The 55398-nt window shown below is 60.9% G+C and carries 54 protein-coding genes (2 of these 54 running past the window's edge); 18 read left to right on the forward strand and 36 right to left on the reverse strand.

All coding sequences use genetic code 11. The features are described 5' to 3' along the window. On the reverse strand, positions 1-453 hold the 5' portion of the coding sequence (rpoN, locus tag GGU46_RS19190) for an RNA polymerase factor sigma-54 (RefSeq protein WP_394353406.1). It extends 1140 nt beyond the left edge of the window; only the first 453 of its 1593 coding nucleotides appear in the window; the start codon lies at positions 451-453; the stop codon falls past the left edge of the window. Between the two features lie 257 nt (positions 454-710). Between rpoN and asnS the strand changes: the two genes are divergently transcribed. Beyond that, entirely contained in the window at positions 711-2117 is a 1407-nt protein-coding gene (asnS, locus tag GGU46_RS19195) for an asparagine--tRNA ligase (protein WP_183405183.1), read from the forward strand. Positions 2118-2213: 96 nt separating this feature from the next. Here asnS and GGU46_RS19200 read toward each other — a convergent pair whose 3' ends face one another. The 4 genes from GGU46_RS19200 to GGU46_RS19215 form a co-directional block, all read right to left on the reverse strand. Then, positions 2214-2486, reverse strand: a complete 273-nt coding sequence (locus GGU46_RS19200) for a Rho-binding antiterminator (protein ID WP_215906397.1) — start codon at positions 2484-2486, stop codon at positions 2214-2216. A 35-nt stretch (positions 2487-2521) separates the two neighbouring features. Further along, positions 2522-2764 carry a hypothetical protein gene (locus GGU46_RS19205; protein ID WP_183405185.1) on the reverse strand — a complete coding sequence of 81 codons (243 nt, stop codon included), beginning with the start codon at positions 2762-2764 and terminating at the stop codon, positions 2522-2524. 186 nt (positions 2765-2950) lie between these two features. After that, complete coding sequence (locus GGU46_RS19210) at positions 2951-3379, reverse strand: hypothetical protein (protein WP_183405186.1); 429 nt, start codon at positions 3377-3379, stop codon at positions 2951-2953. A gap of 219 nt (positions 3380-3598) precedes the next feature. Next, on the reverse strand, positions 3599-4318 hold the full coding sequence (locus GGU46_RS19215; protein ID WP_183405187.1) for a hypothetical protein: 720 nt from the start codon (positions 4316-4318) through the stop codon (positions 3599-3601). A 262-nt stretch (positions 4319-4580) separates the two neighbouring features. Between GGU46_RS19215 and uvrA the strand changes: the two genes are divergently transcribed. Then, a complete protein-coding gene (uvrA, locus tag GGU46_RS19220) occupies positions 4581-7706 on the forward strand; it encodes an excinuclease ABC subunit UvrA (RefSeq protein WP_246399034.1) in 3126 nt (1041 codons plus the stop codon). 79 nt (positions 7707-7785) lie between these two features. Here the strand turns inward: uvrA and GGU46_RS19225 are convergent, their stop codons facing one another. The 3 genes from GGU46_RS19225 to GGU46_RS19235 form a co-directional block, all read right to left on the reverse strand. Further along, positions 7786-8439, reverse strand: a complete 654-nt coding sequence (locus GGU46_RS19225; RefSeq protein WP_183405188.1) for a DUF4142 domain-containing protein — start codon at positions 8437-8439, stop codon at positions 7786-7788. A 72-nt stretch (positions 8440-8511) separates the two neighbouring features. Continuing rightward, positions 8512-8751: a hypothetical protein gene (locus GGU46_RS19230; RefSeq protein ID WP_183405189.1), complete on the reverse strand. Its 240-nt coding sequence runs from the start codon at positions 8749-8751 to the stop codon at positions 8512-8514. A gap of 36 nt (positions 8752-8787) precedes the next feature. Continuing rightward, the gene (locus tag GGU46_RS19235; protein ID WP_183405190.1) at positions 8788-9366 is read right to left on the reverse strand and encodes a DUF4142 domain-containing protein; all 579 of its coding nucleotides are present in this window, start codon (positions 9364-9366) and stop codon (positions 8788-8790) included. Between the two features lie 167 nt (positions 9367-9533). On the opposite strand from GGU46_RS19235, the gene GGU46_RS19240 reads away from it, so the two are divergent. Further along, positions 9534-10394, forward strand: a complete 861-nt coding sequence (locus GGU46_RS19240) for a hypothetical protein (protein ID WP_183405191.1) — start codon at positions 9534-9536, stop codon at positions 10392-10394. 18 nt (positions 10395-10412) lie between these two features. Here the strand turns inward: GGU46_RS19240 and GGU46_RS19245 are convergent, their stop codons facing one another. Together GGU46_RS19245 and queA are read right to left on the reverse strand one after the other, a co-directional pair. After that, on the reverse strand, positions 10413-11129 hold the full coding sequence (locus tag GGU46_RS19245) for a 2-C-methyl-D-erythritol 4-phosphate cytidylyltransferase (protein ID WP_183405192.1): 717 nt from the start codon (positions 11127-11129) through the stop codon (positions 10413-10415). 84 nt (positions 11130-11213) lie between these two features. Then, complete coding sequence (queA, locus tag GGU46_RS19250) at positions 11214-12263, reverse strand: tRNA preQ1(34) S-adenosylmethionine ribosyltransferase-isomerase QueA (protein ID WP_183405193.1); 1050 nt, start codon at positions 12261-12263, stop codon at positions 11214-11216. A 140-nt stretch (positions 12264-12403) separates the two neighbouring features. On the opposite strand from queA, the gene GGU46_RS19255 reads away from it, so the two are divergent. From GGU46_RS19255 to GGU46_RS19270, 4 genes are all read left to right on the forward strand, one after another. Next, on the forward strand, positions 12404-13666 hold the full coding sequence (locus GGU46_RS19255) for an ABC transporter permease (protein ID WP_183405194.1): 1263 nt from the start codon (positions 12404-12406) through the stop codon (positions 13664-13666). A gap of 432 nt (positions 13667-14098) precedes the next feature. Continuing rightward, complete coding sequence (locus GGU46_RS19260; RefSeq protein WP_183405195.1) at positions 14099-14962, forward strand: LOG family protein; 864 nt, start codon at positions 14099-14101, stop codon at positions 14960-14962. Between the two features lie 160 nt (positions 14963-15122). Next, positions 15123-15761, forward strand: coding sequence for an RBBP9/YdeN family alpha/beta hydrolase (locus GGU46_RS19265; protein ID WP_183405196.1), 639 nt, complete (start codon positions 15123-15125; stop codon positions 15759-15761). A gap of 65 nt (positions 15762-15826) precedes the next feature. Beyond that, entirely contained in the window at positions 15827-17011 is a 1185-nt protein-coding gene (locus GGU46_RS19270; protein WP_183405197.1) for an FAD-dependent oxidoreductase, read from the forward strand. A 209-nt stretch (positions 17012-17220) separates the two neighbouring features. On the opposite strand, the gene GGU46_RS19275 is transcribed toward GGU46_RS19270, so the two are convergent. From GGU46_RS19275 to GGU46_RS19285, 3 genes are all read right to left on the reverse strand, one after another. Further along, positions 17221-17895 (reverse strand): ABC transporter ATP-binding protein, encoded by a 675-nt coding sequence (locus GGU46_RS19275; protein WP_183405198.1) that lies wholly within the window; start codon positions 17893-17895, stop codon positions 17221-17223. Between the two features lie 167 nt (positions 17896-18062). After that, on the reverse strand, positions 18063-18284 hold the full coding sequence (locus GGU46_RS19280; RefSeq protein ID WP_019948259.1) for a DUF2795 domain-containing protein: 222 nt from the start codon (positions 18282-18284) through the stop codon (positions 18063-18065). A gap of 141 nt (positions 18285-18425) precedes the next feature. After that, on the reverse strand, positions 18426-19745 hold the full coding sequence (locus GGU46_RS19285) for a DUF349 domain-containing protein (RefSeq protein ID WP_183405199.1): 1320 nt from the start codon (positions 19743-19745) through the stop codon (positions 18426-18428). A 428-nt stretch (positions 19746-20173) separates the two neighbouring features. Between GGU46_RS19285 and ettA the strand changes: the two genes are divergently transcribed. Beyond that, complete coding sequence (gene ettA / locus GGU46_RS19290; protein WP_183405200.1) at positions 20174-21841, forward strand: energy-dependent translational throttle protein EttA; 1668 nt, start codon at positions 20174-20176, stop codon at positions 21839-21841. A gap of 23 nt (positions 21842-21864) precedes the next feature. On the opposite strand, the gene GGU46_RS19295 is transcribed toward ettA, so the two are convergent. Both GGU46_RS19295 and GGU46_RS22355 read right to left on the reverse strand, forming a co-directional pair. Beyond that, positions 21865-22587 carry a hypothetical protein gene (locus tag GGU46_RS19295; RefSeq protein ID WP_183405201.1) on the reverse strand — a complete coding sequence of 241 codons (723 nt, stop codon included), beginning with the start codon at positions 22585-22587 and terminating at the stop codon, positions 21865-21867. A gap of 285 nt (positions 22588-22872) precedes the next feature. Continuing rightward, positions 22873-23301, reverse strand: a complete 429-nt coding sequence (locus tag GGU46_RS22355) for a helix-turn-helix transcriptional regulator (protein WP_262890960.1) — start codon at positions 23299-23301, stop codon at positions 22873-22875. On the opposite strand from GGU46_RS22355, the gene GGU46_RS19305 reads away from it, so the two are divergent. Further along, positions 23266-23412 (forward strand): hypothetical protein, encoded by a 147-nt coding sequence (locus GGU46_RS19305; protein WP_183405203.1) that lies wholly within the window; start codon positions 23266-23268, stop codon positions 23410-23412. The genes GGU46_RS22355 and GGU46_RS19305 overlap by 36 nt on opposite strands. Before the next feature lie 434 nt (positions 23413-23846). Here the strand turns inward: GGU46_RS19305 and GGU46_RS19310 are convergent, their stop codons facing one another. Together GGU46_RS19310 and GGU46_RS19315 are read right to left on the reverse strand one after the other, a co-directional pair. Continuing rightward, positions 23847-24230 (reverse strand): hypothetical protein, encoded by a 384-nt coding sequence (locus GGU46_RS19310; RefSeq protein WP_183405204.1) that lies wholly within the window; start codon positions 24228-24230, stop codon positions 23847-23849. 212 nt (positions 24231-24442) lie between these two features. Beyond that, the gene (locus GGU46_RS19315) at positions 24443-24904 is read right to left on the reverse strand and encodes a carboxypeptidase-like regulatory domain-containing protein (RefSeq protein ID WP_183405205.1); all 462 of its coding nucleotides are present in this window, start codon (positions 24902-24904) and stop codon (positions 24443-24445) included. An 871-nt stretch (positions 24905-25775) separates the two neighbouring features. Between GGU46_RS19315 and GGU46_RS19320 the strand changes: the two genes are divergently transcribed. Together GGU46_RS19320 and GGU46_RS19325 are read left to right on the forward strand one after the other, a co-directional pair. Continuing rightward, on the forward strand, positions 25776-26342 hold the full coding sequence (locus GGU46_RS19320; protein ID WP_183405206.1) for a helix-turn-helix transcriptional regulator: 567 nt from the start codon (positions 25776-25778) through the stop codon (positions 26340-26342). Between the two features lie 352 nt (positions 26343-26694). Continuing rightward, entirely contained in the window at positions 26695-27120 is a 426-nt protein-coding gene (locus GGU46_RS19325) for a hypothetical protein (RefSeq protein ID WP_183405207.1), read from the forward strand. A 262-nt stretch (positions 27121-27382) separates the two neighbouring features. Here the strand turns inward: GGU46_RS19325 and GGU46_RS19330 are convergent, their stop codons facing one another. Beyond that, positions 27383-28321, reverse strand: coding sequence for an SMP-30/gluconolactonase/LRE family protein (locus GGU46_RS19330; RefSeq protein ID WP_183405208.1), 939 nt, complete (start codon positions 28319-28321; stop codon positions 27383-27385). Between the two features lie 259 nt (positions 28322-28580). Here GGU46_RS19330 and GGU46_RS19335 point away from each other — a divergent pair, with 259 nt between their 5' ends. From GGU46_RS19335 to GGU46_RS19345, 3 genes are all read left to right on the forward strand, one after another. Beyond that, positions 28581-29681 (forward strand): PAS domain-containing sensor histidine kinase, encoded by a 1101-nt coding sequence (locus GGU46_RS19335; RefSeq protein ID WP_183405209.1) that lies wholly within the window; start codon positions 28581-28583, stop codon positions 29679-29681. A gap of 20 nt (positions 29682-29701) precedes the next feature. Then, on the forward strand, positions 29702-31300 hold the full coding sequence (gene treF / locus GGU46_RS19340; protein ID WP_183405210.1) for an alpha,alpha-trehalase TreF: 1599 nt from the start codon (positions 29702-29704) through the stop codon (positions 31298-31300). Between the two features lie 119 nt (positions 31301-31419). Then, complete coding sequence (locus tag GGU46_RS19345) at positions 31420-32088, forward strand: SOS response-associated peptidase (protein WP_183405211.1); 669 nt, start codon at positions 31420-31422, stop codon at positions 32086-32088. A 55-nt stretch (positions 32089-32143) separates the two neighbouring features. On the opposite strand, the gene GGU46_RS19350 is transcribed toward GGU46_RS19345, so the two are convergent. From GGU46_RS19350 to GGU46_RS19370, 5 genes are all read right to left on the reverse strand, one after another. Beyond that, the gene (locus GGU46_RS19350) at positions 32144-32350 is read right to left on the reverse strand and encodes a hypothetical protein (protein ID WP_183405212.1); all 207 of its coding nucleotides are present in this window, start codon (positions 32348-32350) and stop codon (positions 32144-32146) included. A gap of 209 nt (positions 32351-32559) precedes the next feature. Beyond that, entirely contained in the window at positions 32560-32781 is a 222-nt protein-coding gene (locus GGU46_RS19355) for a hypothetical protein (RefSeq protein ID WP_183405213.1), read from the reverse strand. A gap of 133 nt (positions 32782-32914) precedes the next feature. Continuing rightward, positions 32915-33172 carry a hypothetical protein gene (locus tag GGU46_RS19360; protein WP_139924895.1) on the reverse strand — a complete coding sequence of 86 codons (258 nt, stop codon included), beginning with the start codon at positions 33170-33172 and terminating at the stop codon, positions 32915-32917. 247 nt (positions 33173-33419) lie between these two features. Continuing rightward, the gene (locus tag GGU46_RS19365; protein WP_183405214.1) at positions 33420-34607 is read right to left on the reverse strand and encodes a trypsin-like peptidase domain-containing protein; all 1188 of its coding nucleotides are present in this window, start codon (positions 34605-34607) and stop codon (positions 33420-33422) included. A gap of 72 nt (positions 34608-34679) precedes the next feature. Beyond that, on the reverse strand, positions 34680-35264 hold the full coding sequence (locus GGU46_RS19370; RefSeq protein WP_139924893.1) for an RNA polymerase sigma factor: 585 nt from the start codon (positions 35262-35264) through the stop codon (positions 34680-34682). Between the two features lie 134 nt (positions 35265-35398). On the opposite strand from GGU46_RS19370, the gene GGU46_RS19375 reads away from it, so the two are divergent. Continuing rightward, complete coding sequence (locus GGU46_RS19375) at positions 35399-35653, forward strand: hypothetical protein (RefSeq protein WP_183405215.1); 255 nt, start codon at positions 35399-35401, stop codon at positions 35651-35653. Positions 35654-35913: 260 nt separating this feature from the next. Here the strand turns inward: GGU46_RS19375 and GGU46_RS19380 are convergent, their stop codons facing one another. The 6 genes from GGU46_RS19380 to GGU46_RS19405 all read right to left on the reverse strand — a co-directional run bounded on the left by GGU46_RS19380 (position 35914) and on the right by GGU46_RS19405 (position 44568). Further along, entirely contained in the window at positions 35914-37641 is a 1728-nt protein-coding gene (locus GGU46_RS19380) for a hypothetical protein (RefSeq protein WP_183405216.1), read from the reverse strand. 108 nt (positions 37642-37749) lie between these two features. Further along, a complete protein-coding gene (locus GGU46_RS19385; protein WP_183405217.1) occupies positions 37750-40050 on the reverse strand; it encodes a DUF4175 family protein in 2301 nt (766 codons plus the stop codon). Positions 40051-40082: 32 nt separating this feature from the next. Further along, positions 40083-41672, reverse strand: coding sequence for a BatA domain-containing protein (locus GGU46_RS19390; RefSeq protein ID WP_183405218.1), 1590 nt, complete (start codon positions 41670-41672; stop codon positions 40083-40085). 201 nt (positions 41673-41873) lie between these two features. After that, positions 41874-42530, reverse strand: a complete 657-nt coding sequence (locus GGU46_RS19395; protein ID WP_183405219.1) for a DUF4468 domain-containing protein — start codon at positions 42528-42530, stop codon at positions 41874-41876. Between the two features lie 72 nt (positions 42531-42602). Then, entirely contained in the window at positions 42603-43475 is an 873-nt protein-coding gene (locus GGU46_RS19400) for a DUF58 domain-containing protein (RefSeq protein WP_183405220.1), read from the reverse strand. Positions 43476-43590: 115 nt separating this feature from the next. Then, positions 43591-44568, reverse strand: coding sequence for an AAA family ATPase (locus tag GGU46_RS19405; protein ID WP_183405221.1), 978 nt, complete (start codon positions 44566-44568; stop codon positions 43591-43593). Between the two features lie 179 nt (positions 44569-44747). On the opposite strand from GGU46_RS19405, the gene GGU46_RS19410 reads away from it, so the two are divergent. Both GGU46_RS19410 and GGU46_RS19415 read left to right on the forward strand, forming a co-directional pair. After that, on the forward strand, positions 44748-45416 hold the full coding sequence (locus GGU46_RS19410) for a hypothetical protein (RefSeq protein ID WP_183405222.1): 669 nt from the start codon (positions 44748-44750) through the stop codon (positions 45414-45416). A 23-nt stretch (positions 45417-45439) separates the two neighbouring features. Continuing rightward, entirely contained in the window at positions 45440-46069 is a 630-nt protein-coding gene (locus tag GGU46_RS19415) for a hypothetical protein (protein WP_183405223.1), read from the forward strand. Here GGU46_RS19415 and GGU46_RS19420 read toward each other — a convergent pair. Then, on the reverse strand, positions 46058-46681 hold the full coding sequence (locus GGU46_RS19420) for a DUF4159 domain-containing protein (RefSeq protein WP_110978861.1): 624 nt from the start codon (positions 46679-46681) through the stop codon (positions 46058-46060). The genes GGU46_RS19415 and GGU46_RS19420 overlap by 12 nt on opposite strands. Positions 46682-46940: 259 nt before the next feature. Between GGU46_RS19420 and GGU46_RS19425 the strand changes: the two genes are divergently transcribed. Then, entirely contained in the window at positions 46941-47522 is a 582-nt protein-coding gene (locus GGU46_RS19425; RefSeq protein ID WP_183405224.1) for a porin family protein, read from the forward strand. A gap of 6 nt (positions 47523-47528) precedes the next feature. Here the strand turns inward: GGU46_RS19425 and GGU46_RS19430 are convergent, their stop codons facing one another. The 6 genes from GGU46_RS19430 to GGU46_RS19455 form a co-directional block, all read right to left on the reverse strand. Further along, positions 47529-48224: a hypothetical protein gene (locus tag GGU46_RS19430; RefSeq protein WP_183405225.1), complete on the reverse strand. Its 696-nt coding sequence runs from the start codon at positions 48222-48224 to the stop codon at positions 47529-47531. Positions 48225-48294: 70 nt separating this feature from the next. Further along, positions 48295-49620 (reverse strand): TldD/PmbA family protein, encoded by a 1326-nt coding sequence (locus tag GGU46_RS19435; protein ID WP_183405226.1) that lies wholly within the window; start codon positions 49618-49620, stop codon positions 48295-48297. Positions 49621-49623: 3 nt separating this feature from the next. Continuing rightward, positions 49624-51273, reverse strand: a complete 1650-nt coding sequence (locus tag GGU46_RS19440) for a TldD/PmbA family protein (RefSeq protein ID WP_183405227.1) — start codon at positions 51271-51273, stop codon at positions 49624-49626. 156 nt (positions 51274-51429) lie between these two features. Then, positions 51430-52764 carry a TldD/PmbA family protein gene (locus tag GGU46_RS19445; RefSeq protein WP_183405228.1) on the reverse strand — a complete coding sequence of 445 codons (1335 nt, stop codon included), beginning with the start codon at positions 52762-52764 and terminating at the stop codon, positions 51430-51432. A gap of 174 nt (positions 52765-52938) precedes the next feature. Beyond that, a complete protein-coding gene (locus GGU46_RS19450) occupies positions 52939-54588 on the reverse strand; it encodes a TldD/PmbA family protein (RefSeq protein ID WP_183405229.1) in 1650 nt (549 codons plus the stop codon). A 142-nt stretch (positions 54589-54730) separates the two neighbouring features. Next, positions 54731-55398 carry the 3' portion of a 5-methylcytosine restriction system specificity protein McrC gene (locus GGU46_RS19455; RefSeq protein ID WP_183405230.1) on the reverse strand. The gene runs 364 nt beyond the window's last position, so 668 of the gene's 1032 nt are visible here — the last part of the coding sequence; its start codon lies beyond the right edge, outside the window; its stop codon occupies positions 54731-54733.

Consider the following 55398-nt stretch of genomic DNA (forward strand, 5'->3'; position numbering starts at 1 on the left):
TTCCCGGTCGTCCTCGTCCTCGCCGGGACCGTCGCCCTGCATTTTGTAGCCCGCAATTTCGTCGTCGTGCAGGTAGTCGCTCAGGTCCAGGTCCTCATTATCGGAGCCCTCCTTCACGTCGGCGGGCTCCTCTTTGCCGGGCAGCTCTATTTCCGGCTGCTCCTCACTCTGGCCGCTGTCAAAGTCTTCATCAAGCGTGTTGTCCGGGTTGTCGAACTCCGCATCCGGGTCGTTGTCGAAGTCCTCGTCCGAGTCGCCGGAATCGTCGTCGCGGTCCTGGTCTTCAAATTCCTCATCCGGCTCGTCGCCTTCCTCCAGGGCCGGGTTTGCTTCCAGCTCCTCCTTGATGCGGGCTTCCAGCTCGGCAGTGGGAATCTGCAGCAGCTTAATAAATTGAATTTGTTGCGGTGACAGCTTCTGGGAGAGAAGCTGTTTCATGTCCAGTCGTTGCATACTCCAAAACGCGTACGCCCCGCCGGTTTGGAAACGGGGTGATTAGGCCAAATATAGGCCTTTCTGTACTTGGGTTTAGCGGAAAAAGTTGGGGCAGAAGCAGGGTAGAGTTCTGGTTGCGGTGCCTCGCGGCGCCGGGGCCCCAAGCCGATGGCGGGTGCTGCGGGCCTTCGCGCAGAAACCGGCTGCTTTGCGCTACCAAATCTTCTACCTTTGTCATTCTTACAAGATTTACCTTTTAGAAGAACAACCTTCCCATGTCCGACCTCCGAAAAACCAGCGTGCAGGATTTGCTCCGCAGCACCGAGCTGGACCGCGAAGTGCTGGTAAAAGGCTGGGTGCGCACCCGCCGCGGCAACAAGTACGTGCAGTTTATTGCCGTGAACGACGGCTCCGGCTTCAATTCCATTCAGGTGGTAGCCAATGCCGAGCAGTTTCCGGAGGAGAAATTGAAGGCGGATGGGGTAGAAAACGGCGCCGCCGTGCAGGTGCGCGGCCGGCTGGTAGCCTCGCAGGGCAAAGGGCAGACGGTGGAAATCCAGGCCTCGGACATTACCGTGTACGGCTCCGCTGACCCGGCTACCTACCCCCTGCAGAAGAAGGGGCACTCCCTGGAGTTTCTGCGCGAAATTGCCCACCTGCGCCCCCGCACCAACACATTTGGGGCCGTGCTGCGCATTCGGCACGCCATGGCTTTTGCCGTGCATCAGTTCTTCAACGACCGGGGCTTCTACTACGTGCATACGCCCATCATCACGGGCTCCGACGCTGAGGGCGCGGGCCAGATGTTCCGCGTAACCACCCTGCCCGACCAGAACCCGCCTCTGACCGAGGACAAATCGGGAGTGGACTACAAGCAGGACTTCTTCGGTAAGCAAACCAACCTCACGGTTTCGGGGCAGCTGGAAGGCGAAATTGCGGCCATGGCGCTGGGTAAGGTCTATACCTTCGGGCCCACGTTCCGGGCCGAAAACTCCAACACGGCCCGCCACCTGGCCGAGTTCTGGATGATTGAGCCGGAAGTAGCCTTCAACGACCTGCAGGACAACATGGACCTGGCGGAGGATTTCCTCCGCTACCTGGTGCGCTACGCCCTCGACAACTGCCAGGACGACCTCAAGTTCCTCAACGAGCAGTACGACAAGGAGCTTTTGAACCGCCTGCAGTTTGTGGTGGACAACGACTTTCAGCGCCTGAACTACACCGAGGCCGTGGAAATCCTGAAGTCGGCCAAGCAGAAGTTTGAGTTTCCCGTGGACTGGGGCACCGACCTGCAGAGTGAGCATGAGCGCTACCTGGTAGAGAAGCACTTCAAGAAGCCGGTTATCCTGACCAACTACCCCAAGGATATCAAGGCCTTCTACATGAAGCTCAACGACGACGGCAAAACCGTGCGGGCCATGGACGTACTTTTCCCCGGCATCGGCGAAATCATCGGCGGCTCGGAGCGGGAGGAAAGCCTCGAAAAGCTCACCCAGCGCATGGCCGAAATGAACATTCCCGAGCACGAGCTGTGGTGGTACCTGGAGCTGCGCAAGTACGGCACGGCGCCTCACTCGGGCTTCGGCCTGGGCTTCGAGCGTCTGGTGCTGTTCGTCACCGGCATGGCCAACATCCGCGACGTGATTCCCTTCCCCCGCTTCCCGAAAAGCGCGGAGTTTTAAATCACGGATTCAGACGGATTTTGTCTGATAGTGCTTACCACAACGGCCGCTTCGTATGAGGCGGCCGTTGCTGCTTTTATGCTATTACGACGTTTGTTAACAATAATTCCGCAGCTCCTTATCATCTACAGCTACCAGCGCATCCAGCCGCAGCTCGAAGCCGTCGTGCAGGCGTAGGTATTCTACCTTGTCCTTAATGTACAGGTCCTGGATGGTGCCGTGGTAGGTACTGGGCGGCGTGTCGGGTTGGGTGCGGTAGGTGAGGGTGCAGGGCTGGCCGGTGGTGGCGCGGGCTTCCAGCTCGTCGTAGAAGGAGCAGCTGATGGGGCGGTAGTTGGCGTCGGGCATGAGGGGTAGAAATAAGTGCATCTTTCCTACGTCAAAAGCCTGCTCAAAGATGAGGCCTACGCAGCCAGCCGGTGCCCGTTCACGGCTACCAGCCAGTCGAGGCGCAACTCGCAACCACTGGCCAGGCGCAGGTAGTCCGTCTGGCCCCGGCGCAGCACGCCCAGCAGCTGACCCCGCACACTAAACTCGGCCGAAGTGCCCGGCGTGCGGTACACCAGCAGGCAGCGGCGACCTTCGCCTAGTAGCAGTTGCAGCTCGGCGGGCAGGCTGCGGTGAAGGAGGTACTGAGCAGCGGACATAGCAAGCGAAACGAATTGAACAATAAAAAGATGAGCCTAATCCGTAGGAATACGACAGGAAGCCCTGTTACGGTTTCTCTTTCACTGGCTGCGCCCAGGCTCGCAGGCGCACTTGCCGCCAGATAGAACAAAAAAATCACCCGGCGGGCCGGGTGATTTTTTCGGCATCACGCAGCCGAGGCGCCCTTAGTGCTTGCCGTTTCCTTTTCCCTTGCCGTTACCACCGCCGTGGCCCCCGTAGCCCAGCTTCTTCGCCTGACCAGGGGGGAGGCCCTTGCCGCTTTCCAGCCGTTTTACTTGGCCCGGCGGCAGGCTGGCCGGATATAGTTGCCGGTGGCGCCTGATCTGTACCCAGGGCTGCGCCCCAACATAATCCACCACCACGGGGTGAAATGAGCTGGTAGAATACCCGTTGAGGGAAGCCATCCGGGTCCATTTGCCCTCGCGCTGCACCACGTAGCGCTGGTCGCGCAAGTCGTAATAACCGCCTACCTCTGGAATGTAATAGTATTGGGTGCCGGCCGGAACCGCCGGGCCCCACGAGGGCGGATTTACGTTGATGGTTACCTGAGCCTGGGCCGCCTGAGCCAGACCGGTAAGAGCAGCAAGTGCCAAGCCTGAGAAAACTGATATAAGACGCGGAGACATAGCTAAGGGGGTTAGGATGAAAAACGAAGGAATAAACCGCGGGGCAAGAACAAGGCCAAGTCTCTTTGTACGCCCTGCTGTAATGCCTGCCATGTAAATGCCTGCAGTTGGGTTAAATCCGACAGGCAGAGCATTAAAAAAGCCTTCTACCAAACAGTAGATGGCTTTTTAATAAGGCAGGACTGGCTACATCATCCGGCTGCGGCCACGGCCACCGCCAGAGTTGCCGGGGCTTTGCGGTGGCGGGCTGCCTTGGTTACCAGGACCATTGTAGTTACCTCGGTCATTGCCCCGATTTTCATATCGGTCGTTGCCGCCGCGGTTATCATCCCGGCCGTTGTAGCCGCCGTAGTTGCGGTTATCGTCGCGGCGGCCGTCATAGCCTCCACCATAATTACCCCGGTAGTCACGGTTATCCCGGTAGTCGCGCTGGGCGTAGCCGTTGTGGGGGTAGGGGCGTCCGTTGTAGTAGCCACCGGGACCATAGTTGGGTCGTGGAGCTACCACGTAGCCCCGGCCGGGCCAGTTAGCACCGTAGTACCGGCCCGGCTGCACTCCCCACCGGTTGCAGTAGGCGCGGTGGTCGCGCAGGTAGCCCCAGGGCTGACGGCCCACGTACTGCACCACTACCGGGTGGAAAAAGCGCGGATCGTAGGAGGCATAGGCCCGCGGTAATACCGGCGAGCTAACCCAGGCTCCGTACACCGGATCGAAGAATACGTACATCTGCGAGTACAAATCGTAGTAGCCATCTATTTCCGGGATGTAGTAGTACTGCACGTTCGGGCCAACGGCCGGGCCCCAGTAGGGCGCGTTCACCTGAATCTGTACCTGGGCCTGCGCGCGGTTGCTGTAGAGCAGCAGCCCCAGCGCCATCATAAGGCCAGTTTTGAGCAAGGTTTTCATAAGAGCAACAAGCAAAAGGGGAGATGCTGGCGTAAAGGCAAAAGCCGCACCATAATTTATGGTTTAGACGAAAACCGGGGGTAGGGTTTAAAAGAAGTTTATTCCTATTCGGGACATTTCCCCGCCGCTGCGTGTTACAGCCCATCTGCCCGCTTCTCGGGGCCGGCCACATTCCGCTAACAGGCTTGGCAAATAAGCTATTCGGGGTGGCCGTTGGGCCCTGATTTGCGTACCTTCGCAGACTTATCCGCTTCGCTGCTGCATGGCTAAAAAAACAACTGCCGCTTCTGTTTCTCCTCCCGCTGCCAGCAAACCTGCGGCCGCCCCTAAAGCTGCCCGCCCGGCCAAAGCGGCAAAGACCAAAGCTTCTGACACCCCGGCGCCTACCCCCGCTAAGGCCCGCAAAGCCGCTGCTGCCGTAGCTGATAACGCCGACCGTCACACGACCGCTGCTGTCCAGGCCGTGCCGCGCCTGGAAGAGGTAGCCGAAGCCGTGCTGGAAAGCCGGGTAACCGGCCAGCTCACCGGTCCTGCCGACCTGGAAGCGCCTTATATTGAAGTGTACGGGGCCCGGGAGCACAACCTCAAAAACGTTTCCATCCAGATTCCGCGCGGGCGGCTGGTGGTGTTTACCGGCATTTCGGGCTCGGGCAAATCGTCGTTGGCCTTCGATACGATTTACGCCGAAGGCCAGCGCCGCTACATGGAAACCTTCTCGGCCTACGCGCGCTCCTTCATGGGTGGGCTGGAGCGGCCCGACGTGGACAAGATTGAGGGCTTGTCGCCGGTTATCAGCATTGAGCAGAAAACCACCTCGCGCAACCCCCGCTCTACCGTCGGCACCATTACCGAGATTTACGACTTCCTGCGCCTGCTCTATGCCCGTACCGCCGAGGCGTTCAGCTACGCTACGGGCCAGAAGATGATCCGGCAGAGCGACGACCAGATCATCAACTACATTCTGAAAGAGTACGATAGCCGCAAGCTGGTGGTGCTGGCCCCGGTAGTGAAGGGCCGCAAGGGCCACTACCGGGAGCTGTTCCAGCAGATCGCCAAGCTGGGCTTCACGAAGGTGCGCGTGGATGGGGAGCTGCTCGACATTACGCCCAAGATGCAGGTGGACCGCTACAAAATCCACGACATCGAAATTGTGATTGACCGGCTGGTGGTGAAGGAGGAAGACCGATTCCGGCTTAGCGGCTCGGTGCAGAATGCCCTGACCCAGGGCAAGGGCACGATGCTGGTACTGGACCCGGATAAGAAGAAGGATAACACCCAGTTCTTCTCTCGTTTCCTGATGGACCCGGCCACCGGCATTGCCTACGATGACCCGGCGCCCAACACCTTCTCCTTCAACTCGCCCTACGGCGCTTGCCCTACCTGCAACGGCCTGGGTGAAGTGCAGGAAATCACGGAAGAATCGGTGATGCCGGATAAGAAGCTGAGTATCAGTCGCGGTGGTATTGCGCCCCTGGGCGAGTACCGCGACATCTGGATTTTCCAGCAGCTCAGCCTCATCGTAAAAAAGCACAAGGCCAGCCTGAGCACGCCCATCGAGAAGCTGCCCCAGGACCTGGTGGAGCGCCTGCTGCACGGCGTGCCCGAGGATGAGGACGCCGACCCCAAGAAGGCTAATTACGTGGAGCCCTTTGAGGGAATCATTCCCTTCCTGCGCCGCCAGATGGAATCCGACTCGGAAAACATCCGGGAGTGGATTCAGCAGTACACCCAGGCCCAGGAGTGCCCCGAGTGCCACGGCTACCGCCTCAAAAAGGAAAGCCTGCACTTCAAGATTGACGGCAAGCACATAGGGGAGCTGTCGGTGCTGGACTTGAACGAGCTAGCCGGCTGGTTTGAGGGGCTGGAAGACCGCCTCTCGGAGCGCCAGAACCTGATTGCGCGCGAGCTGCTGAAGGAAATCCGCAAGCGCATCGGCTTCCTGCTGGAAGTGGGCCTCGACTACCTGAACCTGCACCGCTCCGTGCGTACGCTCTCGGGCGGCGAGTCGCAGCGCATCCGCTTGGCTACTCAAATCGGCACCCAGCTGGTGGGCGTACTCTACATCATGGACGAGCCCAGCATCGGTCTGCACCAGCGCGACAACGAGCGCCTGATCAAGGCTCTGCAGCACCTGCGCGACCTGGGCAACTCCGTCATCGTGGTGGAGCACGACAAGGATATGATTCTGCACGCCGACTATGTGCTGGACATCGGCCCCGGCGCGGGCATCCACGGCGGGCAGATTGTAGCCGAGGGTACGCCCACGGAAATCTTCAACTCCGGCTCTCTTACCTCGCAGTACCTCAGCGGGCAGAAGCACATTGAGCTGCGCAGGAAAAAGCGGGCCGGCGAAGGCAACGAGCTGGTGCTGAAAGGGGCTAAAGGCCACAACCTCAAGAACGTGACGGCCAAGTTTCCGTTGGGCAAGCTCATTGCCGTCACGGGCGTGTCGGGCTCGGGCAAGTCGAGCCTGATTCACGATACGCTCTACCCCATCCTCAACCAGCACTTCTTCAACGCCAAGCGCGAGCCGCTACCCTACGCCGGTATCGAAGGCCTGGACTTCATTGATAAAGTGATTGAGGTGGACCAGTCGCCGATTGGGCGTACGCCGCGCTCCAACCCGGCTACGTACACCGGCGTGTTCACCGAAATCCGGCAGCTGTTTGCTTCCCTGCCCGAGGCCAAAATTCGGGGGTACGGGCCGGGACGCTTCTCCTTCAACGTGAAGGGCGGGCGCTGCGAAACCTGCGAGGGCGCCGGCATGCGCACCATCGAAATGAACTTCCTGCCTGACGTGCACGTGCCCTGCGAAACCTGCAAAGGCCGCCGCTACAACCGCGAAACCCTGGAGGTGCGCTTCAAAGGCAAGTCCATCACCGATGTGCTGGATATGACGGTGGAAAAGGCTGTGGAGTTCTTCGAGTTCCAGCCCCGCATCCTGCGCAAGATTCAGACCCTGAATGAGGTAGGCCTGGGTTACCTCACTCTGGGCCAGCAAGCCACCACGCTTTCGGGCGGCGAGGCCCAGCGCGTGAAGCTGGCCACCGAGCTAAGCAAGAAGGACACCGGCAAGACCTTCTACATCCTCGACGAGCCCACCACCGGCCTGCACTTCGAGGACATCAACCACCTGGCCCTCGTTCTGCACAAGCTCGCCGACAAGGGCAACACGGTCCTCATCATCGAGCACAACCTCGACCTGATTAAGGTAGCCGACCACATTATCGACATTGGGCCCGAGGGCGGCGCGGGTGGCGGTACCATTGTGGCCCAGGGTACGCCGGAGCAGGTAGCCAAGTCGGGCAAAGGGCACACCAGCCGCTTCCTGGCCGAGGAGCTGCGCACCAGCAAGTACGCCGAGGAAAAGCCTGATAAGGCGGCCTAGCGTTTCATCATAGGGTAGTCCATCAACAAAAAAGCCGCTGCTTCACAAAGCAGCGGCTTTTTTGTTGATAAGCATACGCCTACATGTTCCCGTTAGAGGCAGCCATAGAAGAATGCTGCTTGAACATGGTTAGGTGAGCCTGTACTACCGGCAGAGTTTTCGTGATGAAGCCCTGCAGATCCGCGTCTTGGGTCATCTTCTGGTGAGCTACCATGGTGTTCACCGTTTTCTGGTGGTCCATGGCCATTTGCTCCATGTACTTCTGCTCAAACTCCTTGCCCGAAAGCTCCTTCATTTGCGCGGCAATGGCTTTGTGCTCCGCGTCCATATCGGTGGGCAGCGTCACGCCCTTTTTCTGGGCAATCGGCTTCAGATCAGCCGTGGACTTGGTGTGGTCGGTAATCATTTTGTTGGCGTGGTCCTTTGCCATGCCCGTTACACCTTTCTCCAGCGCCAGCTTGCTGAGCTGAATCTCGTTCTGGTCGCTGTGAGCCGCCGACATCATAAATTCCGGATCGGTGGCGTGAGGGGCCGTGGGGCCTTCCGTTGCCATACCCGTTGAGGAGGTGTCAGATGAAGGCATGGTGCCGGAAGACGCCATAGCCGTGTCGCTGCCCGCAGCACCGGCAGTTGCAGTCGTATCGCCAGCGGCGGCAGATTCATTGCCCGAGTTGCCGCAAGCGCCCAGGCCTAGCAGGCCAACGCAGGCAGCAGATAAAAGAATACGTTTCATTGGAAAGGGTTGTGAGAGTGGAAAGAAGAATTCCAGGCAGATCCGGGCCCGGAGCGGGAGGTAGGCGGTAACCTAGCGGTCAGCGCCGGTTGAATCAGCAGCTACGGCCGAGTCGGCGTTGGCCGTAACGGTTGGGCCGGCGTTGTTGTCGATAACCACGGCATCGGCTTGTACGCCACCATCTTCGGCGGCTTTATCCATGTCGCTCACGGCTTCGCCGGCGGTGCCGTCGGTGCGTTTTTCGGCGTTATTGCAGCTGCCCAGCAGCAGGCCCGCCGCCAAGGTCAGGAAGGGAAGGAATCGGAATTTCATGAGTATGGAAAAGAATGAAAGAAAGCAGGAATGACCTTACGGCTTCAGCTTATCCTGCAGGGCTTCCCCCGCAGTGTGTTGATCTTTCAGGGCGGGTAGCTGGCGCGCGGCCAGTGCCCGGATGTCCCCGTCGTAGGCCTCATCCGCCATATCCTCGTAGGCGTCTACGGTCTTATCCGTGAGGCTGCTGAGCATTTCCGCGTATTTCTGGTCGAAGGCCGGGCCATTCAGGGCCGTCAGCTCGCCTACTTCCTGGGCCTGGCTTTCGCCCAAACCAGTAGGTAGGGCCCGGTTTTTCTGCTGAGCCAAGGTTTTCAGCTCCTGCAGCCGGGCCGAAAGCTGGGCAATAGCGTTCTGGGCCACGTAGCGGGTATCGGGGGAAGTAGCTTTGCGCTGGGCAATCTGGCTGATTTCAAGCAGCTCCATTTTCTGGCTGGCCGCTTCCACCAGAAACTCAGCATCGCGCAGCTGGCGCTTGGTGATATTTTCTTCCCCAATGCGCTTCTCGTTCTGGAACTTGGCGCTGAAAACAGGGTCTTTGCTGTTTTCTTTAGCCGAGCAGGCTACCGCCAGGGGAGCCAGAAGCAGCACATATAATCGAAGGGGAAGCAGCATAAAGTCAGAAGATTGCCCGGTGCAAAACGGTTTGCATGGCTATACGCGCATCAGTAGCCCAGGTTGGGATTCAGCTTTCAGAAAAAAGTTCCCGCTCCAATTAAACTCTGGCTTCGGCAGCAGCTCCAACTGCCAAATTTCTTCTCACCCTTCTCTGCTTTTGCCCCATGAATGCTGCTGTACTACGCCCGCTAGGGCTGGCCACCTTGGCCAGCCTGGCCCTGCTCACCGGTGCCTGCTCCAAATCGACTGATCCCCAGGCCGCCGCCGCCGACGTGGCTGCGTCGGCCGAGGACCAAAGCCTGGCCGACGAGGAAAACGCGGCCCTTACTGACTTGGTGGAAGCCGGCTCGCCTGCCGATGCGGCCGTGGCGGCCAGCCCCGCCGCCGAGCCCGCCGACCTGGCCCGCGTAGCCGGCAACTGCTTCACGCGCACCTATGAGGCGGCTACCCGTACCCTTACCCTCGACTTCGGTTCCGTCAACTGTCTGGGCCCCAACGGGGTGGCACGCCGCGGTAAGGTGGTGGCCGCATTCAGCGGGCCCTACCGGCAAGCCGGCGCTACCGTTACTATTACGCTGATAGACTACTTCCGTAACGATAATAGGCATACCGGCACCCGCACACTCACCAATCTGGGCAATGGCTCCTGGAAGCTGCAGGTGCAGAATGCCAGCGTAACCACCGCCGCCGGCACTCACTCCTGGACCTCGGAGCGCCAGTACACCCGCACGGCCGGTTTCGGTACCCGCACCATCCTCGACGACGAGTATAGCGTAACGGGGCAGGCCAGCGGCACCAACCGCAAGGGGGGAAGCTACTCGGCTACCATTGAGCAGCCGCTGCTTAAGAAAATACAGGCAGGTTGCGCCCGCACCTTTGTGGCCGGCACCGTTAAAATTCTGACCGCTAAGGAAAAGGAACTGCTGCTGAACTACGACCCCACCGGCACCCAGGCCTGCGACAACCTGGCTACCATCACCAGCAACGGCGTCACCCGCACCATTCGGTTGGGCCGGGGACTGTAAGCGGCCCGTATGGGTAGGCTACTGCGGCGGGCTGTTGGCCAGAATGGCTTCCGCCAAAAGCAAATCCTCGGGGGTGGTAATTTTCAGGTTGCGGTAGTCGCCGGCTACCAGCTGAATCGGGTGCAGGTCTTCCACCACGCTGGCGTCGTCGGTGAAGGTAGGCAGCTCCGGCAGCTGGTAGGCCCGGCGCAGCAGCCCGATTTCAAAGCACTGAGGCGTCTGGACGAGACGCAGCCGTGACCGGTCGAGGGCATAGGAGCCCTGCTGGCTCAGGCTCCGTACCGAGTCCTTGGGCACGACGGCCGCAATGGCGGCTCCGTGGGCCTGAGCGGCCTGATATGCAGCCACAATGACGCTGACAGGCGTGAGGGGGCGTACGCCGTCGTGCACGGCTACTACCCCCTCGGGGCTGCTCAAAGCCGCCAGCCCGTTGCGCACCGAGGCCCAGCGGGTAGCGCCGCCCGCCACAACCGTATGGGGCAGGGTAATGGCATGCTCCGCGCAGAGCTGCTGCCAGGTTTCAAACTGATCGGGGGGTAGCACAAGCACGCACTGCTGCACGCCCAGCGCCGGATCGGCGAAGCGGCGCAGCGTGTGCAGCAGCACTGGCTCACCGGCCAGCAGCAGGAACTGCTTGGGGCGGTCGGCGCCCATGCGGGAGCCGCTGCCCCCGGCCACCAGAATAGCAAACCGGGGCGCGGAGAATACAGTCGGAGAAGTATCAGCAGAGGTCATATGCAGTAGTCAGGACACAAAAAAGCCCTGGTACCGCAAGGTACTAGGGCTTTTTTACTCCGGTGGGCAGGGGGCCGGTCTGGTTTACAGAATCAGCATGGCGTCGCCGTAGCTGAAAAACTTATATTTCTCCTTGATGGCCGTCTGATACGCTTCAATCAGCAGCTCGTGGCCGGCAAAAGCCGAGGCCATCATCATCAGCGTGCTCTCCGGGGTGTGGAAGTTGGTGAGCAGCGCGTTGGAGATTTTGAAATCGTAGGGGGGGAAGATGAACTTATCGGTCCAGCCTTCCGTGGGCTTCAGGCGAGAGTGAGCCGATACCGACGACTCCATGGCGCGCATGGAGGTAGTACCCACGGCACACACCCGCTTCTTGGCATCCAGGGCCCGGTTTACTACTGCTGCCGAATCAGCCGGCACGATGAAGTTCTCGGAGTCCATCTTGTGCTTGGTCAGGTCTTCCACATCCACGGGGCGGAACGTACCCAGGCCTACGTGCAGGGTTACCGGCACCACATCAACGCCTTTGATTTCCAGGCGCTTCATTACCTCGCGGGTGAAGTGCAGGCCAGCCGAAGGGGCGGCTACAGCGCCGGTGTGCTTGGCGTAAATCGTTTGGTAACGCTCCTTGTCGGCGGCTTCCGTTTCGCGGGAAATGAATTCTTTCGGAATCGGGGTTTCGCCCAGGTCGTGCAGGGCCTTATAGAACTCCTCATCCGAGCCATCAAACAAGAACTTGATGGTACGGCCGCGCGAAGTGGTGTTGTCAATTACCTCGGCTACCATGTCCGACTCGCCGAAGTACAGCTTGTTGCCTACCCGGATTTTGCGGGCGGGATCCACAAGCACGTCCCACAGGTGAATTTCCTTGTTCAGCTCGCGCAGTAGAAACACCTCAATCTGAGCGCCGGTTTTTTCCTTGTTGCCGTAGAGGCGGGCCGGAAATACTTTGGTATCATTAACCACGAACACGTCGCCGTCCGTGAAATACTCAATAATATCCTTGAACACGCGGTGCTCAATCTTGCCACTGTCGCGGTGCAGCACCATCAGGCGCGACTCGTCGCGGTTTTTGGCGGGGTGCTGTGCCAGCAGGCTTTCGGGCAAGTCAAATTTGAACTCAGACAGTTTCATGGGCCGGACAGGGCAATAGGAGGGGAACCTAAGAAAAAAATCGAACCGCAAAAGTACGGACCTACGTCGAATAAATCGTTATTTTTCGCCCGAAATCTGCTTATTGCCCCTGCTACGTCCATGGCCGAACCCCTTCCCGCATGAAAGCGCTGCGTCTGACCCTGGAAAGTTTCCGTTTTGCGTGGCAAGCCCTGAAAGCCAACCTGCTGCGCACCATTTTGTCCCTGCTGGGCGTAACGGTGGGCATCTTCGCCATCATTGCTGTATTTACCGTCGTTGACTCATTGGAGGCCAACGTGCGCCAAAGCATGAGCTTTGTGGGCGACAAGGTGATTTACGTGATGAAAATGCCCTGGACCTTCGACCAGCCGGACTACCCCTGGTGGAAATACTTCGGGCGGCCCGTGCCCACGGTGCGCGAGTACAATGACCTGCGGAAAAGTCTGAGCGACAATAACCGGGGCGTGGCCGTGTTTGCCAGCGCCGGCGGCAACACCTTGCGGGCCGGCAACAACAGCATGGAAAGCATTGCCCTGCAGGGCGTCAGCTACGATTTCCGGAAGGTTTCTGACCTGCCCATTGCCGAGGGGCGCTACTTCACCCAGCGCGAGGTTGAGTCGGCGCGCAACGTGGCCATCATCGGGGCGGATATTGCCTCCAACCTGTTTCCGAACAGCACAGCCATAGGGCGCGAGTTCAAGGCCAAGGGTCAGCGCTTCACGGTAGTTGGGGTAGTGCAGAAGGAAGGCAAGAAGCTGCTTGACACGCCCAGCAACGACAACAACGTAGTTATTCCCTTCGAAACCTTCACCAAAATATTTACCCTGAGTACGGGCAACGGCTTTGGCATTACGCCTACCATCGCCGTGAAGGGCAAAGAGGAAGACGAAGGTCTGCTGGATCTGGAGTCGGAGATGCGCGGGCTCATGCGCAATATCCGCAGCCTACGTCCGCGAGAGGAAGACAACTTCGCCCTCAATCGCCCCGAAATGCTTGGCAACATGGTTGGCAAGCTGTTTTCCATTATCGGTATTGCTGGTGCCGTCATAGGGTCGTTTGCCATGCTGGTGGGCGGCTTCGGCATTGCCAACATCATGTTCGTATCGGTGAAGGAGCGCACCAACATCATTGGAATTCAGAAGTCGTTGGGGGCCAAAAACTACTTCGTGCTGTTCCAGTTTCTGTTCGAGGCCGTGTTCCTGTGCCTGCTGGGCGGTGCCGCCGGTATTTTCCTGGTGTGGCTGATTACGCTAATTCCGCAGGAAACCCTACCCCTGCTCTTGTCCTGGAGTAACATCTCCCTGGGGCTCACCGTGTCGGTGGTGATTGGGGTGCTGGCCGGCATCATTCCCGCTGTGCTGGCCGCCAACCTCGACCCCGTTATTGCTATTCGGGCGAAGTAAAGTGATGGGGTGAAGAGGTGAGGAGGTGAATCGTGACAAGTGACTAGTCAGCACGTCATGCCGAGCGCAGCGAGGAATCTTGGGTGCTGACGTTGCCAAGGTAGATGTCATGCTGAGCAGAGTCGAAGCATCTCTACCGCTTCGTTGCTATGCTGTTCGGACGTCAGCCGAGTGAGATTCCTCGGCTGCGCTCGGCGTGACGTGTCACTTGTCACGATTCACCTCTTCACCATTCACTGCCTCACTATTCTTAACTTGATGTTAACAAATTGTTAACTTGCCAGCCGCTACCTTGGGTCGCCCTTTCTTCCGTGGGGGCGGCTTTCTTTTTGCCCTTTTCTTCATTTTTTACCCGGGCCCGGATTCATTCCCACCTTGGTCGGCGGCCTGTGGGCCAGCCGGCTACCCGCGCCCTTTTTAGCGTAGCTTGTTATGTCGAAGCTCAAAAAAACCAGTAGAACCAAAGCAGCCGACCAGGTGCTGAATGCCGGCAGCGGCCAGACCATCGTTCAGCCCAACGTCAACGACAATAAGGTTAAGACCATCAGTGACATCCGCGAGCAAACCCACGGCGAGCGGACCGTGCAGCTCGACGACGAGCAGCGCATCCGCAAAGCTTTCGTGGATAAGGACTGGAACGAGATTAAGATTGCCGACTCCTGGCAGATCTTTAAGGTGATGGCCGAGTTCGTGGAGGGTTTCGAGAAGATGACCAAGATCGGGCCCTGCGTGTCCATCTTCGGCTCGGCCCGCACCAAGCCCGACAACCCCTACTACCAGATGGCCGAGGAAATTGCGGCCAAGCTGGTGCGCCACGGCTATGGCGTAATTACCGGCGGTGGCCCCGGCATTATGGAGGCCGGCAACAAGGGCGCCCACTCGGAGGGCGGTAAGTCGGTGGGCCTGAACATTGAGCTGCCCTTCGAGCAGTTCCACAACGCCTACATCGACCCCGATAAGGTGATTAACTTCGACTACTTCTTCGTGCGGAAGGTGATGTTCGTGAAGTACGCCCAGGGCTTCATTGGCATGCCCGGCGGTTTCGGCACCTTAGACGAGCTATTCGAGGCTATTACCCTGATTCAGACCAAGAAAATCGGCCGCTTCCCCATTGTACTGGTAGGCACGCGCTACTGGCAGGGCATGTTCGACTGGATTCAGCAGGTGATGCTGGAAGACGAGCACAACATTTCGCCCGAGGACATGAACCTGGTGCAACTGGTGGACGATGCCGAGTCGGCGGTAAAAATCATCGACGATTTCTACAGCAAATATCTGCTCTCGCCCAACTTCTAAGCCCGCCGCAGTCCGGATCCTTGGCCCCTGGTTTCTTCTTCCGAGCAGAAGCCAGGGGTTTTTTATCGCTATGCTTAAAAATATAGTCTTACAATCATTGATAGATACAAATTACAGTACCTACATTACGGAACTGTTAATTCAATTCTCGCACCCCGGTATGCCCAACCCCACCACTACCACCCGTAAAGACATCATCATTGTACCGCGCTGGGCAGGCGCTCCGCACCACGACTGGTACCCGTGGCTGGAAGAGCAGCTGCGCGCCGTGGCGCCAGAAGACGGTGTGGAGTATAACGTGCAGACCCTGCCCATGCCCGCCTGGGATTTGCCCGTCATTGAGCAAGCCGTAGATTATTTAATGACCGTGCTGCCGCCCGCCAAAGTAGGTTCGCACGTGTACCTGGTAGGCCACAGCGTAGGTTGCCTAGCTATTCTGCACTACCTGGCCCGCCTGGCCGAGCAGCACCCCGGAACCAAGCAGGTGGGCGGCGTGCTGTGCGTGGCCGGCTGGTTTTCGGTGGATAGCCCCTGGCAGGACATTCTGAACTGGATGCAGGCCCCCATTAACTACGAGGCGGCCCGGGCGCTGATTCCCGAGGACAAGCTCATGGTGCTGCTCTCCGACGACGACCCTTACACCTCCGGCTACCAGGACAACGAACGGCTGTGGGTGGAGCGCTTGCACTCCCGCGTGCACATCCTGCACGGCCGCCAGCACTTCAGCGCCCAGCTAGACTTCGACGTGCGCGATGCCGTCCGGGATTTGGCCGGTGCCCTAACGTCTCTGTCCAGCTAAACCGGCGGCCCCAGGTTTTCCGGGTTATCTTGGCGCGGCGGCTCTACCTGAGTCGCCGCTTTTGTATGGATGCTTCTTCTGATTTCGACTACCTGATTGTGGGCGGCGGGGCAGCCGGCCTGAGCCTGGCCTACCACCTCAGCCAGGAGCCCCGGCTGGCTGGCAAGCGGGTGCTGCTGCTGGAACCCGAGGCCAAGGACCAGAACGACCGGACCTGGTCGTTCTGGACCGATGAGCCCATGCTTTTCGACGAAATTGTGGCGCACGAGTGGCAGCAGCTAGCCTTCCGGAGCCCCCAGTTTGAGCGGGTATTTGCGCTGCGGCGCCATCGGTATAAGATGATCCGGGGCCTGGATTTTTATCAGTTCGTGCACGCGGCCCTGGCAAACAACCCGCAGTTTACCCGGGTAGCTGCCCCCGTTGCTACCCTCGAAAACCTGCCAGCGGGCGGCGTACGCGCCACTACTCCAACCGGCGAGCAGTTTACCGGTCACTATGCTTTTGATAGTCGCCCGCCAAAGCTGCATGAGCTGCAGCAACCCCATAAACACCGGTACCTGCTCCAGCACTTTGTGGGTTGGGAAGTGGAAACCGACCACGACGCCTTCGACCCCGCCACGCAGGAGTTTATGGACTTTCGGGGCGAGCAGTACCAGGAGCCCCGCTTCATATACGTGCTGCCCTTCAGCAAGCGCCGGGCCCTGGTGGAGTACACTCTCTTTTCGGGGCAGGTGCTGCCCAAGGCCGAGTACGAGGCCGAAATCCGGCGCCACCTGCGGGAGCAGCTGGGCGTAAACGCGTTTCGGATAACGGCCGAGGAAGTGGGCGCCATTCCGATGACCGACCACCCGCTCCCCCCGCGTACCGGGCCAGGAATCATTCACCTGGGCGTGCGGGCCGGGCGGGCCAAGCCCAGCACCGGCTACGCCTTCAAGCGCATTCAGGCCCACTCGGCGCGGCTGGTAGAAAGCCTGGCCGCCACCGGCCACCCCCCCCGGGACCTCACCGGGGACAAGTGGCAGTTTCGCCTGTTTGATACCCTGCTGCTGGATATTATGCAGCGTCGCGGCGAAATCACGCGCGACATCTTCACCGACCTATTCTGCAGAAACCCAGTGGAGCGCATCTTCGATTTTCTGGACGAGCGCACCACCTGGAAGGAAAACTTCCAGATCATGAACTCCGTGACCCCCTGGCCCTTTCTGCGCTCCATCTGGCATGTGCTGCGCGGGCAGCCAGGAAAGCGGTGAATGAGTGACGTATGTCATGGCGAGGCACGAAGCCATCCGTCCTCTCTCTCTTGTGACAAGCCTGATGAAATAACAACCCCTTGCCTCTATGCTGGAAGCAAGGGGTTGTCACGTTTCAGGGGGTAGGGCGTCGGCCAGGACGGGTGGCTTCGTCGTGCCTCCTCGCCATGACATACGTTACTCATTCACTCACTTACTCGCTCCCCATATCACCGCCTTACTGCCAGGCTTTCTTCGCTTTCCAGGTACTGGCGGGCGGCCCGGATGGTAGCGGGGGTTAGGCGCTCCAGGACGGGGGTAGGGGCGGAGAGGTTGAGCAGGTAACCGGCGGGTAGGGCCGCCAGGTTGTCGAGGTCGTGGGTGATGCAGAGAATGGTTCTCTGCTGCTCCGTGACCCAGGAATACAGTAGGTCAAAAACACGACGACGGTAGTACACGTCAAGCTGCTGGGTGGGCTCGTCGAGGAGGTAAAGGCGGGCATCCTGCAGGCTCAGCTGGGCCAGCCACACCAACTGCTGCTCCCCGCCCGAGAGCACCGTGAAATCCTGCTCGGCTAAATGCGCAGCCCCCACGCGGGCCAGGGCCGCATCGGCCAGGGCGTAGTCCTGCGTTTGATAAGCACCCAGGAAGTGGTGGTGGCGAAAGCGGCCCATTACGACCAGATCCCGCACCGGAATCGAAAACTCTACACTACCCCGCTGGGGCAAGTGAGCCAACAGGCCGCTGGCTGCCGGCCGCTGCAAGGTGCGCAACTCCTGGCCCAGTACCTGCACCGAGCCCTGGTAGGGGAGCTGCCCCGTCAGGGCCCGGAAGAGGGTAGTTTTGCCGCAGCCGTTGTGCCCGACAATGGCCACAAAGGCCGGCTCTGGCACTGTAAAACGCAAATTGCGGAGCAGGACGCGCTGTCCATACCCCGCAATCATATCGTAAACAGCAATAGGGTAATGAGGTGATGAAGATCGTTCTGGTGTATGGTTCATCTTCCGTCAAGCCAGATGTCTGGTAATGAAGAATAAATCACCGCATTACCTCTTCACCTCTACTCTACCTGCTAGTACTCGTCCTCGTTGAACATGAAGTCTTCTTTGGTCGGGTAATCCGGCCATACTTCCTCAATGTTCTCGTAGGGCTGACCGTCATCCTCCAGAGCCTGCAGGTTTTCTACTACCTCCATTGGGGCGCCCGAGCGGATAGAGTAATCAATGAGCTCATCCTTGGTGGCGGGCCAGGGGGCATCTTCCAGGTACGAAGCAAGTTCCAGAGTCCAGTACATAGTCGTGTGTGCTACTAAAAAAAGTGGTCGAAAGGTAAAGGTCCATCAGCAAAAATCTGGCCGGCGGCTCAGGCATGACACCTTTACCGACTCAGGGTTGCATTTTGCTGACGACAACGTAAAATATGCGGTAAAGTTGGGCTAACCCGTAATACGCTGCTGAAACATGGCAATCAGCTCGTTCTTGGTTCGGATTTTCCGCTCGAACGCCCGGATTTTGCCCTGCAGCATGGTCCGGAAGGTCTCGTTGCCGGGCGAGTCGTTGAGCTTGCCCAGGTTTTCTTCCAGCACTTCCTGCTCCTGCTTATCAAATTTAATGAAGTCGCGCAGGGCCTGAATGCGCAGGTTAGCCTGGTCGCGGGGGGAGTTGCTTTCGGCCGGGCCGGCGGGCTGGCGCTTGCGGATGTAGTGCTCCAGGGCGCTCATCTCAAACACTTTGTCGCAGGCCAGAATAAACTGCTCCCACACCCGGTCAGATTCTTCGCCGCGCACGGGGCCTACCTTTTTCCAGGCCGCCTGCAGCTCCTTGGCGCGGGCCACTGCCTGCGACATGGGCTGATTCAGCAGGGCCTGGGCTTCGGCTACCAGGGCCCGCTTGCGGCTGAGGTTGTCCTCGCCTCCGCCCCCGCCGCCCGCCGTGGCCGGCTCCTGGCGCTTGCTTTCAATGTGCACCTTCAGGCGCTCAAAGAAGTGGTTGTGCGCCGCCCGGAACCGCGTCCAGAGGTCGTTGGCCTGCTTGCGGGGTAGGGTGCCGTCGATTTCCTTCCACTCCTGCTGCAGCTGCTTGAGCTTGCGGGTGGTTTCCTCGAACTCGGTGGAGTTCTGCAGGGCTTCGGACTTATGAATCAGCTCCTTGTACCGGTCGTACACCCGGTTGGTCATGGCCTTTTTCTCGGCCAGGAACTCCTTTTTACGGGCGAAGAAAGCATCCACGGCGGCCTGAAAACGGGTTTCCAGCTCGTCGGTGAGGTGCTTCTCCACGGGGCCGGTCTTGATCCAGCCCTGGCGCAAGTCCTTTAATTTCTCGCTACCCCCCTGCCAGTCGATGGTGTCGTGCAGGGCTTCCGCTTCCTGAATCAGGCCGATTTTGGTGGCCAGGTTCTTCTCGCGGTTGCGGTTGATGGTAACCTTAATGGATTCTTCGGCCTCCGTCAGGCGGCGGTGCAGGCTCTCAAAGTCGCCGAGGGCATCGTAGCTCGCTACCTGCTCCTTCAGGTGCAGGGCCTTCATCAGAAACGAGCCTTTGTTGTCCGACTCCTCAATCTTCTGGAGCAGGTCTTCGACCTTGGTACGGAAGAGGTTGAAGCGTTGGGCGAAATAAATCAGGGAAGCATCAGCGGATTCCTTCACCTGCCCCACCTGACGGGCGGGCAGATCCAATAAGGGGCGAAGCCACACCTGGTCGCCCTCGATGTAGCCATAACGGCGGGCTTCGGCCAGCAAGTGGTCTTGTTGTTCCATAATCAGATAGCGGGGGAGCGAATAGGTGGAGAGGTCGGGAGTTGAGGCCAAAAAGCTGTACAAGTTTACAAGTTGTCGGGTAATTCCGCCGGTTGGCCCTGCCTGCGGAATGTTTGCGCGGGCTGCCTACCTTTGGCATTCTGGCTGCTAACCCAGGGGTTAACGGCCGGAGCCGGGGTAGTAGCTCCTCGCGGGAGAAGCTACGAACGGACAGCGAGTGTGGTTATTACGCGTGAAATTCAGAAAGCAGCCGGGCCCTTGCCGGACCGGGCTGCCGATACGGCCCGCTGCCGTATTGCTGCGCAAAATAGAAACCTCCGCTGAACTCGCAAGCTACCTCACCGGCGCCCTCACGGCTCAAGTAACCGCTCTGCCTCAGTATGTACGGGCTTCGGCCCACTTGATTCTGCACTTTCCTAACTCAACTTATGAGCGACCAACCCACCATTATTTTCTCCATGGCGGGGGTAAGCAAGATCTTCCCTCCCCAGAAGCAGGTTCTTAAAAACATCTACCTCTCGTTTTTCTACGGGGCCAAAATCGGCGTACTCGGCCTCAACGGCTCGGGTAAGTCTTCTTTGCTCAAGATTATTGCCGGGGTAGATAAGCAGATTCAGGGCGACGTGGTCTGGTCGCCGGGCTACTCGGTGGGCTACCTCGAGCAGGAACCCCAGCTCGACCCCACCAAAACGGTGCTGGAGGTAGTGCAGGAAGGCACCGCCGAAACGGTAGCGCTACTGAAGGAGTTCGATGAAATCAACGAGGCCTTCGGGGCCGAGGATGCCGACTTCGACAAGCTGCTGGAGCGCCAGGGCACCGTACAGGAGCGCCTCGATCAGCTTGACGCCTGGAACCTCGACAGCAAGCTGGAGCGCGCCATGGACGCCCTGCGCACGCCCCCGGCCGATGCCATTATTGGCAACCTCTCGGGTGGGGAAAAGCGCCGCGTAGCCCTCTGCCGCCTGCTCCTGCAAGAGCCCGACGTACTGCTGCTCGACGAACCTACCAACCACCTCGACGCCGAAAGCGTGCTGTGGCTGGAGCAGCACCTGCAGCAGTATAAAGGCACCGTAATAGCCGTAACTCACGACCGGTACTTCCTCGACAACGTGGCCGGCTGGATTCTGGAGCTGGACCGCGGCGAAGGCATTCCGTGGAAGGGCAACTACAGCAGCTGGCTGGAGCAAAAGGCCTCGCGCCTGGCCCAGGAAGAGAAAACCGAGAGCAAGCGCCAGAAAACCCTGCAGCGCGAGCTGGAGTGGGTACGCATGGCCCCGAAAGCCCGCCAAGCCAAGAGCAAGGCCCGCCTCGCCGGCTACGACAAGCTGGTGAACGAAGACTCCCGCGAGAAAGAGCAGAAGCTGGAGCTGTTCATCCCGGATGGCCCACGCCTGGGTGCCCAGGTAATTGAAGCCGAAGGGCTGACCAAAGCCTTCGGCGACAAGCTCTTGTTCGAGAACCTGTCGTTCAACCTGCCCCAGGGCGGCATTGTGGGCATCATCGGCCCGAACGGAGCCGGTAAAACCACGCTGTTCCGCCTCATCACGGGCCAGGTAGAACCCGATGCCGGCACGTTCGTGGTGGGCCCCACGGTGCAAACCGCCTATGTAGATCAGCAGCACGATACCCTGGACCCCAACAAATCGGTATTCGAAACCATTTCGGGCGGCACGGAAACCATGCTGCTGGCCGGCCGGCAGGTGAACTCCCGCGCCTACGTGAGCAACTTCAACTTCCGCGGCGGCGACCAGGAAAAGAAAGTTGGCTCCCTGTCGGGTGGGGAGCGGAACCGCGTGCACCTGGCTACTACCCTCAAGCAAGGCGCCAACCTGCTCCTGCTCGACGAACCAACCAACGACTTGGACGTGAATGCCATCCGGGCCCTGGAAGATGCGCTGGAGAACTTCGCCGGGTGCGCCGTTATCATCAGCCACGACCGGTGGTTCCTTGACCGCCTCGCTACCCACATCCTGGCCTTCGAGGGCGACTCGCAGGTAGTGTGGTTCGAAGGCAACTTCTCCGACTACGAAGAAGCCAAGCGCAAGCGCCTCGGCGACGTAGAGCCCAAGCGGGTTCGGTACCGGAGCCTGGGGTAGGATTTGATCAAAAGCAATGCCTTTTAGCACAGAAAATCCCCACTTGGTTGCAGGTGGGGATTTTTTTGATGCCTATTGCTTCCGCTTCTGTCTTGGCATCCAATGTCCTGCTTCTCCTTCTTCTTGTTTTCTTGCTTTTCGCTTTTTTGGCCAAACAGCCTCTGGCCGTTCTCCTCTACCATCAGCCTGATTTCGAAGCCAGGTAGTTGCTCCTTAACGGCGGCTACTGCCTGCTGCAGGCGCGCGGCATTTGCATCGGCCAACAGGAGTAGTGCATGTAAGGCACTGGGCTCAGTACCAGACGCCCACCAGCCCGGATCCCAGTCAGCTGGGTCGGGGTCGTGCAGGTTGCGGCGGGTTGCCTCCGCGCGCATCCCGGCAGCAAAAGCCCCATTACGTCCGAAGCTAGCCTGATCAACTGCTTCCTGGGGCATTTGCCCGGCTGGCACTTCCAGAAACCCGAGGCCTGCGGCTGTGAAAGAGAGCGTGGCAAACAGCCCGACATCGAAGCTATACTCCTGCTGCCTCTTTTCCCGCTCCCGGAGCTGCTGCTCGGTAGAAACGATACGTGGTAAGGTGGGGCCACTCTGTTCAACCAACTGGTTAATCCACTGTCTGGCTTTTGCAGAGTCACCAAAACGGACAAACAGAAGCGTCACATTTTCGCGGCCATGACCTTTCAAAATGTTGCCTTGTGCATTGCCGTAGCGCTTAATGGCCTGATCAGGAATAATGAGAGCGTTCATGTTGAAAGAACCCGAAAAGATGAGGTAATCAGTTGCTAGGCCTTCTTAGCTTAAGGCCCACGTTTCGCACGTCGATAAACCCAACCAGGATTTCAAGCCAAAAGAGAGCAGTGTCATGGCAAGCTTGGCAAGCAACGCTATAAAGGCGTGAGCAGGCTGAGTAGCGGATATAGGGGCTCCAGAGAAATGGCAAAACCATAGCCGCAGAGCAAATAGGGCTGGATGTTAGTGTGCACTAAAAATCGGCTCACGAGGCTCTGTTTCCTTCCGTACCACCACTGAATCCTACGTCAGAGCTAGCCATCTCTCCCGCACGGCTTGTACTACCAAGCCCACCAGCGTCTTCGTCCCGGCCTTCTGCAGCAGGGCCCGGCGGTGGCTCTCTACCGTGCGCACGCTCAGGAACAGCTTATCGGCTATTTCCTGGTTGCAGCAGTCAGCCATTACCAGTCGTAGGACTTCAACCTCCCGCTGACTGAAAGGGGTAGGGGGAGTAGCACGACGAGGTAAAGCTGGCGCAGTATTTATGCTATGGGTTGTGCTACTCAACAGCCCGGCTACCGTTGCTACTACCGTAGCTGGCGGGGCATTGTAAGTAAGCAAGGCGCTGGCCCCGGCTTGCAGCAGCTGCTGTCGTAAGTGCGTAGTCGGGCGAAGCCCCGTAAGAACCAGCGTAGATTGGCCGCTACGAATACCGTGCAGCTGTTGGAGCAAGCCCGGCAGTTGCGGGCTGTGCAGGCTACCATCGAGCACCAGCAGTGCGTAGGACTGCTGCCGTACAAGCACAAGCAGCTGGCTGCTATCAGCCATGACGCCGACGGATAAGGCAGGCCAATGGTCGTGCAGCGTGCTTAATAAGCCTTGCCTGTGAAGTGAAGGAGGCGCTACAACCAGGACGCTACCACTAGCATCTGAGTGAATAATCGGGTCCATCCCTAGCCAGAAAAGATGAGGTAGAAATCACGCTGAGGCACCCACCCGGGAGCAGAGCGTAACAACAGCGCAACAGGGATTGGCAGGTGGATGATAGAAGCTCAGGCTCTGTAGCTGATGTCTATCGGGGGCAGTGGTATTAAGTTAAAATTTTTCTCTGCCCGAAGCAATTTTTTTGTTGTTTTAATTATAATAAATATTAAATAAGTTAAAAAATACTTGTTCCTTATAAATCTTGAAAACGACCCGATATGCAGTTCACCGCATAAGAAAGCCCTGCGGCATACACCGCAGGGCTTCGGAATAACAGCTTTCTGGCCTATCCGCTACTGGTTATTCGCGTCGTCGATTTTGCCCCCGTCGTTAGCGGCGCTGGGCGCGGCGTTGCCGCTGCCATAGTCCGATTTGTCGGCGGTGGTGTTCTTCGTCTGGTTTTTTCGCTCGTTGTCGGAGCCGCCGCCGGTGTTGTTGGATTCCGCGTTGGGCTCGTCGCCGCGGTGGCTGCTGCCCTTGGCGTCGCGGGTAGCCTGGCCGCCGTCGTTGCCGTGGTTGCCGCCGTGGCGGCCGCTGGTGTCGTTGGGCTTGTCGGTGGTTTGGGTGGCGGCGCCTTGCTGCTGCCCGGCCACGCCGTGGGCATTTTCGGGGCGGGGCGTATCGGTGCCGTCGTTGGCGGCCTGGACCTGGGTGCGGTTATGCTCGTTCTGGCTCATAGGAAAGGTGGTTGGATGAAATACAGGAAAGAATACTGCTATACGGGCTGATAAACAGGTAGTTGACTTTTGGTCTGGCGGCCGGGCCTTGCAGGCTGTATAGGCCCGGCGCGGCTCCCCCGAGGTGTTGGGAGTAGCAAAAAGCGCAAGGCCGCCCCGGGAGGGCGGCCTTGCTGAATAATAACCGGGCGAGTAGCTCGCCAGAAAAAGGACTACTGACGGTAAGCCTGGCCGAAACGAACAATCTGACCGGCGCGCTTGCCCGTGCGCTTAATGCGCGTGCCTTCAGCCAGCTCCAGGCCTATTGCCTGAGGGTCGCAGCTCGTCAGCGTAATGTTGCGGTCCACGTAGCCCGCCGCCGCAACGTGCAGCACCTGTCCACGGTACACCGGCTCCTGAATGATATAGCGCCCTTCCGAATTGGTGATGTAGGGCGAGCGGCTACCCACTATGCTGACGGTGGCTCCAATCAGCGGTTGGCCCTCTTCCGTCAGGACCTGGCCCGTAAATTTCTCGTTGCAATTCAAGCGGGCGGCCGGAGCGGCCGCGGCTGGGGCAGCCAGCGCAATGCGCTCAGTAGCTGACTGAGCGGCTGGACCAGACGTTTGAGCAGTAGCAGCCAGTGGTAAACCCAGCAGAATAGAAAACGAAGCAACTAGTAGAGAACGACGCATATAAGGGGTGGGAAGTCAGAGTACAAGAACAAGTGCTACCTAAACGAACAAGCGTAAGTATAGTTAGAAATATATAGATTATTTGTAGAATAATCAAAATTATAATAAATAATATTCTATTGCCAGCTCGTGTAATAGGTAGTAGCCAGCAGTATGTTACTTGCTCCGCAAATCCGAAAACTACCCAGGCTAACCAATGATTAAAGCGCATAAGAACACTCAGGAACACTGCAGTACTCTTTGCTGCCCAGTGCCATTAGCCCTGCCCAGGGAGCCAATACACTACCGAAAGATTACCTGACCAAATTGCCCGCCTGAACTGTCAATCCCCTCCTTCACCGGGCAGAAATGGCTATTGAGTGGCAAGGCAGATGCATTGGACTAGTATCGCAGCGCGGGAGGCCAAGGCCGGCCTACCTTTGACTTAATAATAAAGCAGCGCGCGTAGGGTTTATGGAAAGGAAGGCTCGCACCGCGAAGTGTTGACCACCGGCAAAAGGAGTAGGGTGGATGAATGATATTTGTCGGTCAACGCGACGGAAAAAGCCGCTACCTCAGGTAGCGGCTTTTTTATTGGCCTCAGGAGGCTACTGCCACTGGCTGGTGAGGTTAGCAACTCCCGATGGGCTACGCAGCCTGTCTCCGACAGTAATTACGGACCAGCCGGAAAAACCCAGTCGGGAACTGCTACCCACACCTGCTAAGCTGATGGGATGGCTGTCTGGCTTGAAGCTTTACATGCTGATTGTCAGATTGCTACGCGCTATTGTGTCGAGTATTAAGAAATAGATTTGCCTGACACGAACTTGTGTCATTATTTATATTCTATAAGAAAACGACACAATTCAGCAGCTCTTACGTTAAGCCCCGCATGGCTACCTTGGCAACTCCCCAGCTTCTGCAGGCCCTGCGGGCCCGCTATGGTTTATCGCAGGCGCAATTAGCGGAATATCTGGCGGTTTCCCGTGCGCAAGTGTCCATGGTTGAGCAGGGCCAGCGTACACTGTCGGCGGCGCAGTGGAGCCGGCTGCAGCCGTTGGTAGCGGTTCTGGAAGCTTCAGCTGCCGGAGCCTCAGTGGCTGGGGTACCACCGGAAAGCGTTGATACGGCGGGCCGCGAGGCTTTACAGCGCCGCTTGCGCGAATGTACCCAGGAAGCGACCCGGCTACGGCAGGAACTCAGCCGGCTGCGCGCCCGGGCAAGCCAGCACCAGGCCGTACTGCGCGAACTGCTGCCCCTGCTGCTACCCCTGGCCGGGGCCACCGACGCGCAGCCGGCCCGGGCCTGGCTGCTGGCGCGGCAAAGCGAAGCCACCGAGGAGCTGCACCACAGCGGTGCGGCGGCGCAAGTGCTGCTGGAGCTGCGTATTGAGGCCCTGGACTATGAAGCCGCGCAGGCGGCCCTACGTCTGGCCCGCGCCGCCAACCTAATGGGGTAAGCCGGGCAGCCGCCATATGGCAAGCGGACTGCTAGCGCGCAGCACAACGTCCGGCTACATCTGGCGCTGCCCCACGAGGCCGGTTGCTTTACCGCGCCCCTCCCCGTACCAGCGGTGGCAGAGGTAGTTACCTGGGAATGGCTCCGGAGGGCGCGTTACGGGTGCTCATGGGCTGGCCGCATGCCGTGAAGAACATCGCCACTTTTCGTTTCCCGCCCGCAAAGCGTGCTGTGTATGCCGTGGGGCCACCAAGCCGGCACGTGTTTTCTTTCGGGCGGAAGGGCGGTTGTTGCGCGCAGAGCTAGGCCGTATCTTACGGGTCTCGCTTGCTTTGCACCGTATTCGCCGCCGTATGCTGTCCGAATTTCCTACGTCCTGCCTTGAAATAAACTACCGGCCCGATCTGGCTGTGTTTATTATCCGGTGGCTGCGGCAGCCCACCCCCGAGGAATTACAGGCGGGCTACCTAACGGCGCTGAAGGCAGCCCAGGGGTCCTGCTGCCGCTTCTGGCTGGTAGATGGTCGTCGCCGCGCCGATGCTAACCAGAAGAGCAGTGGCTGGATGATGGAAACATTTTTCCCGTTGATGGCCGCCCGGCTGGGAAGCCCGATATATATGGCTTACCTGTTTATGCCCAGTCACCTGGCCGATCTGGAGGCGGATGCCTCGGTGCCACCTCTCTCGTACTTCGATGACCGGCCCTACCTCATCCGGCGCTTCACCAGTGAACAATCGGCTATGATGTGGCTGATGGACTGCCGCCAGGCCAGCCGCTAGAAGCCGCGGGCTGCGCTTTCAACGAAACCTGAAAAAGCATCGGAGAAGTTGATGGGCCCACGCGGGCTCAGGCTGCAGCGTGTGCCTGCCTGATAATTTCAGCACTACCCGCACCAGCGTGCAACTGCGTTTGTGGGGCGGCTGGAGGATAGGCGCGCCGCAAGTTATTCAGCAGGTAGCAGCAGCCACGCCCGATGCCGTTGCGGCGGCTTCCGTCTGGCTGCCGCAGCCGAGCCCGCGCTACAACAAGTGTTGGCCACTGCTACCGGGCGCCGGTTACACGCATGGGCAGGGTATAAATCCCCTCCGAAGCCGTAATAAACAGCAGGTTGCGGTTTAGGCCGGCAAAACAAACGTTGCCGGTCCACTTCTCCGGAATGGCAATGTGCTCTATCAACTCTCCGGCCGGCGTGTACACGTGTACGCCGTCGCCCGTCAGGTACACGTTGCCTTCACTATCCAGGGTCATGCCGTCGGAGCCCTGGGCCACGAACAGCTGGCGGTTGGTAAGCTGACCCTGGGGGCCAATCTGGTAGCGGTAGGTTTGGTTGGCTTCCATATCGGCCACGTACAGCAGCCGGCCATCAGGAGTACCGATGATGCCGTTGGGCTTTTGCAGCTGGTCGTCGGCCACCAGAGGTTGCTGCTGACCCTTGGGTAGGTAATACAGTTTCTGGCCGCCCAGGCCAGGGTCGGGGGTAGTGTGGGTCCAGTAGGTGCGCTGGTAGTAGGGGTCAGTGAAATAAACGCCTGCCGTTGTGGGGTTGATCCAGAGGTCGTTGGGGCCGTTGAGACGGTGGCCTTGCACGTTGTGTAGCAGCACGGTAACGCGGCCCTGGGCGTCAATAGACCACAACTGGTTTTTCTCGTCGGCGCAGGCCAGCAGGTTGCCTTGCGCATCAAAATAGAGGCCGTTGGCGCGGCCGGCCTTATCCAGAAAAACCGACAGCTTACCGTCGGTGCCGTATTTCCAGATCTTATTGTTGGGCTGATCGGTGAAGAACACGTTGCCGGCTTTGTCGGTGGCCGGGCCTTCCGTGAAGGCAAACTGCCGGGCCACCAGCTGGGGCTGGGCCTGCGGAGCCCGCACGGCCCGGTGGCGAGTGCCCTGGGCTGGCCGGCGGGCGGGCAGGGCGACAAAAGCGGTGGTGAGAGCAGCGCCGGCCAGCAGCACCAGGTACCAAGCAAGACGAGAGTTCATGCTACCTATATATAAGGGGTCAGAGTACGAAAGGGCGGGGCCTGCGTAAGCCAGGCCGCCCCTTCTGGTACGCAAAAACAGAGAAAGAGGACCAGGGAAAAAGAAGCCACGGCCGCTGCAACGCCGTATCCCCCGGAGAGAGCCACACCGCTCCCGCGTGGTGCCAGAAAACCCGCAACAGCCCAACGGTAGCAGCCGGGCGGGGGCTAAACGTCTGGGCGGAGCCTGCGTATGCTAGGGGACTATTACTTCCTTGGCTATGCTTGATTTTGCTTCTTTGTTTCGCCCCTTGGCTGAGCGCAGCCAAGTGGTATATTTTGTGTATCAGCTGGAAACCAAGGAGGTAGCCTACGTGAGTGCAGCATACGAAACGGTGCTGGGGCGCCCGCGCGAAGCCGCAAGCCAGGACCTGCCCGCCCTGCTGGCCCGCCTGCACCCCGACGACCAGTCCTATGCCGCTGCCCGGCTCGCGCACCTGCTGCAGGGCAAATTTGTGGAAGACGTGGAGTTGCGCCTGATGCCCGCCCCCGGGCGGGCGGGGCAGCCCCAGTGGCTGTGCGTTACGGTAGGGCGGGTGGAGCAGGCCCCGGGCCAGACCTACCTGAGCGGCACCGTGCAGGACATCACCCAAACCCGCGAATACATCGATAACGCCGACCGTTTCAATAAAAAGAAAAACACGACCCTCGAAATTCTCTCGCATGATCTGGCCGGACCCTTCATCATGATCAAGCAGGTGGCGGGCTACCTGGGCGAGCGGATTGAGAGCCTGCAGGATGCCCAGCTTTCGGAGCTGCTTCATTCCATGCAAACCACCTGTCAGGATAGCATCAACCTGATTCGGGACTTCGTGGACAATGAGTTTCTGGAGTCGTCGGGGGTGAAAATGAAGCTGGAGCGCGTAAACCTGACTCCGTTACTGCAGGAGATAGTGCAGCAGTTGCAAAAACCAGAGGCGGGGCTGGGCAAGCAGTTCTCCTTTGCGGGGCCGGAAACCTGTTACCTCCACCTCGACCATAACAAGTTTATGCAGGTGGTCAACAACCTGCTCAGCAATTCCATCAAGTTCACCCCCGACGGCGGACATATCCGCACGGAGATTCAGGACCTGGGCCACGAAGTGCTGGTCATAATAAAAGACACCGGCATTGGTATTTCGAAAGAGATGCAGGATGTTCTGTTTGAGCGGTTTACGCCGGCCCGCCGGCCTGGTTTGCGGGGCGAGAAAACCACTGGCCTGGGGATGTCCATTATTAAAACCATTGTGGAGCTGCACGGGGGGCGTATCTGGTTTGAAAGCAGCGAGGACAATGGCTCCACTTTCTTTATTGCCCTACCCCGCATGGAGCCGGAAAACTAACGCGGCCTGTCATTTTGCTCATGAAGAAAGTTTTCGTTGCCTGCCTGGGCCTGCTGCTTTTATCCCGGCTGGCTGGCGCCCAGCCGGCCGGGCCGCGCAGTCCGCGGCAGTTGTTTCCCGGACTGTTTGAGGCCGTGCAGCTGGGCCGCATCTTCCCCGACAACAAGACCTTCGTGGACGCTGTACCCCTGGAGGCGCCGGCCGTAGTACTGGCCGCCTACGAGGAGCAGCGCCGCCTGCCGGGCTTCGACCTTGGCCGGTTTGTACGGGCGTATTTCCGGCTGCCAGAAACGTCGGCCTCCGGCTACCACACCCGGGTAGCAGGCGGCATCCGCCACCACCTCGATACGCTCTGGACGGTGCTGCGGCGGCCCGGCCAGGATTCGGTGGCGCCCTACTCGTCGTTGCTACCGCTGCCCCGGCCCTACGTGGTGCCCGGGGGGCGCTTCCGGGAAGTGTACTACTGGGACTCCTATTTCACGATGCTGGGCCTGCGCGTGAGTGGGCGGCCCGAGCTGATGCGGGGTATGCTCGACAACTTTGCCTTTCTGATTACCCGCTACGGCTTCGTGCCCAACGGCAACCGCACGTACTATCTCACCCGCTCTCAGCCCCCATTTTTTAGCCGCATGGTGGAGCTGCTGGCCCAGGAGCAGGGCGATACGGTGCTGCGGCGCTACCATCAGCCCCTGCTGCGGGAATACCTGTTCTGGATGGCCGGCGCCGACTCCGTGGCGGCGGGCGCGGCCTTCCGCTCGGTGGTGCGCCTGCCCGGCGGCGAAATCCTGAACCGCTACTGGGACCGGAGCGAGGAGCCGCGCGAAGAATCTTACCTGGAAGATGTAACGGCAGCCCGGCGCAGTGCCCAGCCTCCTGGCCAGTTTTACCGCAACGTGCGCGCCGCCGCGGCCTCGGGTTGGGACTTCAGCAGCCGCTGGTTTGTGCCGGGGCAGGGGCTGGAGTCCATCCGTACCACCAGCCTGGTGCCCGTCGACTTAAACTGCCTGCTGTATCAGCTGGAGCTGACGCTGGCCCGCAGCAGCCGGCTCCAGCTCGAAACGGCCGCGGCCCGCCGCTTTCAGGACCGGGCCGCCGCCCGCGCCAAGGCTCTGCAGCGCTACTGCTGGAATGCCCGCGCCGGCTGGTTTCAGGACTACGATTGGGAGCAGCGCCGCCTTGCACCGGTGCGCACGCTGGCCGGCATGTTTCCGCTGGAAAGCGGGCTGGCTACTCCGGCGCAGGCCCGCAAAGCCGCTGCCGTGCTGCGCCAGGAGTTTCTGCAAGCCGGTGGGCTGCTAACTACCCTGACTACCACGGACCAGCAGTGGGATGCACCCAATGCCTGGGCCCCGCTACAGTGGGTGGCAGTGCAGGGCCTGCTGCGCTACCAGCAGCATGAGTTGGCTGCTACAGTGGCCCGGCGCTGGATGGAGCTGAACTACCGGGTGTTTCAACGCACGGGCAAGCTTATGGAGAAGTATGATGTGGTGAATACTGCGGCGCTGGGCGGCGGTGGCGAGTACCCGCTGCAGGACGGATTCGGCTGGACCAACGGAGTGCTGCTGGACTTGTTGCAGCGCTACCCTGCCCCCACTCAGGAGCCCGCGGGCGGGGAGTAAGAGCCGAAGCTGGCAGAAACCGGAGCAGACGTTGTGAACATGAGTTGCGGGGCCACCCTGAACCAAGCGGCGAAGCAGCCGTTCAAACGAGGTAATTCCACCTGATTTTCTTCCCGATTATGTGCGGCCGTTATACCGTTACTCCGCCCGTTGCGGCACTGGAAGCCCGCTTCGAAGCCTCTTTCGCTGGTTCTTCCGCTGTTCCTACCTACAACGCTGCGCCCTCGCAGCAACTACCGGTTATCCTGAACACGGAGCCAGGGCGTATTCAGCTGCTCCAGTGGGGACTGTTGCCGGGCTGGGTGCGCGACGTGCAGAAAGCCCCGCGCCCCATTAATGCCCGCGCCGAAACCCTCTCCGAAAAACCGTCCTTCCGTACCCTGCTGCAGCGCCGGCGCGCCCTAGTACTGGCCGACAGCTTTTATGAGTGGCAAGCTACCACCCGCGGCAAAGTGCCGCATCGTATTCTGCTTGCTTCCGAAGAGCCGTTTGCTTTTGCCGGCCTCTGGGATGAGTGGCTTAACCGGGATACCGGCGAGGTGCACCCTACCTTCACCATCATCACCACGGCCCCGAACAGCCTGATGGCGCCCATCCACAACCGCATGCCCGTGCTGTTGCCGGGGCGCGAAGCGGAGCTGGCCTGGCTGGATGACGGGCTGGGCATGGCTGGCCACCAGGAGCTGCTCCGGCCTTACGCCCCCGATGCTATGCGGGAGTATGTAGTGAGCCCGCTGATAAACTCGCCTGCCCATAACGAGCCGGCCGTGCTGTTGCCCGCTGCCTAAGCAGCAGAAGCAACAGCACGGCCGGCTCATTGTGCGCAGGAAAGGTAAGTGCTGACTAAGAGCGGAAAAGCTCGTTGCGCCGCAAGGCTCGCTCGTAGGGCAGCACGGGCGGACGACGCTTTTTGGCGGGAAGAAGCTTGCTAAACCAGCCCGATTTCTGCCGAACCCGATTGGCTGGCTCCGGAGCTGCTGCCTGCGCCGTTTCGGTAGCCGTAAGTACCACGGTAATCAGTAAGGCGGAGGAAGCGAGTAGGGCTTTCATGGTATTATGTCGTTATATAATTGAAGTCATTGACAATCTTAGCTCATTTATTTTGTTTATTCAATATATACTATGAAAATGATTAAGATATGTACAAGAAAAAGCAGGCAGATAACTAATTGTGAATAGCTGCCTCCACAGAAAAAGCGCCTGACTCGCAGTGGTTTGCGAGTCAGGCGCTGCTGTTTTTCGGAACGGCTTCACCAGTTCTACCGATGCCGACGCATGTTCCGGCGATAGGCGGGCACTACACGCCGCTTCTTGCGCTTGATCCAGCCCCCACGACCGGCTGCGCCTGCGTCGGTGGTGAGCGTGGGAACTGCAGTGGTGCTGATGGGACGGCTCTCAGTTTCTGGCGAGGCAGAGGCGGCTACGGCGTCGGTGCCCAGTAGCAGGGCAATTCCCAGGAATGCGAAAGTAGTTGTCTTCATAACGCAGGCAATATTCGTTTGACTTAATACAATTATAAAGTAAATTATTTATATAAAAAACCATATTAACAAAAGGGTAATAAAAAAGCTCCTCATGGTTGAGGAGCTTTATAGAGGTAGGAGGGGGTAGCAGTTACGCCGCCTCTTCCTGGTCGGTATCCATAGCACGGGCGGCTACCAGTACGGCTACGCTGGCTACTACCGCAATACCCACAATCAGTTGGGTGGGCGTAAAGCGCTTGGTTACTTTGCGCAGCAGCTGCCCGCCGTTCTTCAGCAGGTCATCCAGCTGGTCGTGCTCACCCTGGAATACCTTGTAGGCGCTTTGCAGGGTGTTAATGATTTCCTCGGGGGCAATTTTTTCGATTTCCTGGGGCAATTGAGAGCTCATAGCAGGCAAGTAAGAAACAGTGAAGGAAGTATCGGGAGAGTGGTGGCACAACCACCGAAAGCCTCTACGGAAGACACCAGGTTTTTGATATAGTTGAGGCCGGAAATCCTGCATTAGCCGCCAGCTACTACCCCTGCGCCAACCCGCAAGCCCCGGACCGGAAAGTTGTCTTTCACGCAAAAGCCCCGCCGGAGGGCGGGGCTTTCGTGCAGAAACCAAGTGGCGCAAAACGTTGCCGCTGGACAGGTTACTCGTACACTTTCACCACGAAAACATAATCCTGTAGCTTCCGGATCTGCTGGGGCCGGGAAGTGCCGGCCAGCTGGTTGGCCCGGGGCAGGTTGTACGACTGGCCAGCGCCGGCGGCGCTTAGCGAGTCAACCAGTCGCATCAGGTACGACGACTTGGTGGCAAAGGCGGCGCTTTGCACATCCATCTGCCGGCCGCTGATTACGCCAATCAGGTTACCTCGGTCATCAAGCAAGGGGCCGCCCGAGTTGCCCGGGTTTACCGGAATGCTGATCTGGTAGAAGCCCGTGTCGCCCTCGAAGCCGGAGCGGGCGCTCAGCGAGCCATCGTTGAATACGAGGTCTTCGCGGGGGTAGCCCAGAGTGTACACCTTCTCACCCAGGTCAGACTGGCCCCGCTTAAAGGAGTAGGGCAGGCGGCCAAAGCCCTTGAACGATTTGTCCTTGATCTGAAGAATAGCCAGGTCGTGGGCTACATCGGTAAACACCGGTTCGGCGCGGAAACGCTGCCGGTCGCGGCCTTCAATCAGTAAGGAGTCGGCCCCCTGGATTACGTGGTAGCTGGTCACCAAGTAGCCATCGGCGGTGAGGGCGAAGCCCGTGCCGCTGAACTTGCCCGGATTTACTTTCTCCGGCTGAGCTTCTATCTGGTTGAGGGTTCGGTTCATGGAGCGTTGGGTGCGCTTAATGCGCTCCACCTCGCGGCGCAGGACGGTGTACCCGTACAACGACGACTTCTGGGAGGCGCGCCACCACTCCAGGCCCAGCAGGGTGGCAAACACGGCCATAATGGCCACCGAGGCGGCCACCATCATGGTGGCGCGGTGGCCCTGCCAGAAGGCCCGCAGCTTTTCCTCGGTGCGCGAAATGCGCAGCATGGGCCGGGGGGCCTGGCCGCTGGCAAACCGCTCGTGCCGCTCGTCTTCCTCGGCTACTTTGGCCAGCGGAGTCAGGCGCACGGCCTGCTCGGCCTCCATATCGGCGTGGATGGCGTGCAGCTTGCGGCGCAGGGCCAGGCGCCGACCGTAGGCCGTAAGCGTACCCGTAAGCGTTTCAAACTCCTGCAGGCGTTGTTCCAGCACCGGGTCAGCCGCGAGGCGGCGTTCCAGCGCCGCGCGCTCCTCGTCGGGCAGGGTGCCCGCGCGGTAAGCGTCAAATAAGGCGTAATAGTCGGCTTCGGTTTTCATGTCCGGGGGGAGCAGTCAGCACCGGCAAGCGGGGCAGTGCGCCCCAAGCTTCCCTAGTGCTAACCACTGGGGCTAAGTCTCGTGTTCCTGGTACTGGCTGAAAAACAGTTTTTTAAGCCGCACCAGGCACTTGTATTTTTGATTCTTGGCGTTGTCGGCGTTGGTGTAGCCAAACTCGGCCGTAAGCTGCTGCATCGATTTATCGAGCAGGTAAAATCCTTCCAAAAGCGAGCGGCAGGGCTCCCCGATGCGCTCCAGAGCCTGGCTCATGGTGCCCAGCTGCCGGTCGCGCTCCTCGGCTACTTCCAGATCGGCTTCGGCGCCGGTCTCGAGGTAGGGCTCGTGGTCATCGAGGCGGCCGCCGAAGCGGGTTTTCTCGGTGAGCCGTTTCAGCCAGAGGCGGCGACACACGGCGTAGAGGTAAGTTTTGATCTGGCAGCTCAGCTCCAGGGAGCCTTCGCGTACCTTTTCATAAAATACCATCACGCCCTCCTGATACACGTCCTTGGCTTCGTCCTCGGTGCCGCTGTTCTGCAGCACGTAGTGCGAAATCATGGGGAAGTGCAGCCGGTAGAGCTGCGCCAGCGCCCGGTCGTCGTCGCGGCGGATGGCCGCCACAAATTCCTCGTCGGTGTAGGCAGGTTGTCCCTTACCCATTCGCTTTGTTGATTAATACGGTGAGCCCCGCGGGGTAACCCAGCGAAAAAATATTTTCTACGGTTGGGTTACCATTCGCTTTTGCCGGTATGAAGGGCGTTTTTCGGACAAAATTTTTCAAACCTACTACCAAAATGAAGAACCTCCTGAAGGTATCCGCTCTGGCCGTTGTTTTCGCTGCTACCCTCGTTTCGTGCGAGTCGAAGAAGGCTGAAGAAACCACTACTTCGACCGAAACCACTTCGGTAGAAGCTACGGCTCCGGCTACCACCGATTCTACGGGTGCTGCTGCTACCACCGACACCACGGCTGCTGCTGCTACCACCACCGAGGCTGCTCCCGCTACCACGGAAGCTACCACCACTACCACTGCTACCGAGCAGAAGTAATTACGCGCCGGTTTGGCCGGTACGTTTTTCCCGAAGCCCGAGTTCCGCACCGCGGAGCTCGGGCTTTTTGCTGTCAGGCCGCCTGAGCGCGGTTCTTGAGCGCGGGGCGCAGCTTTAGGCAAGGATAACTAGCTGATCAATAGTGAAAAGCATGGGACTGAAGCGCCCGTTCCTGTACGCACATCAGGCCCTGATTTTGGCGTAACATAGTTCGGGGGGTGGATAGCCATTAAGAGGGAATGAAGCCCTGCTGCGGCCGCTTACAGCTTTTCTTCCAGCCAAAGCAGGCCGGCCCCGAGCAGGAAAAGCAGGTAGCCCCACCAGCGGGGCCAGGCCGAGTGCGTGGTGAAAGTCGCCGGCGCCGCCGATACTGTCGTGGCCGGCCCCAAAGAAGCTACTGCCCGCAGCCACTCCTGCTGAGCCGGACCGCGCCACTGCTCGTTGCTGAACACGTAAAACCAGTGCCGCACCGCGCCAGCCTGCGCTTCGTGCCAGCCCGGGGCGGTGGGCCAGTACGGAGCCGTGCTCCACTCCGGTACGTAAGCATCCTGGCGCAGAGCTACTTGCACTGGTGTCGTGCGGCCAGCTTGCAGGCGCAGGTAGGGTGCCGAAGCCCCCGTTACCTGTACCGTAACCGGCGCGTCGGGGTGGGGCCAGGCTGTGGTGAGCTGAATGGCCGGAACCGAGGATGTGGCCGGAACCAGGGCCGTTAGCAGATGACTCCAGTACGCCTCGTAAGCCGCCGCCTGCCCCTGCAAAAGCCACGGAAACGTCTCGGTTACCGTCGTGACGGCCACTTGCCCAAGGCCCAGGCGCCGCACCCCGGCTACTGGCTGCTGATGCGGGGCCGTTACTAGGAGCCGGAACTCGGGGCCGGGCCGCAGGGTAGCGGGCAGCAGGGCCGCCGGGCGGGTGGGGGCATCGGGCCAGCTGAGCGGTTGGGGCGCCGTAGCGGCCGCGGGGCGGGCAACAAGTCGAAAAGCCCCGGCGCCCGGCAGCCCATGCGGTATGGTAGCGGCATCGGCCAGCAGCAGCACCCCGCAGGTACCGGCTCGCACGGCCTGAGCCAGCGCCGCGCTTTCGGCCCCCGACAAGGCGGCCAGGGAGCCGGCATCGGCCAGAACCAGTTCCGTGCGGGCCAGCAGAGCCGGGGTCAGGCGGGAGAGGTCGGGGGAGGTAGCGCTGTTCAGAAACTCAGTCTGGACCACCCCCCGACTGACGCCCGTGCGCACCGCTACGCTGTGCTGGTGAGAAGCCAGGTAGTTTTTCAGAAACCGAACTTCAAAGGACGGAGCCGCCGCCAGCACCAACACGCGCAGCGGGCGGGTAGGGCGCACTTCCAGAGGCAAAGGCTCCTGAGCCAGCACTTTGCCCTCCCGGCGCGCTACCAAGCTGTAAACAGCCCGTCCTTCGGCCTTGGGGGTAAAACGGAGCCGGAAGGCTCCGCCACCGGCGGGCAGCCGCACGGAGTCGCGCAGAGCGCCGGCGGCTTGCAAGCTAACCCAGATGGGGTCCGTAGCACTGCAATAGCCTTCAACAGCCCAGGGCTGCCCCAACTCGGGCTGCCGCGACCAGGCCGCCGCGCGGAAGCCCACTGGCTGCGCCGCCGGGTGGGCCACCACCTGCAGTCCGTGCAGGGTGGGCACATCGGCTGCCGGCAGGCCCCGGCCCAGCACATGCACGGTGCGCAGCTGGGGTAGGCGCTGCCGGAGGGCCGGAAGGTTTGTGAGGGTTTGGGTATCGGGGGGCGTAGTGCCGTAGCGCCATACCGGCGTACCGGCCGCTACCCGGCGCAGCAACTGGCGCAGGCCATCCGGGGAGTAGCCATCGGTTAGCACAATGGCCGTTTGGCTGGCCGGCTGCTGCTGGGTGCGGGTGGGAGGAAAAGCCACCAGCCACAGTCCGCCCACGGCTGCCAGCCCGGCCCCAATCCGCAGCAGACGCCGCCGGGTATCGGGCCGGCGCCAGGCCGCTAGGGCCAAAGCCATGGCTAAAAGCAGACAGAAGGCGAGGAAATATATCATCAGAGGAAAGGCAGGCGAATACTTTACGCAAAAACAAGTAGCTCACAACTAAAGACAGCAGGCCGCCGCCCGCTACCGGCCCAGCTCCTGCAAGTAGCGCCGGGCCAGACGGTTGCCCGGTTTCGCCGCGTGCGTCGGGGTAGGGGGCGGGGGCGGCAGCAGGGCCGTCAGGGCGCGCTCAATGATGGGGAGCTTGTCAGCGGCTACTGGTTGCCCCTGCCGCAGTGCCGTGCTCAGGCTTCGCAGCTCCCGCAGGGCATTGAGGTAGGCCCCGGGCTTTTGCAGAGCCGCCCGGGCCAGCTCCTGCCCGGCCTGGTCGAGAGTAGTGGCGGACCCGGCCGGCGGCGGGGCCTGGGTAGGGAGTTGAGCCAGCAGACGCAGGGCGGCCCGCACCACCGGCTGCCGGGATGGGGCGGCCAGTTGCCGCTCGCGGCGGGGAGCCGCGGCCCCGGCCAAGTCGCCGGTAAGGCGGGTGGTGGCCTCGGGCATGGGCGGGGGCGTGAAGCCGGCCTTCTTGACGTAGGCGCGGGTTTGCTGCTGCACCTGCTTGAGCAGACGCAGGGCGCGATACTCAAACGGCAAGGCCTCGCGGGGGCGGCCCGTGCGCAGGCGCAGCTCGGCTTCCCACATTTGGCTGAGTACGGCCTGCAGCTTGGCCTTCACGGCGGGCTCCAGAAAATCGGCCGTCTCGGAGTCGTCGTGGTGGTGGATGTAGGGGTCCATGAGCTCGGCCGTGAGGGCAGCGCCGGGCGCCTCGTGGGCCGAGGAGGAAGCGTGGCCGTGGTCATGACCGTCGTCGGCGGAATGGCCTTCGGGCGGGGCCGCGGGGGTAGGGGCCGCGGCTTCGGTGTGGTCTTCGGCCACTACGGAGCCCAGGCCGGGCTCCTCGGCCGGAGCATCAGCCGTGGGCGGACCCGGAGCCGCACCCCCGATGGTTTCGTCGGCTTCCTCACCCAGAAACTTCCCGTAGCGCATGCGCAGAATTTTCTGATCGAAGCCGATACCATTGGAGCGCTCCAGCAGGGTAGCCGCCGGTAGCCCACGCTGCTCGGCCAGTAGCTTTTCGGTGTCGATGATGATCTGGCGCTGGCTGCGAAAATAGGCCGGCTTGGCACTCACCCCGAGCGACACATCCAGGGCGCTTTCCTGCACGGTAGTGTCTTCCCACTGCACCAGGTAGGTATCGGAGCGGGTACGCTGCTGGTGGTTGTCCCAGGCCTGCAGGTAGAAGTACACCTCGTCGCCGTAGGTGAGGCCCAGCGCCGGCAAACGCAGCAGGTGCTGCACCGTGCTTGTTTTGGGCTGCCCGCGCAGGGTGGCACTGAGGTCGGTTACCACTTCCCGGAACTTCACGGCCTCGCCCTGGCCCTGAGCAATGGTGGCTACCAGGCGGGCGCGGGTCAGGCCGAAATCATCGTGCAGCTGGGCCCGGATTGCTACCTGGGGCGGCCGACCGAACTCCACCAGGGTGTACGCCTTTGGGGTGATGAGCCGGATAGTGGGAGGCTGATCGGGCTGCACTTCAATAGCGTACTCCTCGGAAACCTGTTCGTCAAGTCGGATGCGGTACAGGACCGATGCGGTCAGCGGAATTTCCGTTGCAAACTCTGTTGGCCGGCCCGGCACGGCCCGCAGGGGCAGGCGCCGGCTGCCCAGCTCCAGCACCGGAGACTTTTGTGCGGCTCGGCTAAGCCGCACGGTCCAGCGCACCCGGCTGCCGCGCAGGCAGCGGAACGAAGCCGCCGCGGGCGAAAAAGCGGGCTGCCGGGTGTACGTGGGCGGCTGCACCCGCAGGCGCGTTTCCAGGATGCGGGCGGCCGTGGGGGGGAGGGTTGTTTGCGCTTCAAAGCGCAGCTGAAGCGGTTTTTCTGCGAGTTTCGGGGGCGCGGCTGTGGACCCTGAGCGCCCCCACCAGGCGCCCGCCGCCAGGGCCAGCAGTACACCCGCCAGCGCCAAAGGCCGCCGAAAATCTACGGGCAGCAGCGGGCCGGCCGCGCGCAGGTCAGGCAGGCGCGCGCTGAGTCGGTGTTGCTGCAGCTGCTCGAGCAGGTTAAGGCCGGAGGCATCGCGCAGTAGCAGGGCGCTGCTGTCTTCCAGCGCAGGATGCTGCCGGTTAAGGCGACGGGCAATGCGCGGCAAAGGCTGCCGCCAAACGCGCCCAAGCAGCCCCGCCAGCCCCAGGAACCCCAGCCCGGCTACGCCAAGCACTGCCAAGCGGGCCATGGGCCAGCCCTGGTAAAGAACTGCCAGCAGCACGCCGGCCGCTGCGGCCGGCAGCAGCAGCGCCGCCGTACTGCGCCAGGCCCACTCCCGATGAGCCTCCCGCAAGGCGGCAGTGGTAGGAGCAGAAACCCTAGCAGTCAGTAAGTTCATGGCAGAAGCAGAGACGACGTTACAAAAGAAAATCAGGCGGCTTGCTGCCGGAGCCGCCGGGCGGCCAGCAGGCGCTCCAGCCCAAACAGCAGCCCCGCCGCCGCTACCACCCAGGGGGTTAGGTGGCGGATGGGGCCGGGCGTTGCGCCGGGTGCGGTGGTCGGGGTGGCTGCCGCGCCCGCGGTGAGCTGACGGAGCGGCATAGCCCGCGGATCGGGACCCGGGGTAGAAGTGGCCGGGAGCTCGGGCAGGAAAAGCGGTAAGAGCAGCGCGGGTAGCTCCGGGCTTTCGTCCAAGTCGCTCCAGGCCGGATCGAGGCGGGTATGCAGGTGGTACCAGGTGCCGGCTCCATTGGCTCGGGCAGAAAGCAGGGGCTCTCCGGTAGCCAGCGGCCAGGCCGTGGTGGCCTGTTGGGTAACGGCCGCATCAAGCCGATGCACCCGAACGGGAGCGGCACTGCCCGGCCCGGCAAAGCTGGCTGCCCGCACCTGCCCGGCTCCCGCCGCTTCTTGCCAAATGCGTAGCCCCGCCGGAACCCGCCCCGCCCACTCAGCCGGCACCGGCGCCTCGCGCAGCCAAAACAGCCAGTCCAGGGAATCAGCGGGAAGTGGGGCGGCAGGGTCAACAGTTAAGCGGGGTGCCAGGGGTAGCACAGAGCCGGTGGCCCGCAGGGCTGCGGCCAGTACTCGGGCTGATGGGGCGTGGGCGGCATCGTAGCTTACGGCCACGCGCGGTGGCCGGGTAAGCAGGGGTAGGGGCCGCCGAACAGAGCCGGTAACGGCCGTAAACTGGCGGCGAGCGGCATCATAGGCTACCTCAACTCCCGGGCCCAACCCCGCCACGGGGCCGCTAACCCCGGGCCACTGCCGCCGCACCCGTCGCCAGGAAACGCCGTTTTCAGAACCCCCAGCCAGCAGCAGAACCAGGCTGTCGGGGCGGGGCTGCCAGGCGGCTACCGGCCACGCGGCCGAATCGGGAGCGGGCAGGGGCAGCCACCGGACGGTAGCCGGCAGGACCGGCCGCGAACCGGAAAACGCATCCAGCGTGAGCGGCGCCAGCACTACCAGGGGCCGGTTGGGGAGCGAGTCGGCGGCCTGGCGCACGGCGCTCCAGAGGGAGCCGGTGGGGGCCGCAGCAGCGGAAGCCGCCGGCTCAGGCCGCGCGGTGGCTAGATCAGTGGGGGCCTCCTCAGCGGCAGCCAGCCCAACGGTAGCCCAGGGCTGCGGTGCGCTCACCGGCTTCTGCAGGCTCAGGCGCCGTAGCTGATACCCCTGGCCCCGCAACGAATCCAGCAGCGGGCGTACGGCGGCTACCTGCGCCGGAGTTGCCTGCTGACTTAGTAGTATATGCCCCCGTACGGGCGGCTGCGGCAGGCGTTGGGTTGGCTCGGTCAGGGCCAGGGCCAGCAGGCCGAGCACGGCGGCGCGCAACAGAAATAGTAGTAGCTGCTCGGGTTTGATGCTGCGCAGGCGCCGATTGGCGGCGGCCTCCAGCCAGCGGAGGCTGCCCACCTGTACCACGCGCCCCGGCCGCCGGTTCCAGAGGTAAATGGCCAGCGGAACCGCCAGCCCCAGCAGGGCCAGCCAGCCGGTAGTGGCGTGGGGGAAAAACAACGAAGGCAAGTAGCAGTTCTGGTTTCTGTGGCGAAGAAAAGGCAGCCGATCAGCACTACCTCCCGCCGGAAAGTAGGCAAAACAGAAACACAGACACAACTTTAGCCACGGGCGTTGCGGGAAAGTGCCCGGATGTGGCCAAACTCCTGACTCAAGCCACTACTCCCGTTTGGCCGCCGCCGTACCCTGTCGCCTACCCCCAGTGGATAGTTAAGGCAGCACAGAATCCGCTTGCAGCTCTTTCGATAACCCGAATAGCAAGGCCTTAATGGCGTTATCAACTCCCTGCGCGTCCCGAATCAGCTTCTGGCGGTTATTTCCTTTGGAGTTCTGGGCTTTGGTACCGGTCAACTCCTCATCGAGGGGGGCGCGGCGGTTCTGAACGGGCACGGTGGCAATAGCGGTGCGCTGCCACTGCTGCATGTAGGAGAGGATATCCGTAACGGCGTAGGTGTTGTTTCGGGCGTAGTCGGGGCCCAGGTAGTAGCTCAGGTCGGTTATTTCGTAGGTGCAGCGGCCCTCGCTTACCCGCAGCCGAAACAGAAAGCTCAGCGCAAAGTCCCGGTCGGCGCCGGGCGTGGACCCTACACCGTGGGCCAGCGTAACACCCCGGCCCATAAGTACACCCCGGGCCGGATCATCGAGCTGCACTACCTGGAGGGCGTCTTCAAACTGCCGGACTGCCCACTCGCGCGTGCGGCCGTAGAGCTCCGCCGCTGGTACCCCGGCCGCTACCATGACGCCGCGGTAGGCAATTTTGTGAGTGGCGCTATCCAGGGGAAGGTGCGGCAGCGGGGGCTGGGTTGTCTGGGCCTGCAGCACAGTGGACGAGCCGAGCAGGGCTACTAGGAGTAGGTAGTTCTTCATGGGCATAGAGCAAATGGATAGAATATCCGTTCAAGCAAATATTCAGCCGTTTCCTGCTATGCCAATCAGGAGCTACCCCAAGCTGCGCCGCCGCAGAAATTCGCGCAGGGCCGTGGTCAGGGGTTCGGCCGTGCTGAGCTGGTAGTAGTCGAAGGCGTGGGTGCGGGCACGCTGGGCCGTGTCGCGAAGCCACTGCTGCAGGTGCTGCTGCCAGGCGCGGCGCTGCTGGTCGGCATCCAGCTGCAGGGTGCGGCCGGTTTCCAGGTCCTCGAAGGTCACGGCACCCCGGAAGGTGAATTCCAACTCATTGCGGGCCAGTAAATGGAGCAGAAGCACCTCGCCGGAGGCCGCGCGCAGCCGGGTCAGGAGGCGCTCAATCTCCCCTTCCTCTTCATACAGGTCACTGACGCAAATAGTGAGGGCGGGCTGGCGGCGGGCCGTGAGGGGAGCCAGGGTAGCCGCGTCAGGGAAAGAGCCAGCCGCTTCGGCCGTTTCCAGGGCGTGGTAGAGGCGGGGCAGCTGGCGGGCATCGGCGCGGGGTGGCAGGTGGCGCAGGCCCGCCGGGTGCAGAATGGTCAGGGACACAGCGTCGCCCTGCTGGCTGGCCACATAGGCCAGGGCCGCGCACAGCAGCCGACCATACTCAAGCTTGGTCAGGCCGTTGTCGTCGCGGTGGTTCATGCTGGCCGTGGCATCCAGCACCAGGTGCACCACCAGACTGGTGTCCACCTCCGACTCGCGCAGGTAGTATCGGTCGGAGCGGGCGGCCAGGCGCCAGTCGAGGCGGCGCAGGTCGTCGCCGGGCTGGTAGGGGCGGTACTGGCTGAACTCCAGCCCCGTCCCGCGCCGCCGGCTGGCGTGCGCCCCGTGTAGCAGCCCCTCAGCGGCGCGCCGGGCGGCCAGGGGCAGGTTGTGCAGGGCGTGGAGGTGTTCGGGCGTCAGCACGTTTTATAGGGTGTGAGGGTAGGGGGGTAGGGGGGTAGGGGGGTAGGGAAAGGGGATGCTGGGACGAGGAAGCACTGGTCCTTCCTCCAACTCCTGCCCTCACACCCCCGCACCCTCACAAGGAAACGGCTTTCAGCAGTTCCCGCACGGCATCGTCGGGGGTGAGGTTTTCGGCTTCGGCGTTGAAATTGAGCAGCACCCGGTGGCGCAGTACGGCCGGGGCCAGGGCCTGAATATCCTCCAGGGTAGCGGCAAACCGGCCGTGAATCAGGGCGCGGGCCTTGGCGCACAGAATGAGGGCCTGCCCGGCGCGCGGACCGGCGCCCCAGCGGCCATAGTCGCGGATAAACTTCACTTCCGACGTGGCGGGGCGGGTAGCGCGCACCAAGCGGTTGACCAGCCCCAGCAGCTCCTCGCTGATGCTCACCTGGCGGGTAAGCTGCTGGAGCTGGCGCACTTCCTCACCGCCCAGCACCGGCTGCACCTGCTGGCGGCTGGTGCCGGTGGTGCCGCTCAGCACGGCCAGCTCCTCCTGCTCGGTGGGGTAGCCGATGCGCACGTACAGCAGAAACCGGTCGAGTTGGGCCTCGGGGAGGGGGTAGGTGCCGCTTTGCTCAATGGGGTTCTGGGTGGCCAGCAGGAAGAAGGGCTTGGGCAGGGCGTGCTCCTGGCCGGCGTAGGTTACGTGGCCTTCCTGCATGGCCTCCAGCAGGGCGGCCTGGGTTTTGGGCGGCGTCCGGTTGATTTCATCGGCCAGCACCAGACTGGCGAAGATGGGGCCTTCGTTGAACTTAAAGGAGCGGTGGCCGGTGCCGTGGTCTTCCTCCAGAATCTCGGTGCCCAGAATGTCGGTGGGCATCAGGTCGGGCGTGAACTGGATGCGGCGGAAGGGCAGGTCGGTGGCCTGGGCCAGGGTGCGCACCAGCAGGGTTTTGGCCAGGCCGGGCACGCCTTCCAGCAGGGCGTGGCCCCCGGCCAGCAGGGCCACCAGCACTTCATCCAGCACCTGCTGCTGGCCCACGATCACCTTCCCGATTTCCTGTTTAAGCTGCGGTATTTTCTGAAGGAGGCGGGTTACGTCTTGTTCGGTCACGGAAAGTGGAGCGTTGAAAAGTCAGAAAGAGAAGAGGAGGAAGCCGTAACAAAGTCAGATATAGGAAGGCAAGGATGCGTCAGAACGGGGTTTTCGGTGGCTTTTTTCTTTTGTGGGTAAAGTCTGATGCGCATACCGAATGGTTTGCCGCCCCACGCCGCAAGTATCTACTTCGGACCATGATACGCAACTACTCCCGCACTTTCCACTGGGGCCGACTGGTTTCCGCCCTGCTGCTCGCCACCCTGCTCGCGCCGGCCGCCCAGGCTCAGGCCCCACTCCCCGACAGCCTGAAGCCTACCCCCGGTGTGTACCGCCATGCCCTCCGGCTGGACGTGGGCGGTATTCTGGCCCGCAATCTGGCCTCATCGGGGCTGGGGAACAGCGGCATCCTGATGCCCCTGCTGCTGGGCTACGAGCGGCAGCTGCGGCCGCGGCTGAGCGCCAACGCTGAGGTGCTGGTGAATGGCGGCAGCCCCGAAGAGCGTGCCTGGGGATTGGCGGCGCAGGGCCGCTACTATTACTACCAGGGGCGGCAAACGGGTCTGGTTGGTCTCTACGCGGCTCCTACGCTCAGCTACCGCGGCATTCAGCAGGAGTCGGGCTACGGGCCGGAGGTAGTACGGCGCAAACTGGGCGGCGTGGGGGTGCTGCTGGGGGCTCAGCTGCCGCTGGGAGCTCAGCGCCGGTTCCTGCTGGATGTGTCGGGCGGACTGATGAGCTGGACGCGCATCGGCCAGGACAAGATTCAGAACTACCGCCGCGGGGGCGGCTACTACGAGGAAGAAACCTACTACGAAAACGGCAGCGTGTTCGATGGCCGCATCAGCCTGGGATATCGGTTCTGAGCTACCCTTCTACCATTTGTTAAATGCAGCACAGAAGCTTCCCCGTCATAGCTACCGTAATCCTATTAGGCAGCGCCTCCGATTGCCTGGCCCAGTCGTCAGCTTCCGCCGACTCGATCAGGGGGCGGAATATTATTCGGCTTGACATTGGCGGTCCGCTGGGTTACACGGCCGAGTACAACTTCATGAGGCGCTATTTCAAGCCAATTGTGCCCGTGCTGCTATCCTATGAGCGGGTAGTAAAGCCTCGGGTCAGCATCGGGGGCGAGGCCCTGCTTTGGGGCGGGGGAATATCCGACGTTCGATGGGGAGCGGGTGCACAAGGCCGTTATTACTTCTGGAACCTGCAGCCAAAGGCCGAGGAGCTTTATATAGCAGGCACGTTGCACTACCGTCGGGTACGCACCGACTTAGGCTATCGGAACTGGTGGCAGCATTGGGCCGGGCCGGGCGTGTCTATGGGCTGGCAGGCCTTCAGCCGGAGCGGCTGGGGTTTTGATCTGGCCCTGGGTGTGAATTTCTGGGTGCCACTATCCGCTGATGCGCCCCCTACCACGCGCATTAAACCAGAAAAAGGCATGTATGAGAAAAACCACATCCTGCCCGATGGCCGCGTGGGGGTGGCTTACCGTTGGGGAGCCTCACGCCGTTAGGGCGTAGAGGATGATGTTCACTCCGAATTTGGTGTTGTCCTCGGCCAGAAAACGCTTGTTGCGGAAGTCGTAGTCCCACTCGCAGCCGTAGTCTTTGTTGGAGTAGAGCACGGCCAGGCGCCCGTTAATTTCGATGCCCTTAAGGTAGTCGTGCACCAGGTCGTCGCCCCAGCCGTTGAGCTCGAAGCCGGTGTTGGGCGGGCCCTCCGGAAACTTGAAAAACTGCGAGTAGATGGGGTGCGTTTTGGGCAGCTTCTTCAGGGCGCCGGCCCCAAAGCACACGCGCATCTGCTCCTCGAAAGAGCGCGCAAACAACCCGTCGATGTCGTGGTTGCAGTCGTCCACGAACACGAAGCCGCCGCCCCGCACGTACTGCTCGAAGTTTTTTTTCTCGGGGGCCGAGAACTGCACCAGCCGGTGCCCCGAGAGGTAGCAGAAGGGGTAGCGAAACAGCTCCGGCGAATCGAGGGCTACCACTTTTTCCTTGGCATTCACGGGTACTTTGGTGTACTGCACCAGGGAGTGCAGCAGGTTGGCGGGCATGCGCTCATCCACGGCATCCCAGTCGCCGGAGCGGTATTGCAGACGCACGAAGGTAAAGGGAGCGGGCATGCAGGAAGCGAAAGGAAGAAGATGCGCGGCAAAGACACCGGGGCAGGGGCCGAGGTGGCTTGCAAGAAGCGAGAAAGTTGGGGAAGTTTCGGCGCCCCGGGGGGAAGTTCTGCCGAAAACCAAGCAAGCCGGGCCGGTTCGGCTGTCAGCGGGCCAGCGGCCGGGTAGGCGCTGAAGTTGAAACTCAGGCATACCTCGCGCCGGAGGTTTTACGTTACTACCCGGCGTCTGCACCTATAACCTTCTCACTACCTGTGCTATGAAACGAATGTTGCTTCTCTTGCCTGCCCTGCTGCTGACAGCTGCGGCTCACGCGCAACTGGGAATAAAAGCGGGCATCAACGCCGCCGTGCTCGACGGGGAAAATCTGGGCTCTACTTCCACCAAGTACAAAGCCTACTACCACGCGGGCCTGTTATACGAGGCCAAATTGCTGGGTCCGGTATCCATTCAGCCGGAACTGCTGTACTCGCTGCAGGGGAGCTCCATCCGCACGGCCATCGGCAACTACGACGCCAAACTGCACTACCTCAACCTGCCGGTACTGGCCAAAGTAACGGTAGGGCCGGTGTTTCTGGAAGCCGGGCCGCAGGTAGGCTTCATGGTTTCGCGCCAGGACGATAACGTGGTGGGCGGCGGCAACAGCTACCGTTTCAAGCGCACCGATTTTACCGTGGCGGCGGGCGGGGGCCTGAAGCTGGGCAACCTGCTGCTGGGAGCACGCTTCAACGCCGGCCTCAACGACATCGACGATACCCGCGACCTTACTGGCCTCAATGACCCGCGCTTCAAAAACCGCGTGATTCAGGGCTATGTGGCCCTGCAGTTCGGCGACGACTAGTATCGGTCACTGGCCACTACCCGTTAGGTTGCTCTTGTAGCGGTTGTAGTTCGTCACAATTCTGATGAGGTCCGGGTAGTGGTACCCCTTTTCACTTTTGGCTATCATTTTGGCCAGGCCTGGGTAATCGGACAGGTACTGGCTCATCTGCATGTAGAACCTTCCCCGATCGACCTTGATGAGCCTTCCCTCGCGGCGCACAAAGAAGTGGCTGTTCTTGTACGGAATACTGGAGTAGGCCATAACGCCGGGCAACGGAATGGCTAGCGGGACACTCTGCTGTTCGGCCTGAAGAAATAGCTCAACCGGACCGTTTACTACCCGTTCGGCCAGAATCTTAACCTTTTTTTCGCCGGCCAGGCGCATGGGCTCAAAGTAGTGACTGCCGGCTATCATGCTCTGCACCTCATCTACCCGCACTACCTGCTTTGGTGGTGTGGGTGTAGCATTGGGATGAGTCAGGTAGTAAATAAAGGGGTAGTCCATGCCTGGGTACATCATCGGCACCGGCATATAGCCTGAAATTGCCCGGCCATCAACCAGCTGCAGCGTGCCCGGAATAAACGATACATATCGGTTCACCCGGTACTCGGCGGTATCCGTAACGGCGGTAGCCAAGCGTAACTCAGCCACCGGAGTAGCTACCTGCGCGGCTGCTACAAAAGGAGTTAGCAGAATAGCTAGAAGTAGAAGTTGCTTCATCTAATAAAACAGAAAGTGGCTTCTCCCAGCACTCAGGAGAAGCCACAAAATTACAACCTGATCAGCAACGCTACACTGCGTCGGAGAGGCTGGTGAAGGTGAAGTCGCGGATTTTCAGGGGGGGTACCAGGTTGCCGCCCAGCCGCACGGGCCGCCCGATGGCCTCGATGTTGTTGAGCATAATCACGGGGCTCTCGTTGAAGCGGAAGTTCTTCACCGGATGCTTGATTTTGCCGTTCTCGATGTAGAAGGTTCCGTCGCGGGTGAGGCCGGTGAACAGCAGCGTCTGCGGGTCCACGTCGCGGATGTACCACAGGCGCGTGACCAGAATACCCTTGGCCGTGCTCTTAATCAGGTCTTGCACGCTCTGGGTGCCGCCTTCCATGATGAAGTTGCCAGAGAAGGCCGTGGGCTGCTGGCCTGTCTTCTGGGCCCAGTAGCGGGTGTAGTACAGGTTCTTGACCACGCCCTTCTCTACCCAGTTCATGCGCTTTACCGGCAGTCCTTCGCCATCGAATACGCCACTCGGAGCCTGGGCGTTCAAGGGGTCAGAATAGATGGTAATGCGCGAATCAAAGAGCTTCTCGCCGGTACGGTTGCCGCCGCCTTTCTTGCTCAGGAAGGAGCGCCCCTCGTCGGCCTCGCGGGCCCCGAAATTGTACACCAGGTTGTTAAGCAACCCTTCGTCGGAAACCAGGGCGGCGGGCTCCAGAATGACGGTGTACTTGCCGGGCTCCAGGGCTTTGGCGTTGCGTGAGCCGGCGGCTTTGTCGGCCGCAATCTGGGTCAGGGCCTTGGCGTTGAACTTGCTGGCATCGGTAAAGTCGGCCACGGCGTAGCCCGAGCCGGTTCCGTCCGGGGTGCGCACCGTTACCGAGAAATCGAGGTTGGTGCTTTGCTGGTAGGCCTCCAGGCCTTTGTTATTGCGCAGGGCCAGGAACGACGCTCCATCTTCGAGGTAGCCCGCGGCGGTCAGTTGCTTGGCGGCGCACAGCGCAATACTGTCGCCGGCGGCCTGGGCCCGGAAGTCGGGGGTAATACCGGCGGTGCTGGCGGCGTAGCTAACTGGGGTGAGGTATTGCTGGGGGCCGAGCAAGGGCATGTACTCGGGGTCTTCGGGGGCGAGGCGGGCAATTTCCTCGGCCCGCTGCACGCAGCGGCGCAGGGTAGCATCGTCGAACTGGTTGCAGGTGGCTACCCCCGCCCGCTTGCCAAACCGTGCCTCCACCACCAACGACACATTGTCGCGGGACCCGGCGGTGCTCACGGAGTTGCGGGCGTAGCGGACGTTGCCGCTGGTGCGGCCCTGCAGGGTAGCCTGGCACTCATCAGCAGTAGTGAAGCTCACCACCTTCTTCAGGATAGCCTGCGACTCGTCTTTGGAAAGAATGGCCATATGTTATCCGATTTTGCGGGCGGTGTTGATAACGTTCACGCCGTTGAAGCGGGTAGTGCTGGAGCCGTGGCTTACCGCGGAGCTCTGGCTGGGCTGACCCTTGCCGTCATTGAAAAAGCCCGCAAACCGGTAATCCGACTGGTCGCAAACGGCCGCGCAGCTGTTCCAGAATTCCAGGGTGTTGGTCTGGTAAGCTACGTCTTCGAGCATGCCGGCAATTTTGCCTTTCTCGATGGCGTAGAACACCTGCCCGCCAAACTGGGAATTGTAGCGCTGCTGGTCGATGGAGAACGAACCGTTGCCGGCGATGTAAATGCCCTTATCCACGCCCGCAATCATTTGGTCCACGCTCATTTTCTCCTGGCCGGGGCGCAGGCTCACGTTTGGCATGCGCTGGAACTGTACGTCCTGCCACGACTGGGAGTAGCAGCAGCCATCCGACTCGTTCTGGCCCACAATGTGCGCCTGGTCCCGAATTTTCTGGTAGTCCACCAGCTTGCCCTGGTCAATCAGCATCCATTCCTTCGTCTTCACGCCCTCGTCGTCGTAGCCCACCGCGCCCAGGGAGCCGGGCTGCAGCTTATCGGCTACAATGTTTACTTGCTTCGAGCCGTAGGACTGACCCTTGGCTTTCCACTCCATGGTAGCAAACGAGGTACCGGCGTAGTTGGCCTCGTAGCCCAGCACGCGGTCCAGCTCCAGCGGGTGTCCTACCGACTCGTGAATGGTCAGGCCCAGGTGGTGGGGGTCCAGCACCAAGTCATACTTGCCGGGGGTTACCGATTTGGCCGTGATTTTCTCTTTGGCCTGCTTGGCGGCGCGGGCGGCGTCTTCCAGCATGTCGTAGCTATACTTATAACCGACTACATCGGAGCCCTGGGGGCCCGCTACCTTGTCCTCGGCCTTGGGCGTGAGGTACTCGTAGCCCATGCCCATGGGCGAGCTGAGCGCCTGCCGGCTCCGGAATTTGCCGGAACTGCGGTCCACTACCGTTACCCCAAACGTGGGGTAGATGCGGTGAATGTCCTGGTCGATGTAGGAGCCATCGGTGGAGGCAAAGTACTTCTGCTCGTTCACCTGAAACAGCACCGAATTCACGAAAGAGGCGCCGTTTTCCATGGCCTTGGCATTGGTAGCCAGCAACAGATCCACCTTGTCCTTGATGGGCACTTCGAAGGCGTTCTGTTTAATTGGGGCTTTCCACGACACTTCGCCGTAGCCTTTTTGGGGCGCCAGCTTCACTTGCTCCTTCTGCACCTTGGAGTTGGCCTTGGCAATCTGCACGGCCAGCTGCGCGGCTTTAGCCATGCCCGCTTCCGTTACCTGGTTGGTGGCCGCGAAGCCCCAGGTGCCGTTGGCAATAACGCGTACGCCGGCCCCGTAGCTTTCGGAGTTGACGATGTTCTGCACCTGCTTCTCGCGGGTAAACACGCCTTGGTTAAGATAGCGCCCAATGCGCACGTCGGCATAGGTAGCGCCCGCCGATTTAGCCGCGTTCAGGGCCGCGTCGGAGAGGCGTTTTTTTACGGCCACATCTACCCCTTCCAGAAAGCGGGCCGGGTCAACGGGGTTGCCACCCAGGCTGGGTAGCGAGGGTAGCCAGAGCGCCCCGGCCGCCAGGCCAGTTACGCCCACAAAATCACGTCTGTTCAAAGGAGTAGAAGTTGGAAGTGAGAAGCTAGTTAAGAAAGCACCCGAGAGCGAAACCTAGTAGGTCACCATCAGAGCACTCAGCTGTGTGAAAGAAGAAAGCAAAACCCGCCCGGCAAGGGCCAAGCGGGTTTGCACGAACACCGCGGCTGCGCTAGGCTACACCGCGTCAGAAAGGCTGGTGAAGGTGAAGTCGCGGATTTTGAGCGGGGGCACCAGGTTGCCGCCCACCCGTACCGGCTTGCCAATGGCCTCCAGGTTGTTGAGCATGATAATGGGCGACTCGTTGAAGCGGAAGTTCTTGACCGGGTGCTTGATTTTGCCGTTCTCGATGTAGAAGGTTCCGTCGCGGGTCAGGCCGGTGTAGAGCAGGGTCTGGGGGTCAACGGGGCGGATGTACCACAGGCGCGTAACCAGAATGCCACGCTGGGTGCCTTTGATCAGGTCGGCGGTGCTTTGGGTGCCGCCTTCCATAATCCAGCCGCCGGGGCGCGGAATATCCGGGATGCCAGCCTTCTGAGCCCAGTAGCGCGAGGTGTAGAGGTTTTTCACCACTCCTTTCTCAATCCAGGTAATCTTCTGCTGGGGGCGGCCGTCGCCCGAGAAGGTGAGGTCGGCAATTTCGGGGTGGGTAGGGTCGGAGTAGATGGTTACCCGCTCGTCGAACAGCTTTTCGCCCTTGCGGTTGCCGCCCCCCTTTTTGCTCAGGAACGAGCGGCCTTCGTCAGCGTTGCGGGCATCGAGGGCGCCCATCAGCGCCGCCAGCAGCGAGGCATCGGTGTTGGCTACCAGGGCGGCCGGCTCCAGAATAACGGTGTACTTGCCGGGCTCCAGGGCCTGGGCGTTGCGCGAGCCGGCGGCTTTGTCGGCCGCAATCTGGGTTAGGCGGCGGGCATCGAACTTGCTGGCGTCGTTGTAGTCGGCAGTGGCGTAGCCCGAGCCGGTGCCATCTGGGGTGCGCACCGTGATGCTGAACTCCAGGCCCGATACCTGCTGGTAGGCTTCGAGGCCCTTGCTGTTGCGCTTAGCCACGAACCCGGCCGAGTCGTTCAGGAAGGCCGCGGAAGTCAGCTTCTTTTCGTCGCAGAGCTTCATGCTGGCGCCCACCTGGGTGGCGCGGTAGTCGGGCGTAATGTCGGCAGTGCTTTTCGAGAAGCTGCCCGGCGAGGCCAGGTACTTCTGCGGGCCCAGCAGGGGCATGTACTCGGGGCTTTCCGGCGCGAGGCGGGCAATTTCCTCGGCCCGCTGCACGCAGTTGCGCAGGGTAGCGTCGTCGAACTGGTTGCAGGTGGCTACCCCCGAGCGTTTGCCAAACCGCGACTCGACCGTGAGGGCCACGTTATCGATGCCGCCGCTGGTGCTGATGGCGTTGCGGGCCGAGCGCACGTTGCCGCCCGTCTGGCCGTTGAGCGTGGCTTCGCACTCATCGGCTTTGCTGAAGCTCAGCACCTTTTTCAGGATAGCCTGGGCTTCGGTTTGAGAAAGTATGGCCATATGGGTTGATATGCTGATGGTTTGCCTCACCCCCTAGCCCCCTCTCCGGGGGAGAGCGAGAACTAGTTTTAGAGCTAAATTCTAGATAATAGTGGTAGCTGTACTGCCAGAGCTAAAAACTAGAAACTAGTCCCTCCTCTCCCTCGGAGAGGGGGCTAGGGGGTGAGGCGGCTGTTATCCAATTTTGCGGGCGGTGTTGATGACGTTCACGGCGTTGAACCGGGTAGTGGCGGAGCCGTGGCTCACGGCCGATACCTGCGGGGGCTGGCCCTTGCCGTCGAAGAAGGAGCCGAACAGGCGGTAGTCGTTCTGGTCGCAGATGGCGGAGCAGCTGTTCCAGAATTCTACCGTGTTGGTCTGGTAGGCCACGTCTTCGAGCATGCCGGCAATCTTGCCCTTCTCGATGGCGTAGAACACCGTGCCCCCAAACTGGGAGTTGTAGCGCTGCTGGTCAATAGAGAAGGAGCCGCGGCCGGCGATGTAGATGCCTTTGTCCACATTGCTGATCATCTGATCCACGCTCATTTTCTCGGTGCCGGGCTTGAGGCTGATGTTGGCCATGCGCTGGAACTGCACATCTTCCCACGACTGCGAATAGCAGCACCCATCCGACTCGTTCTGGCCCACAATGTGCGCCTGGTCCCGAATTTTCTGGTAGTCCACCAGCTTGCCTTCCTTGATGATGTCCCACTGCTTGGTTTTCACGCCTTCATCGTCGAAGCCCACGGCGCCCAGGGAGCCGGGCTGCAGCTTATCGGCCACGATGTTGACGAGTTTGGAGCCGTAGGGCTGATTCTTAGCTTTCCACTCCTGGGTCGCGAAAGAAGTGCCGGCGTAGTTGGCCTCGTAGCCCAGCACGCGGTCCAGCTCCGTAGCGTGCCCGATGGTTTCGTGGATGGTCAGGCCCAGGTGGTTGGGGTCCAGCACCAGGTCGAATTTGCCCGGCGTTACCGACTTGGCCGTGATTTTCTCCTTGGCCTGCTTGGCGGCCAGAGTAGCATCTTCCAGGATGTCGTAGCTGTACTTGTAGCCCACCAGGCCCGTACCAGCGGGGCCGGCAATTTTGTCCTGGGCTTTGGGCTGCATGTACTCGTAGCCCATGCCCATAGGCGAGCTGAGGGCCTCGCGGGTGCGGAACTTGCCGCTGGCCCGGTCGATGGCCGTTACGCCCAGCGTCGGCCAGATGCGGTGCACATCCTGGTCGATATAGGAGCCGTCGGTAGAGGCGAAGTACTTCTGCTCGTTGATCTGGAACAGAGCGGAGTTGACGAAGTTGGCGCCGTTGTCGAGAGCCTTGGCGTTGGCGGCCAACAGCAGATCCACCTTGTCTTTAATCGGCACCTCGAAGGCGTTTACCTGAATCGGGGTTTTCCAGGTTACCTCCCCGTAGCCTTTCTGCGGGGCCAGCTTTACGGGCTCTTTCTGCACTTTGGCGTTGGCCTTGGCAATTTGCACGGCCAACTGGGCGGCCTTAGCCATGCCCGCTTCGGTAACGGTATTGGTGGCCGCGAAGCCCCAGGTGCCGTTGGCAATAACGCGCACGCCCGCGCCGTAGCTTTCCCCGTTGGCAATGTTCTGCACCTGCTTTTCGCGGGTGAAAATGCTCTGGTTGAGGTAGCGCCCGATGCGCACGTCGGCGTAGGTAGCGCCCGCCGATTTGGCCGCGTTCAGGGCCGCGTCGGCCAGGCGTTTTTTGATGGCCGGGTCCACCTGTTCGAGCAGGCGGGCGGGGTCTATCAGCTCGCCGCCGAAACCCGGAACCGAGGGCAGAAACATGGCCCCGGTAGCGAGGCCAGTCAGCCCCACGAAGTCGCGTCGTTTCAAGAAGGTAAAAGTTTGGGTGATGGAGGAATGGAAATGCGAAAGAAAACGCCGGCCGTAGGCCCGTCAGTTGTAACCAATTGACGTAACTGCCGTAGCGAGGCTGCATTATAGGCAAAGAACCTCGGAATTCGTTGCCAATTCCTTAATCAATCAACCCTAAAAGCGCAGCGGCTATGTGGGGCCAGGGCTGGCTAAGGTCCAGCGTGACAATGCGAACGGGGTGCCCACCCAGGCTGTAGCGCACATCCAGGGCCTGGGTAGCGGCCGGGTACAACAAGATGCCCTCCAGCTGCTGGTCCGGGGCTTTGGGCTGGTTCTGGAGGTAGGCGTAGAGCTGGTAGAGGTGGGGCGAAATCAGCTTCTGCTGGTTGTAGCGGGGCTTCAGGGCCGCCGCGTAGTACTTGGTATCCAGAATAATTTTCCGCTCCGGGCTTTCCAGGGAGGTATCGGTAATCATGGTGGGGAGCAGGCCCAGCGCGTCGGGCGCCTCCGCTTCGGCCTGCCACTGAATCGTCTCGCTCAGTACCCGAAACCGGCGCTGCTCCAGCCGGTAGAAATTGCGCACGAACTGTTCAAAAACACGGGCCATCAGCTGTTCGTCGCGGCGGAAGTCGCGGAAGCGGGTGGGGCCTGCCGCCTCCGGGGAGGGTAGGGCGCTCTGGTAGATCAGCTCGCATACGCTCAGCAGGAAGCCGGCGGAACCGGTGGGGCGCAGGCGGCGCACGGCACGTAAGGCAGCGGCCGTGGGCGGCTCGGGCCGTACTGCCGCCGGAAAGCGGCGCAGCAAAGCCCGCACCTCGTGGCGCAGGG

The sequence above is a fragment of the Hymenobacter latericoloratus genome, assembly GCF_014199535.1.
Lineage (GTDB): Bacteria > Bacteroidota > Bacteroidia > Cytophagales > Hymenobacteraceae > Hymenobacter > Hymenobacter latericoloratus.

Bases quoted from the DNA above. Each gene is read 5' to 3' on its own strand.
- GGU46_RS19430 (WP_183405225.1), bottom strand. From the start codon at position 48,224: ATGAAGCAACTTCTACTTCTAGCTATTCTGCTAACTCCTTTTGTAGCA.
- GGU46_RS19415 (WP_183405223.1), top strand. From the start codon at position 45,440: ATGCAGCACAGAAGCTTCCCCGTCATAGCTACCGTAATCCTATTAGGC.
- GGU46_RS19260 (WP_183405195.1), top strand. From the start codon at position 14,099: ATGTCGAAGCTCAAAAAAACCAGTAGAACCAAAGCAGCCGACCAGGTG.
- GGU46_RS19425 (WP_183405224.1), top strand. From the start codon at position 46,941: ATGAAACGAATGTTGCTTCTCTTGCCTGCCCTGCTGCTGACAGCTGCG.
- treF (WP_183405210.1), top strand. From the start codon at position 29,702: ATGAAGAAAGTTTTCGTTGCCTGCCTGGGCCTGCTGCTTTTATCCCGG.
- GGU46_RS19420 (WP_110978861.1), bottom strand. From the start codon at position 46,681: ATGCCCGCTCCCTTTACCTTCGTGCGTCTGCAATACCGCTCCGGCGAC.
- GGU46_RS19330 (WP_183405208.1), bottom strand. From the start codon at position 28,321: ATGAACTCTCGTCTTGCTTGGTACCTGGTGCTGCTGGCCGGCGCTGCT.
- GGU46_RS19225 (WP_183405188.1), bottom strand. From the start codon at position 8,439: ATGAAACGTATTCTTTTATCTGCTGCCTGCGTTGGCCTGCTAGGCCTG.
- GGU46_RS19295 (WP_183405201.1), bottom strand. From the start codon at position 22,587: ATGAACGCTCTCATTATTCCTGATCAGGCCATTAAGCGCTACGGCAAT.
- GGU46_RS19380 (WP_183405216.1), bottom strand. From the start codon at position 37,641: ATGGCTTTGGCCCTAGCGGCCTGGCGCCGGCCCGATACCCGGCGGCGT.
- GGU46_RS19235 (WP_183405190.1), bottom strand. From the start codon at position 9,366: ATGCTGCTTCCCCTTCGATTATATGTGCTGCTTCTGGCTCCCCTGGCG.
- GGU46_RS19255 (WP_183405194.1), top strand. From the start codon at position 12,404: ATGAAAGCGCTGCGTCTGACCCTGGAAAGTTTCCGTTTTGCGTGGCAA.
- GGU46_RS19355 (WP_183405213.1), bottom strand. From the start codon at position 32,781: ATGAAGACAACTACTTTCGCATTCCTGGGAATTGCCCTGCTACTGGGC.
- uvrA (WP_246399034.1), top strand. From the start codon at position 4,581: ATGGCTAAAAAAACAACTGCCGCTTCTGTTTCTCCTCCCGCTGCCAGC.
- GGU46_RS19395 (WP_183405219.1), bottom strand. From the start codon at position 42,530: ATGAAGAACTACCTACTCCTAGTAGCCCTGCTCGGCTCGTCCACTGTG.
- asnS (WP_183405183.1), top strand. From the start codon at position 711: ATGTCCGACCTCCGAAAAACCAGCGTGCAGGATTTGCTCCGCAGCACC.
- GGU46_RS19410 (WP_183405222.1), top strand. From the start codon at position 44,748: ATGATACGCAACTACTCCCGCACTTTCCACTGGGGCCGACTGGTTTCC.
- GGU46_RS19325 (WP_183405207.1), top strand. From the start codon at position 26,695: ATGCTGTCCGAATTTCCTACGTCCTGCCTTGAAATAAACTACCGGCCC.
- GGU46_RS19365 (WP_183405214.1), bottom strand. From the start codon at position 34,607: ATGAAAACCGAAGCCGACTATTACGCCTTATTTGACGCTTACCGCGCG.
- GGU46_RS19245 (WP_183405192.1), bottom strand. From the start codon at position 11,129: ATGACCTCTGCTGATACTTCTCCGACTGTATTCTCCGCGCCCCGGTTT.
- GGU46_RS19375 (WP_183405215.1), top strand. From the start codon at position 35,399: ATGAAGAACCTCCTGAAGGTATCCGCTCTGGCCGTTGTTTTCGCTGCT.
- GGU46_RS19280 (WP_019948259.1), bottom strand. From the start codon at position 18,284: ATGTACTGGACTCTGGAACTTGCTTCGTACCTGGAAGATGCCCCCTGG.
- GGU46_RS19360 (WP_139924895.1), bottom strand. From the start codon at position 33,172: ATGAGCTCTCAATTGCCCCAGGAAATCGAAAAAATTGCCCCCGAGGAA.
- GGU46_RS19385 (WP_183405217.1), bottom strand. From the start codon at position 40,050: ATGAACTTACTGACTGCTAGGGTTTCTGCTCCTACCACTGCCGCCTTG.
- queA (WP_183405193.1), bottom strand. From the start codon at position 12,263: ATGAAACTGTCTGAGTTCAAATTTGACTTGCCCGAAAGCCTGCTGGCA.
- GGU46_RS19370 (WP_139924893.1), bottom strand. From the start codon at position 35,264: ATGGGTAAGGGACAACCTGCCTACACCGACGAGGAATTTGTGGCGGCC.
- GGU46_RS19310 (WP_183405204.1), bottom strand. From the start codon at position 24,230: ATGAGCCAGAACGAGCATAACCGCACCCAGGTCCAGGCCGCCAACGAC.
- GGU46_RS19240 (WP_183405191.1), top strand. From the start codon at position 9,534: ATGAATGCTGCTGTACTACGCCCGCTAGGGCTGGCCACCTTGGCCAGC.
- GGU46_RS19345 (WP_183405211.1), top strand. From the start codon at position 31,420: ATGTGCGGCCGTTATACCGTTACTCCGCCCGTTGCGGCACTGGAAGCC.
- ettA (WP_183405200.1), top strand. From the start codon at position 20,174: ATGAGCGACCAACCCACCATTATTTTCTCCATGGCGGGGGTAAGCAAG.
- GGU46_RS19205 (WP_183405185.1), bottom strand. From the start codon at position 2,764: ATGTCCGCTGCTCAGTACCTCCTTCACCGCAGCCTGCCCGCCGAGCTG.
- GGU46_RS19445 (WP_183405228.1), bottom strand. From the start codon at position 52,764: ATGGCCATACTTTCTCAAACCGAAGCCCAGGCTATCCTGAAAAAGGTG.
- GGU46_RS19270 (WP_183405197.1), top strand. From the start codon at position 15,827: ATGGATGCTTCTTCTGATTTCGACTACCTGATTGTGGGCGGCGGGGCA.
- GGU46_RS19215 (WP_183405187.1), bottom strand. From the start codon at position 4,318: ATGAAAACCTTGCTCAAAACTGGCCTTATGATGGCGCTGGGGCTGCTG.
- GGU46_RS19335 (WP_183405209.1), top strand. From the start codon at position 28,581: ATGCTTGATTTTGCTTCTTTGTTTCGCCCCTTGGCTGAGCGCAGCCAA.
- GGU46_RS19435 (WP_183405226.1), bottom strand. From the start codon at position 49,620: ATGGCCATTCTTTCCAAAGACGAGTCGCAGGCTATCCTGAAGAAGGTG.
- GGU46_RS19265 (WP_183405196.1), top strand. From the start codon at position 15,123: ATGCCCAACCCCACCACTACCACCCGTAAAGACATCATCATTGTACCG.
- GGU46_RS19315 (WP_183405205.1), bottom strand. From the start codon at position 24,904: ATGCGTCGTTCTCTACTAGTTGCTTCGTTTTCTATTCTGCTGGGTTTA.
- GGU46_RS19320 (WP_183405206.1), top strand. From the start codon at position 25,776: ATGGCTACCTTGGCAACTCCCCAGCTTCTGCAGGCCCTGCGGGCCCGC.
- GGU46_RS19200 (WP_215906397.1), bottom strand. From the start codon at position 2,486: ATGCACTTATTTCTACCCCTCATGCCCGACGCCAACTACCGCCCCATC.
- GGU46_RS19230 (WP_183405189.1), bottom strand. From the start codon at position 8,751: ATGAAATTCCGATTCCTTCCCTTCCTGACCTTGGCGGCGGGCCTGCTG.
- GGU46_RS19350 (WP_183405212.1), bottom strand. From the start codon at position 32,350: ATGAAAGCCCTACTCGCTTCCTCCGCCTTACTGATTACCGTGGTACTT.
- GGU46_RS19285 (WP_183405199.1), bottom strand. From the start codon at position 19,745: ATGGAACAACAAGACCACTTGCTGGCCGAAGCCCGCCGTTATGGCTAC.